The organism is Kitasatospora sp. NPDC059648 (genome assembly GCF_042734825.1).
Lineage (GTDB): Bacteria > Actinomycetota > Actinomycetes > Streptomycetales > Streptomycetaceae > Kitasatospora.
In genome coordinates, this window is sequence record NZ_JBHWDU010000057.1 from 1 (window position 1) to 55,747 (window position 55,747).

The following is a 55,747-nucleotide window of genomic DNA, read 5'->3' on the forward strand; positions in this document are numbered from 1 at the left end:
GGGCGCGGGCGCGGGGGGCGCGCTGCGGGGGGGTGGGGGGGCGAATGCGGGGGTGCCCTGGGGCGGGGGGGGTGGGGGGTGGGGGCGCGGCTGCGGGTGCGGCCGCCCGCGACTGGCGGGCGGCCGCACCCGTGGTGCGCTGGGTGGAGCGGGCTTCCGGGCCTACGAGGTCTTCAGCAGCGACCAGCTCTGGTACGGGCGGCCGTTCGGCTGCTGGAGCTCCAGCAGCCAACCACCGTAGTACCAACGGTCACTGAGCCCGAGCACCAGGTTGGAACCGTCCGCCGCGAGGGTGAACCCGCCGTCGCCGGAGGCGAGTTGCCACTTCTGCGCGGCGGCGTCGGCGCACGGCTGCTGCGCCACGTACTGCCCGGCGACCGGAGTGCCGCCGAGCTGGAGGCACTTGCCGGAGCGGGCCGACTTGATCCGCACGGCACCGTTCCCGGCGTCCTCGAACAGCCACTTCTGGTTGGCATAGCCGGTGCGCTGGTAGCCGATCGCCACGGTGCCGTCGTTCATGGAACTGCCCCACAGGTCGGCGGCCTGGCCGGTGAGGCCGTTGACCATCGTGTAGTGGCTGCCGGGCTGCGGGCGGCCGGCGTCGGCGAGGGTGTGGAAGCTCGCCTGGCGGCCGGGCTTGCCGACGTTCCCGGCCGCGTCGCGGACGGCGACGGCCACGGTGTAACCGGTACCGGGGGCCAGCCGGACCACGCCGACCACGGTCGAGCGGACGGTGCCGATGGTCTGGCCGTTCAGCTGGACGTCGTAGCCGGCGGCGGCCGGGACGGCGTTCCAGCTCAGCATGACCGAGTTCTGGGTGACCTGACTGGTCGACACATCGGGTCCGGTGCCGCCCGTGGTCGCGGTCGGGGTCGGCGACGGCGACCCGGTCGGCGTGGCGGTGGGGCCGCCGGTGGGCGTCGGGGACGGCGAGGGCGTGCGGGTGGGCGTGCCCGTGGCCGTCGGGCTGCCGGTCGGAGTCGGGGTCGGGGTCGGGGTGGGCGTGGGGTTCGGGCCGGTGCCGTTGCCCGCGATGAGGAAGCGGTTGTTCGCGACGTTCCAGTGCGTGGCCAGGTAGCTTCCGGGCGCGGGGTTCGTGTTGTAGTAGTCGTCGTGGTTGCAGTCGAGCCGGTCGTCATGGGATCGGTCCGGGCAGACGGTCCGCATCTGCGGGTAGTAGGGGGCGTCCGAGTAGCACATGATGTCCCACTCGTCCGTGCAGTGGCCCGCCTTGCTGGAGTTCGGCGCGCTGTTGTTCACCGCGCCCAGGTTGTGGCCGAGTTCGTGGGCCGCGGTGGAACCGCTCCAGCATCCGGAGTCGGTCCGGCCGTACGAGGGGCCGAAGTTGCTCAGGTTGTCCTGGCCGGAGCGCTCGTCACCGGCGAAGGTGCCGATGCCGCAGTACACCTTGGCATCGGTGAACATCATGTACTTGCGGTCCTTGCGGTTGAACCCCTGCGCGGCCAGCGCGCGGTTGCTCGCGTTGAAGTCCTGGATCTCGGCGTCCGAGATCTGCACGTTCAACACCGAGGCGGTGCAGTCGGGTTCGGTGACGAAGCGGACGTGCCGCACCCCACCGGTCTCGGCGGCGCTGGCGTTGTAGATGACGTCGACGTCCGCGGCCCACTTCTTGAACGAGGCCAGGTACTGGGCGAACCGGTCGTTGCCCGGGGTGTGCACGTACACCACCTGGACGCGGTTGCCGCTGCTGCCGTCGCCCTCGCAGACCAGGCCCGATCCCGCCGCCGGGGACGCGGCCCCCTGCGGCGCGGCGGCGGTGCCGGAGTCACCGAGCAACGCCTTCTGGGCGGCGTCGAGGACGGGGGCGCCGCCCTTCAACAGATCGGCGGCCGCGGGCGGTTGGGCGCCCGCCGACGGGGTGAGCGCGGGCGCCTGGGCGGCCGGGGCGGCGACCGGCGGGACGTCCTTGTGGACGTCCACGTCCTTCGGCGGCGCGTCCGGGCCGTGGCTGCACTGGGTGCTGCCGGTGACCTCCAGCATGCTGCCGCAACGGTCGCTGGTCGGCAGGCTCAACCCCGCGTAGACCAGGCCGCGGTCGGGCTGGTCCTTGGGTATCGCCTTGGGCGGGGCGGCCTTCTCGTCCCGCTTCGGGGCGGGCGCCCGGGTGGCACCCTCGGCGGTGCCGGTCTCCCCCGACCCGCCGTCGTCCGCGACCGCGTCGACCGGCGCGTCCGCCACCGCCACGGCGTTGTGCACGGCCCCCGGCTCCATCGCGGTGCGCAGGCCCAGGGCGCCCGCGACCAGTCCGGCCGCCACCGCCACGGCGACCAGGGCACTCCTACGGGTGAGCCTGCGGCGCCTGCGCCGACGGAGCTCGCTGCTCCGGTGTCCCATCGCGTTCCTTTCCTCGTGCGACGGTCCGCGCCCGGTGATGCGGGGCTCGGACCTTCCGACACAAGGGAGAGCGAGCGAGACGGCAGGGAATAACAGAAACCTCTTGCGAAACTCCCGGACGCGTTCGAAACGACCGTCACGGCACCCCGCAGGTTCGGCCGAGCGAAGGCGGCGGGCGGGGCCGGAGAAGAGCGGACGGCGGGCGAGGACGGCAGGCGAGGGCAGCGGCGCGCGGGGCCGGAGAAGGGAGGGCGGCGGCGGGCGGGGCCGGAGAAGAGAGGACGGCGGGCATGAAGGTGCCGGGGAGCGCACTCGGGGGGTGCACGCTCCCCGGCATGGGGTGGTGGCGGCCACCCGGCCGGAGCCCCGGGGCCTGCGGCTCCGTCGGCCGTGACGAATGCCAGACCCCCGACAGGTCGTGACCAGTGCCCTGACCAGGGAAGTTCCCGCCCAGGACATGCCATCGCCACCCGGCGCATGACGCCACGCCATCTCGGCCCGGGCGCTCAGGCCGCGACCTCGGTCCCGGCCGCCCCGCACCCGCCGTGCAGCCGGGCCAGCGCGGCGGCGAGCACCGCGCGGTCCCCCGCCAGCCACAGCCGCAGCGCGGCGGAGAGCGCGGCACTGGCCGGGCCGACCGCCGACCCTCCGGTGCGCACCAGCCGCTCGCCCAGCAGCGGCAGCAGGTCCGCGACCGGGGCGGGCAGCCAGAGCGTCACCGCGCACGGCGCGGGCCGGGCGAGGACCCGCAGCAGCGGCAGCACCGAGCCGTCGTCGTGCAGCGCCGGGATGACCTCCAGCAGCCCGTCGACCGCGACGCCGGAGACGTCGCCGCCGTGGCCGCGCGCGAGCTCCCGCAGCAGCGCGCGTTCGGCGGCGGAGATCCGGACGGTCAGCATGACCTCGTCGTCGCAGTCCATGGTCCCGGTCCTCTGTCGTGGAGTTGGTGGCGCTGGAGGTGGTGGAGTCTGGAGTTGGTGGCGCTGGCGGCGGTGGAGTCCGGAGGTGGTGGCGCCGGAAGCGGTGGAGCTTCCCTCGGGTCAGCCCCGTACCGAGGAGACTCCCGCCCCGGGGCCACCCTCCGCTACCGGCGTTGTCGGGCCGTAGTGGCCGCCGCGCGGATACGGATCATCAGGCCCCCTTCTTCACCGGCCATGCTGGCCCTCGCCCGCACGGCCGTGCGAGGGCCGAAAGACCCTGCCGTCCCGGCGGTGCGCGAACCGCCGCGACTCAGGCGTCCCAGCAGGTCAGGCCGGTGGGGCGGGACGTACCGTCGGACGGGACGGGAATCCGCGCGGACCGGGCCCGGACGTATCGGCCGTTGGAGTGATCCGGGCGCGTTCGGCGCAACGCCCACCGGACCGGCGCGTTTCCCATGACGTGCGCCCTCCGCTCCCCGGCGCACGCGGGGCCGCGCACGCCCCCGCCTCCCGGCCGGCCGGTGCCCTCCCCCGGCACCGTCCGCGCCCGTCCGCCCTGATGAGAGGAAGTGTCATGAACCTGCTGCCCAACGCGCCGCTGACGGAGACACGGAAACGGATCGTCCCCCCGAGAACCACGTCGCCGACCGTCCCCACCGTCCGCGCCGCCGCGCCCCCGCTCGCCCCGGGCGCGCTGCCCGGCCTCGGCCACGCCGCCGCCCTGCTGCGCGACCCGCTCGGCTTCCTCGGCTCGCTGGCCCGCCTCGGCGGCGTGGTCCGCATCCGCCTCGGGCCGCGCACCGTCTGCGTGGTGACCGATGCCCGGCTCGTCCACACCCTGCTCGTCGCGCTCGCCCACGACTGTCCGCGCGGCGCCGTCCAGGACACCCTGAGGACGGCCTTCGGGGACGGTCTGCTGATGTCCGAGGGCCAGGCGCACCGCGACCGCCGCCGGATCATCCAGCCCGTCTTCGGCCCGGACCGGATGGCCGGGTACCTCACCGTGATGCACCAGGTCACCGAGGAGCGGGCCGGGCGCTGGCGTCCCGGCCAAATCCTGGACGTGGCCGCGGAGATGAACCACCTGGCGCTGGAGATCGTCACCCGCTCGCTGTTCGGTGCCCGGCTCAGCGAGGACGCCACCCTGGCCTTCCACCGAGCCCTGCCCGACCTGGTCAAGGGGCAGATCGTCCAGTCCCTCTACCCCCACCCGGCGTTCGCCCGCCTGCCGCTGCCCGTCAACCGGCGCTTCGACGCCGCCGTCCGGGTGCTCAACCGGGTGGTCGACCAGGCCGTCAACGGCCCTGCCGGAACAGCACGTCCGGACCGGAACCGGGGCAGCCTGCCGGCCCTGCTCCGGGCCGCCACCGACCCGGCCACCGGCCGTCCGCTCACCGAGGCCGACGTCCGCTCCGAGGCGATCACCATGTTCGGCGCCGGCACCGAGACCGTCTCCACCACCCTCACCTGGCTGCTGGACGAACTCCTGCGCCACCCCGAGGTGGAGGCCCGCGTCCTCGCCGAGCTGGACGAGCACCTGCCCGCCGGCACCACCCCCACCCCGGAGGCGCTCGGCCGGCTCGTCTACACCCGCAGCGTCACCCAGGAGGCGGTGCGGCTGCACGCGCCCAACGCCTTCCTGATGCGCACCGCCCAGGTGCCGGTGGACCTCGGTCCGTACCGGATCCCGGCCGGCACCGAACTGCTGTACAGCCTCACCGCACTGCACCGCGACCCGGTGCGCTACGACGACCCGCTGAGCTTCCGGCCCGAGCGCTGGCAGGACGGCGGCAGGCTCGGCCGGCCCTCCTTCCTGCCGTTCGGCGCGGGCAAGCACAAGTGCATCGGAGAGGCCTTCGCCTGGGCCGAGCTGACCGTCGCGGCGGCCGCGATCCTGCGCCGCTGGCGGCCGGTGGCGGTGCCGGGCTCGCACGCCCGGGAGGTGGTGTGGACGACCGTCCAGGCCCAGGGGCTGCGGGTCCGGCTGGCGCCCCGCACGCAGCCCGCCGCGGTGGCCGAAGGCCCCGCCCGGACGGAGGTGGTGAACCGGCCGCTCCCCGCCGGCTGCCCGTTCACGGGCACCGCGGCCACCACCGCCGTCCCGGCCCCGCGGCCATCCGCCGCACTGCGCGCCGCCGCCGACCGGCACGCCGACTGGACGGTCCGCCACGGCCTGCTCGCCCCGGCCGAGCTGCCCGGCTACCGGGCCTACGCGCTGCACGAGCTGATCGGCCACGCCTTCCCGCGCGCGCGGGGCACCGAACTGGACCTGCTGGTCGACGTGCTGGGCTGGTTCACCGTCCTGGACGACCGCTTCGACGGCCCGCCCGGACGCCGCCCCGCCGAGGCGCACGCGCTGGTCGACCCGCTGATCTCCGCCCTCGACGGCGACGTCCGCCCGGCCACCCCGGACGACCGGCTGCTCACCGCCTGGCGGGAACTGTGGCAGCGCCAGAGCGAGTCGGCCTCCCCCGCCTGGCGCGCCAGGGCGGCCGGCGAGTGGCGCGCCTGCCTGGCCACCTTCCCCGCCGAGGCCGAGCACCGCGCGCGCGGCACCGTCCCCTCCCTCGGCCTGGCGGACACCATGCGACTGCGCCGCCACGGCAGCTGCCTCTACCCGTTCATGAACATACTGGAACGGGTCCACGGCGCCGACGCCCCGGCCGCCCTGCACGCGGAGCCCGCACTGCACCGCCTGCGCGCCAACACCGCCGACGCCGCGACGCTGATCAACGACCTCTACTCGCTGGAGCGGGAGGAACGGCAGACCGCGGCCGCCTTCAACACCGTCCTCACCCTGCAACGGATCCGCGGCTGCACCCGCAGCCGGGCCGTCCGCGCGGTCCGCGCCCGGGTCGTCCGACTGCGCCAGGAGAACGAGGAGCTGCGCCGCGACCTCGGCCGCCGGCACCCGGCCGGGCGCTGGTACCTGGACGGTACCCGGGAACTGGTCGCCGGTGTCCAGGCCTGGACCAGCACCAGCGACCGCTACCTGGTGCCGGGCGGCCGCGGCCGCTGAGGCCCGGTCGGGGTACGCGGGGTCGGGCTACTTGCGGCCGCCGAGCGCGAAGAGCAGCAGGACGAAGCCCGCGAACAGGTGCGTGGCGAAGATGTAGATCCCCGCGCGGAGCAGCATCGCCTTGCGGCGGCGCTTCTCCTCGCTCGTACCGTCGCCCTTCGCCGGGCTGTCGGCGCTGTCGGCGGTGTCGCTCATGGTGCGGCTCTCCTCGGGGTCGGGCGCGGGCTGCGGGCTTCTGGCTGTGGGCTCAGCGGGGTGACCGGCCGCCGGGAGCCCGCAGTTCGGTGAGGAGCGCGCCCTGGTCGGTGATCAGCTCGGTCAGGATCCGGCGCGCCGCGCGCAGCAGCTCGGCGACGTCCGGGGTGCTGAGCGCGTACACCACCGTGTTGCCCTCGCGGGTGGCCGTGACCAGCTGGGTGCGGCGCAGCACCGCGAGCTGCTGGGAGAGGTTGGACGGCTCGACCTCGATCTCCGCCAGCAGCTCGCGCACCGGCCGGGGTCCGTCCTGGAGCAGTTCCAGGACCCGGATCCGGACCGGGTGGCCGAGGGTGCGGAAGAACTCCGCCTTGGCCTGGTACAGCGGGACCGGCATCGCCCGTGCCCTCCCTCGGATCCGGTTCGGTGGTCGTCCGGCCGGGCGGGGTCCGTGCCGCGGCCGACAGGCATCATCGCGACAGATGAAGATTTCTTCAAGTCGTCACAGCGGAAGGTGACCTCCCCCACACCGCCGGCCGCGCCGGCACGCGTGAGAGCCGAGCCCGGGGCGCTGCCAGCTCCCGGGATCGGCAGTTCGGGTGACTGGCCGTCAGCAGATCACCGGCGGTTCCGCCGGGGCCGGGGCGGACCGGGCAAGCTTTTCCCCGTCCGGTCCGACCGGCGGCCCCCGGCCGCCCCGCCCAGCAAGGCTTTCCTCCCATGCCGTTCCGTTCCGCACCCGAAGCAGGGCGTCTGGGCACCGTCGCGGCGGCGCTGCTCGCCCTCACGGCCCTCCTGGGCGTCGCGCCGGCGCCCGAGCCGCTGCTCGGCTCCGAAATCCGCCGGATCCCGACCGAGGAGCGCGTCCTCGCCCTCACCTTCAACGCCGCCTGGAACGAGACCGGACTCGACACCGTCCTCGCCGTCCTGCGCGACCGGGCCGCGCCGGCCGTCTTCTTCCCCACCGGCGACTTCGCCGACCACCACCCCAACGCCCTGCGGGCCGTCGCCGCCGCGGGCCACGGCCTCGGCAACCACTCCTACAGCCATCCCGACTTCACCGCCCTCACCCCCGAACAGGCCAGGAGCGAGGTGCGCCGCGCCGACACCGCGATCCGCCGGGCCTCCGGCGCCGAACCGCTGCCGTTCTTCCGCTTCCCCTACAGCGCGACCAGCCCGCAGGCCGTCGCCACCGTCAACGGTCTCGGCTACGCCGACCTCGAATTCACCGCCGACACCAAGGGCTACCTCGGCCCCAGCCACGGCATGACCGCCGACCGTGCCGTCCAACGCGCCCTCGACGCCCTCACCCCGGGCGCCGTCCTCCAGCTCCACGTCGGCACCGGCGAGGAGAGCGGCCCCGACACCTGCCTCGACGCCGAGGCGCTCCCCCGCATCATCGACGGCGCCCGCGCCCGCGGCTACCGCATCATCGACCTGCGCTCCCTGCTGAACCGCTGATGCCGGCAAGGCCGTCGACGGAGCCGTCGGCGGGCCCCAGGAACAGCGCCGCCAGGCGCGGCAGGCGCCGGTGCGTCTCAGCCGGGTCGTCGAAGTCGAAGTCCTCGCCCAGGTCGGGCTCGGGCAGCGGCGGCCGGACGGCACGGCGGCGGGCGCAGGCCGGCTCGAGGCGCCCGCCGTCCCCCGTCGGCCGCGCACGCAACGGCCCGGACCCGCCCCCGCTCAGCCCAGAGCTTCCCGCAGGGCGTCCACCCGGGCCACGGCCCGGGTGAAGGCCCTACGGTCGAGGCCGCCGGAGTCCAGCGCGGCTGCCAGGGCGGCCGTGGCGTCCTCGCCCTGCCGGGGGTCACGGGCGGAGCAGAGGATGAGGTCCATGCCGGCTGCCGCGGCGGCGACGGCGCGGGGGCCGGTGGGGCCGTACGGGGTAAGGGCGTCGGCTTCCAGGGCGTCGGTGATGGTGACGCCCTGGAAGCCGAGGCGGTCGCGGAGTTCGCCCTGGATCACGGTGGGCGAGAACCCGGCGGGGCGGTCGGGGTCGAGCGCCGGGTAGACGGCCCAGGAGGCCATCACCAGGCGCACGCCCGCGGCGACGGCGGCGCGGTACGGGGCTTCGCCGCGGGTGCGCAGCTGGTCGAGCGGGACGGGGAGCGTGACGGGGCGGGCGTCGGTGTTCTCGTCGCGGGCGGCAGCGCCGAGGCCGGGGAAGTGCTTGGCGGTGGCCGCCACGCCCCGGCTCTGCTGGGCGGCGAGGAAGGCGCTGCCCAGTTCACCCACCCGGGTGGGGTCCTGGCCGTAGGAGCGTTCGAAGTGATCGATGAAATTGTCGGGGGTGTCGTACACGTCGAGCACCGGGGCGAGGTTGACGTTCAGCCCCGCACCGGCGAGCGTCCCGGCGGCGCCGGTGCCGGACTGCACGGCGGCGGTGAGCGGATCCGGGGCCGTGCCGGTGCGGCGGGCGGAGAGTTCGGGCGCGCCCGGCAGTCGGCGGACCTTGCCGCCCTCCTGGTCGGTCATCAGCAGCAGCGGTCGCGGGTGCGGGGCCTCGGCGGCGGCCTGCTTCAACTGGCCTATGGATTCGGCTAGTTGCTCCGGGCTGGTGACGTTCTCACCGAACAGGATCACCCCGGCTGCCCGCCCCTCCCGGATCGCGTCCAACGTCTCGGTCGGCGGGGTCGGGCCTGGGTAGGAGAGCACGATCCGACGCCCCGCGAGCGCGCGGGAGTCCTCGGGCCGGACGGTCATCGGCGCGGTCCTCTCGGCGTGGGCGCCGCTGCGGTGCGTCGCCGACCCGGCCGGCGCCGGCCCCAGCGCGGCCCCCACCACCAGCAGAACCGAGGCCAACTGGGCAACATGCCGGAACGGGGCCATCACGCCTCCAGGGTCGGCAACGGCATACGGTCGGTCAGCGTACCCAGGAACGGGCCGTCCGGCAGCCCGGCGAAAGCCGTAACGTTTCTCCGCCCCGCGACGCCGGCGTGACCGGATGTTCGACCACCTGGAACTCCGGATGCCGGGCCCTGACGACCGCGGGCCCACGGTGCGGTTCCCGGTCAACGGCGAGGACGCCATCGAGGACGCGGTCGGCCCCGACGGCCGCGGCAGGTCGCCCCTGGCCCTGTTCCCCGCGGGCGGCGCGAACCCGCTGCGGGTGACCGGGGCACCGCGCCGGGTGAAGCCGGGCGAGCCCGACCGCGCCGGCGGATGCTGCGGCTACCTGTCCGCCGTCGTGCGGCGGATCGACGACGTCGTGCCCTGGTCCGACTGGGTGATGCCCGTCGACGCCACCCGACCGCTGGAGTGCACCTTCGAGGCCGCCCGGTACGAGGCCGGCCGAGCCGGCTCGGGTCGAGGCCGACACCTGGTGGCGGCCGGAGGCCTGAGCGCACGTCCCTCATCACCGCCCCACGGCCGGGTCGGGGCTACCGCGAGGAGGACCGACGCCCCGCGCGCCGCACCAGTTCCCCGAGGACGGCCACCCCTTCGGCGATCTCGCCCGGTGAACGGGCCGCGTAGCCGAGCACCAGACCGGGCGGGTAGGGGAGGCGGGCGTGCCAGGACAGCGGCTGGGTCTTGACCCCGCGGGCGAGCGCGGCGGTGGCCAACTCGGTGTCGCTGCACCCGATTTCCTCGGGAAGAGTGAGCATCAGGTGCAGCCCGGCCGCCGCGCCGTGCACCGTGGCGGCGGGCAGGTGGGTGCGGATGGCGGCGATCATGGCGTCCCGACGGCGCCGGTGGCGGCGGCGCAACAGCCTCAGGTGGCGCTCCAGTTCGCCGGATTCCATCAGCCGGGCCAGCACCAGCTGGGGAAGGACCGGGTTGCCGAGGTCGGCGAAGCGCTTGGCGTCCAGCACCGCGTCGCGCAGTCGCGGGGGCACCAGCAGCCAGCCGGTGCGCAGCGCGGGGGCGAGCAGTTTCGAGATGCTGCCCGCGTAGCAGACCCGCTCGGGCAGTTCGGCTCGCAGGGCGGGCAGCGGCGGGCGGTCGTAGCGGTGCTCGGCGTCGTAGTCGTCCTCGATGAGCAGTCCTCCTTCGGCCGCCCAGCGCAGCAGTTCGCGCCGCCGTTCACCGCCGAGGACGACACCGGTCGGGTACTGGTGGGCGGGGGTGAGCAGGACGGCGGGAGCGCGGGTGGCGCGCAGGGCGTCGACCCGGATGCCCTCGGCGTCGACCGGGACGGGCGGGGTGGCGGCGAGCCAGTGGGCGAGGTGCTGGCGGGCCCCGAGCGACCCCGGGTCCTCGACCGCGACCTCGGTGATGCCCGCCCGTTCGAGGGCCCGGCCGAGCAGGGCCAGCGCCTGGGCCGTCCCGGCGACGACGAGCACCTCCTCGGGGTCGGCGCGGATTCCCCGGTTGCGGGCGAGCCAGTGGGCGACGGCCTGCCGCAGGGCGGGCGTGCCCCGGACGTCGCCGTAGCCGAGGTCGTGGGCGGCGAGGCCGTCGAGGACGGCCCGTTCGGCGCGCAGCCAGGCGGCACGGGGGAAGGCGGCGAGATCGGGCACGCCGGGGGTGAGGTCGATCCGGGCGGCGGTGCCGCGCAGGTGGTCGAACACCTCGGGGCCGGGGTCGTCCCGGAACAGGGCGGGTGCGGGGCGGGGCGGGGGGACGTCCTGCGGTGCGGCGGGCGTCAGGGCGACGACGACGGTGCCGCCCCTGCGCCGCCCGGCGAGTTGGCCCGACTCGGCGAGGCGCCGGTAGGCGTCGGTCACCACCCCTCGGGAGACGCCGAGTTCGGCGGCCAGCACCCGGCTGGCGGGCAGTCGGCTGCCCGCCGGGAGGCGTCCGTCGGCGACGGCCTCGCGCAGCCTGCCGGCCAGCCAGTCGGTGAGGCCGCCGGGCGGGGCGTCGGCGGTGTCGAGCTGGAGGAAGTCCGCACCGGTCTCTTTGGACCTGTCGTCACCACGCTCTTTGGACCTGTTCACCGGTCCATAGTGGCGCGAGGGTTGAGCCATGACCACCGGAACCAGCGCCCACTCCCACCCCACCCCCTACGTCCACGGCTACTCGGACACCGAGGCGCAGCGCCTCGGCGACCAGGCCGACACCCTCGCCGAACTGCTGCACGCGGGCACCGCCTACCCGGCGGGCAGCCGGGTCCTGGAGGCGGGCTGCGGGGTGGGCGCGCAGACCGCGCACCTGCTGTCCGCCAGCCCCGGCATGCTGCTGACGGCGGCGGACGTCTCCGCGGAGTCACTGGCCCAGGCCCGGGCCCGGATCGCGGACGTGGCGCCGACCGCCCGGGTGACCTGGCACCACGGCGACCTGCACCGACTGCCCTTCCCGGACGGCGCGTTCGACCACGTCTTCCTGTGCTTCGTGCTGGAGCACCTGCCCGACCCGGCGGCCGGGCTGGCCGCGCTGCGGCGGGTACTGCGGCCGGGCGGCACGATCACGGTGATCGAGGGCGACCACGGCTCGGCCTTCTTCCATCCGGAGACCCCGGCGGCCCGCCGCACCATCGACCACCTGGTGCGGCTCCAGGCCGGGGCGGGCGGCGACGCCCTGCTGGGCCGTCGGCTGTACCCGCTGCTGACGGCGGCCGGCTTCGCGGACGTGACGGTCCGCCCCCGTACGGTCTACGCGGACGGCGACCGCCCGGCCCTGGTCGACGGTTTCACCCTGCGGACCTTCGTCGCGATGGTCGAGGCCGTCCGGGCGGAGGCCCTGGCCGCCGGGCTGACCAGCGCGGAGGCCTTCGACCGCGGCATCGCCGACCTGCGCCGGGCGGCCGAGCCGGGCGGGACGTTCCACTACACCTTCTTCAAGGCGGTGGCCGTCAACCCCTGAGGCAGGCCGCGGGCCGGCCGTTCCACCGCCGACTCCCTCCGCCCGGAGAGCGGTTCACGCCGGCACGAGCAGGTCCGTCCTGCGGAGCCCTCAGCGGCGTCGGGCCGTGCGGCAACAGGCCGAGTTCCGCCATCCGGTCCGCGGTCACACCCATGCAGGCCGGTATGCCGGGCGGCGGCTCCGGTGACGCGTCGCGGATGGCCTTGATCGCCTGGACGTGGCGCCCGGCGGCGAGGTCCACGTCCACCGGGCGGCGGGCCCCGGCGGGGAGTGCGTACCAGATCGGGTCGTCCATGGCCGCCATCCAAGGGGACGGCGACCGGCCCGGCAAGCGGTTAACGGGCTGAACGGTTGACCGGGTGACCCGGCGGGCGGTTGGCCGGTCGTCAGCCGGAGCCCTCGCCGAGGTCCGCGAGCAGGGCGCGCATCCCCTCGATGAGCGCCGCCTTCTGAGCCTCGTCGAGGCCGGCCAGCATGCGGTGCTCGTTGGCGACGTGGGCGGGCAGGGCGCGGTCGATCAGCGCGTGGCCCTCGGGGGTGAGTTCGACGTCGCGGCTGCGGCGGTCGTGGTCGCTGCGGGTGCGGGTGACCAGACCGCGGGCCTCCAGGCGGTCCAGGCGCTGGGTGATCGCGCCGGAGGTGACCATGGCGGACTCCATGAGCCCGGTGGGGGTGAGGCGGTACGGGGGCCCGCTGCGCTTGAGGGTGGCCAGGACGTCGAAGGAGGGGGCGTCCAGGCCGTGCTCGGCGAAGGTGCGGTTGAGTTCGGCGTCCACCAGGCGGTAGAGGCGCTTGAGCCGACCGAACACCTCCATCGGGGAGACGTCCAGGTCAGGGCGCTCGGCGCCCCATTGCGCGACGACGCGGTCGAGATGATCTGCCACGGGCTCAGGGTAGGCGATCCCCGCGAGTTTCCTTAGCGATGAGGTAACTGTGAGCCACATCACCGACGGATCCCCCCGATGATGCCTTAGCGCTGAGATACATTGACTTAGTGCTAAGCAATCGCCTCGCCGTCGTGCTGGTCACGGCCCTCGCCCCCGCCGTCTGGGGGACGACCTACCTCGTCACCACCGAGATGCTCCCGCCCGACCGTCCGCTCCTCGCCGCCGTCATCCGCTGCCTGCCCGCAGGGCTGCTGCTGATCGCCCTCACCCGCGCCCTGCCGGAGGGCGGCTGGTGGTGGCGCGCGCTCGTCCTCGGCGCGCTCAACATCGGAGGCTTCCAGGCCCTGCTGTTCATCGCCGCCTACCGCCTGCCCGGCGGGATCGCGGCCACCGTCGGCGCCGTCCAGCCGCTGGTCACCGCCGGCCTCTCGGCCGCCCTGCTGGGCGACCGCCTCACCCTGCGCACGGTGCTGTCCGGTATCGCGGGGGTGGCCGGCGTCAGCCTGCTGGTGCTGCGCGCCGACGCCCGGCTCGACGCGATCGGGGTGGCCGCCGCGCTCGGCGGCGCGGTGGTGATGGCCTTCGGCGTCGTGCTCTCCAAGCGCTGGGTCTCCCCCGCGCCGCTGCTCGCCACCACCGGGTGGCAGCTCACCGCCGGCGGCCTGCTCCTGGTGCCGGTCACCCTGCTGACCGAGGGTGCCCCGCCCACCCGCTACACCGTCGACAACGTGCTCGGCTACACCTACCTCTGCCTGGTCGGCGCGGCCCTCACCTACGCGATCTGGTTCCGCGGCCTGCGCGCCCTGCCGCCGACCTCGCTGTCCTTCCTCGCCCTGCTCAGCCCGGTGGTCGCCACCCTGGTCGGCTGGCTGGCGCTCGGGCAGGACCTCAGCCCGCTGCAGGCACTCGGCGCGGTGGTCGTGCTCGGTTCGCTGGTCGTCGCCCAGACCCAGCGGCCCCGCACCACCGCCTCCGTGCCCGCCTCCGTGGCCGCCCCCGCGCCGGAGCGGGGGGACGCGGTACCGGGCGTCCGGCCGAGCCCGCTGCGCGAGAGAGCCTGATCCCGCGCCAGCCGCCGCACGCCCTCCCGCAGTTCCGTTCCGAAGATCCGAGGAGAAACCTGATGCGCATCACCGTGTTCGGCGCCACCGGCAACGTCGGCCGCCGGGTCGTGACCGAGGCGCTCGCCCGTGGCCACGAGGTCACCGCCGTCGTCCGCAACCCGGCCAAGCCGCACGGCCTGCCGTCCGGCGTCACCGTCGCCGTCGGCGACGCGAGCGCCCCCGAGGACGTCGCCCGGCTCTCCGCCGGGCAGGACCTGGTGATCACCGCCACCCGCCCGGCGCCCGGCAGCGAGCACGAACTGGCCGCCGCCACCCGGGGCCTGTTGGCCGGCCTGGCCGGCACCGGCGTCCGCCTGCTCGCCGTCGGTGGCGCGGGCAGCCTGGTCGTCCCGGGCACCGACGGAACGGTCCTGGTGGACTCCCCCGGCTTCCCCGACGAGATCCGGCCGATCGCGCTGGCCTGCGGCGAGCAGCTGGACCTCTACCGCGCGGACGAGAAGGTCGACTGGACGTACCTGAGCCCGGCCGCGCTGCTCGAACCCGGGGAGCGCACCGGCCGGTTCCGGCTCGGCCGGGACGAGCTGCTGGTCGACGCCGAGGGCAACTCGGCGATCTCGATGGAGGACCTCGCCGTCGTGCTGCTCGACGAGGCCGAGCAGCCCCTCCACCGGCGCGCCCGCTTCACCGCCGGGTACTGACAGCCTCCGGCGGCCACCGGACGGCCACCGACGCCCGCGGTGCCGGATACCCCCGCCTCGGGGTGTATCCAGCACCACCTCGAAGACGGTGTCCTGCATCATCGCGCGTCAGGTGCGGCGCCGGACAGGATCGTTCTCGTGAACACCACCGCATCCCGCACCCGCCGCACGGTCGCCGTCGTCGCCACCGCGGTCCTCGCCGGCCTCGCCCTGCCCGCCGCCGCGAACGCCGACTCCGGCCGCGACCCGGGCGACGCCCGACCCGTGCCCGCCCGCTACACCGGCCAGCAGCTCCACTGGCAGCCCTGTGACGGGCAGCCCGCGCTCGACTGCGCCACGATGGCCGTCCCCCGCGACTGGCACCAGCCCGACGCCGGACCGGACCTCTCCGTCGCCGTCTCCCGGCACCGCACCGCCGACCGGGCGCACCGCAAGGGGACGCTGATGGAGACCGCCGGCGGTCCGGGCGGGCAGGGGCTGCTGCGGCCGATGGACCTCCTCCAGGGCGCCCCGGGGGTGGCCGCCGCGTACGACATCGTCAGCTTCGACCAGCGCGGCGTCGGCCGCAGCACCCGCGCCGAGTGCCAGACCCCGGAGCAGTTCCAGGAGTTCCTGGCCGGGGACTGGCGCGACCGGTCCCCCGAGGCGATCGACCGGGTCGTCGCCAACTCCCGCGAGCTGGTGGCCAGTTGCAAGGAGCACAGCGGCGACCTGCTGCCGTACCTGACCACCGAGCAGACCGTCCGCGACATGGACCTGTTCCGCTCACTGCTCGGCGAGAAGAGGATCAGCTACTACGGCGCCTCCTACGCCACCATGATCGGCGCCTACTACGGCACGCTCTTCCCGCACCGGGTCGAGCGGATGGTGCTGGACAGCAACATCGGCTTCGAGGGCACCTGGGAGCAGTTCGAACTGGGCCAGCCGATGAGCTTCCAGCGCCGCTTCGAGCAGGACTTCCTGCCCTGGATGGCCGCCCGGGACGCCACGTACCACTGGGGCACGACCCCGGCGGAGGTCGAGGCGCACTGGGAGCAGCGGCGCGCCGCCCTGCACGACCGGCCCATCACCGAGGGCTCGTTGACGCTCGGCCCCAACCAGCTGGACAACGGAACCATCAACGCGATCTACAGCGACAGGGCCTTTCCCCTCCTCGCCCAGGCGCTGACCGCGCTGGACGACTGGCAGGGCGCCGATCCGGCCGCCAAGCAGACCGCCCGTCAGCTGTTCGGCCAGTACCTCAGCCCGGGGTTCCTCGCCGAGTTCTTCTCGGTGACGTGCGGGGACACCAAGTGGACCAAGGACCTCGACACCTGGATCGAGCGCGGCGCGGAGAACACCGCCCGCTACCCGCTGGCCGGTGCCCGCACCCTCGCCTTCAGCTCGGTCTGCGCGCTCTGGCCGACGGACCCGGCACCCGAGGTCAAGGTCACCGGCGCCCACCTGCCGCCGGTGCTGATGCTCAACTCGCTGCACGACCCGGCGACGTACTACGAGGCGGCGCTCGGCGCGCACCGCGCACTGCGGGGTTCGAAGCTGGTCACCGTCACCAGCAACGGCAACCACGGCCAGTACCCGGCGTCCGACCCGTGCGTCACCGACACCGTCGAGCGCTACCTGCTGGACAGCCGGGTGCCTGAGCACGACCTGACCTGCCCGGCCGCGGCGGCCGGTTGAGCCGCACGGGCGTCAGCCGCGCTGTTGCGGCCGGAACCTGGTGCGCAGCCAGGCGGCGGCGACGGCCAGCCCGGCGAAGCCGCCCACGGCCAGCTTGATCCCGGCCCTGGCCACGATCCAGCCGACTCCGGGAACGGCCCAGCCCAGCCAGTGGAACATGGCCAGCAGGACCGCGCAGCCGCACAGGACGGCCAGCACGGTGGCGCCGACGGCGGCGCCCCGGGACAGCTCGCGCGGTCCACCGTCGCCACCGGTTCCGTCGGCGGCCGAAGTGGTGATCCCCGTCGTCCCGTTGGGCGCGCCGTCCGTCTCGTCGCCGGTCATCTCGTTCGTACCCCGATCGCCCATGAGGGCGATGATACGGCTTCAGCGGCAGGAGTGGTGGGTGTCACCGAGGTGCTCGCCGGTCTCCTCGTCGGGGAAGCTGACGGCCATGGTGACGCGGTACTCGAAGACGTCGTGGCAGTGCCCCGGCACCCGCGCCCAGGCGAGCGAGTGCACCTCGGCCTCGGGGGCCTGCCGGCACCAGGCGGCCGCCTCCTCCAGCGCGCGGGCCGCCGAACGGCCGGTGCACACCACGGCGGTGTAGGCGGCGACCGCGACGTCGCCGCCGGTGTTGCGGCCGCTGCGCGACACCGCCCTGACGGCAGCGGCGGCCTGGGTCAGGTCACGGGCCAGGTCGTCCACCACCCGAGGGGGCGCCGGCAGGACCACCGCCCCCTCGACGACGGTCTCCGGCAGGTTCGCGCTCACGGTTCGGGCCTCCATCCGCATGGTCACGCGGCACAGCATGCCGGACGGGATTTCCTGGCATGCTCACTTTCACCTGAACGTCATCCGTCCAGGGCCGAGTTGGGAACGCCCCCTGGCGCCGGCCCGTCCGCCCTGCTAGGGGAGGCCCGGCGCGCTACGGGGAATCCGCGCAGGTCGGAGGGGTCGCCCACGGGCGCCGCCGGGGAGCCCGGGACGGCGCCGCGTACCACCCCCGCGCCTCGAACCGCCGGTCCGACCGCCGGGGCGCCCCGGGGAAGGTCCCAACCCCAACCCCTGGCGCCGCGGCCCGGCCAACTCGCGTCCATGACGCGGGAGATGAGAAGGTCCTGAATTCCCCGGCGCGGGTCCGGGCCGGCACGACCGGGGCTGAGGTGCCGCGTTGACCCCTCGGGGGCGGCCGGTCGCCTCCCGTCCATCCTGTCCCTGTCAGATCGTCGTGATACTAATCGTCCGGGCGGCGGGCGCCGCCGCCTGGTGGGCGGACACGATGACGACGGCTCAGCCGTTCCGGGAGGTCCGGACGGCGACGGGGAGGGGCAGCAGATGGCGGCGAGGTTCGGCAGCGCCAAGGGCGGGCGCAAGGTTCGGCTCGGCAAGCGCGTCACGGGGACGGCGGCGGCGTTCGCCGCGCTGGCCGCGCTGACCGGCTCTCAGGTGTCGGGCCTCGGCCTTGCGCAGGTCGCGGCCGCCGACGCCGGCCCGGCGCAGGACGGCACCGCCCAGGGTTCGACCTCCGCCACTCCCTTCGGCGGCCCCGCGACCGGCGTACCCGGCGTTCCCGGCACCGCGGCCGACGGCGGCAGCGCCGTCCAGCTGCCGCAGCCGCCCGGCACCCAGCCCGGCCAGCCCGCGGCCGGCCCGTTCACCGCCACCGGCGCGGCGCTGCCCGCCACGGTCTTCGCCGCCTACCGCCAGGCCGAGGCCTCGCTCGCCCAGCACTCGCCGGTCTGCCACCTGCCCTGGCAACTGCTCGCGGCGATCGGCCAGGTCGAGTCCGGCCAGGCCAACGGCGGCCAGGTGGACGCCGCCGGACGGACGCTCACCCCGATCCTGGGCCCGGTACTGGACGGCAACGGCTTCGCCGCGATACCCGACACCGACGGCGGCCGCTACGACGGCGACTCGCGCTGGGACCGCGCCGTCGGCCCGATGCAGTTCATCCCGTCGACCTGGGCCTCCTGGGGCGTGGACGCCACCGGCAAGGGCACGGCCGACCCGAACAACATCTTCGACGCGGCCGAGACCGCCGGCCGCTACCTGTGCGCGGGCGGGCGGGACCTCTCCGACCCGTCCCAGCTGGACCGGGCAGTCCTCAGCTACAACGACTCCACCGAGTACCTGCGCACCGTCCGCAACTGGATGGCGCACTTCGGCAGCGGCCAGGTCACCACCGTCCCGGACCTGCCCGGCATCCCCGGCGCGCCGGTCACCTCGCCCTCGCCGTTCCTCCGCCCGTCCGGCACGACGGCGGGCACCTCGGGTGGCACCCCGACGGGCAACGAGGGCACGGGCACCAGCCCGACGCCGAACCCGCAGCCGACCGTGCCGCCGGTGACGCCGGCTCAGTCCCCGGCTCCGACGCCGACGACGACGCCGTCCGCGCAGCCGACCACCACGCCCACACCCAGCGGTTCGCCCTCGCCCTCCGCGAGCCCGACGGCCACCCCGAGCGGCAGTCCGTCCCCGACCGCCTCTCCCACCGGCACGCCGTCCGGCACCCCGACCGGTACGCCGACGTCCTGCCCGAGCCCGACGGCCACCGCAACGCCCACCGGCACCGCCGCTCCGAGCGGCACGCCGTCCCCGACGGCCACCCCGAGCGGCACCCCGTCCGCGACGCCCACCGCTCCCGGCTGCCCGACCCCCACTCCGAGCGGCTCCCCCAGCGCCACCCCGTCCGCCGGAGCGAGCGCCACGCCGAGTTCCTCGCTGTCGCCCTCGCCCACGGCGGCCGCGAAGAAGTAGCCCGCGCGCAGAACCGCCGACGGCGGCAGGACGGTCCGAGGACCGCCTGCCGCCGTCGCGCTTCCCGACGGGAGCCGGGCCCTACACCTCCTGCCCCCCGGGCGTTTCCTGCCCCCGGGCCGCCCGGTGCTCGCGCCAGCGGCCGAGCATCCCGTGCAGCTCGTCGATCATGAACTCGAAGAAGGCCGCGCTCTCCTCCAGCCGCTGCCCCGCCGCCGTGGCCGGGCCGACCGTCGCTTCCCCCTCCTTCAGCACCCGGACCCAGCGCAGCAGGAGTTCGTCGCGCCGGGTCAGCGACTCGAACCAGACGTCGTTGAGCACCCGGTAGCGGTCGCGCCGGGATCCGGGCTCGCGCTCCTTGGCGACCAGCCCGACCTGGATGAGGTAGCGCATCCCGCCGGAGACGGCCGCCGGGCTGATCCGCAGCCGCTCGGACAGCTCGGCGGAGGTCAGCACGCCGCTCTCCTCGGCCATCAGGCAGGAAAAGATCCGGGACGGCATCCGACCCATGCCCGCGACCACCAGCTCGGCCGCGAACCGCTCCACGAAGTCCGCCACGGCCCGGGGATCCTGCCCCTGCTCCGGCTCCCGTTCCACCGCTCTCCCCTTTCCGGAGATCATCCGCTCCCCGGTTCGAACCTTAACGCTTCCCAATATTCACATTTTTCTGAAACTACGGTAGTTTCAGAAGCATGACCAAGGCCATCGTCCTGTCCGGCCTGCGCAAGACCTTCGGCCGGACCACCGCGCTGGACGGCCTCGACCTGACCGTCGAGACCGGCGAGGTCCACGGCTTCCTGGGCCCCAACGGCGCCGGGAAGTCCACCACCATCCGCGTCCTGCTCGGCCTGCTGCGCGCGGACGGCGGCAGCGCCCGGCTGCTCGGCAAGGACCCGTGGAGCGACGCCGTGGAGCTGCACCGCCGCCTCGCCTACGTCCCCGGCGACGTCGAGCTCTGGCCCGACCTCACCGGCGGCGAGGCCATCGACCTGCTCTCCCGGCTGCGCGGCCGGCTCGACCGGCGCCGCCGGGACGAGCTGCTGGAGCGCTTCGACCTCGATCCGACCAAGAAGGGCCGCAGCTACTCCAAGGGCAACCGGCAGAAGGTCGCCATCGTGGCCGCGCTCGCCTCCGACGCCGAGCTCCTGCTGCTGGACGAGCCGACCTCCGGCCTGGACCCGCTGATGGAGGTGGTCTTCCAGGACGTCGTCCGCCAGACCAGGGAACAGGGCCGCACCGTCCTGCTCTCCAGCCACATCCTGGACGAGGTGGAGAAGCTGGGCGACCGCGTCAGCATCATCCGGCAGGGCCGGGTGGTGCAGACCGGCACCCTCGGCGAGCTGCGCCACCTCACCCGCACCACCGTCGAGGCGGAGACCAGCCGCCCGGTCACCGGACTGGACGGGCTGGCAGGAGTCCACGATCTGCGCACCGACGGTCCGCGCGTGCGCTTCGCCGTGGACGGTGCCCGGCTCGACGCCGCCGTGCGCGCACTGAGCGAGGCCGGGCTGCGCAGCCTGGTCAGCCACCCGCCCACGCTGGAGGAGCTGATGCTGCGCCACTACGGCGACGAGCTGGCCGCCAACGGGCACCGGAGCACCGACGAGGCCGTCCGGTGACCGCCCCCGCCGCCGCCCGCACCGCCCCGCACCGCGACACCGGCCGGGCCGGGGAACGCGCCCCCCTGGCCGGCACCGCCGCCCTGCTGCGCTTCGCGCTGCGCCGCGACCGGGTCCGGCTGTCCGCCTGGGTGCTCGGCCTGGCGCTGGTCACCCTGGCCACCGCCGACAGCGTCCGCACCGTCTACCCGACCGCCGCCGACCGCGCCTCGATCGCGCACGGCTCGGACACCCCGGCCCTGCTCGCCATGACCGGTCCGGCCCACTACCTGGCCGACTACACCTGGGGCGCGATGCTCGGCCACCGGCTGCTCGGTCTGCTGGTCGTCACGGCGGGCCTGATGAGCGTGCTGACCGTCACCCGGCACACCCGGGCCGAGGAGGAGAGCGGGCACGCCGAACTGGTCCGCTCGGCCGCCGTGGGCCGGCACGCCCAGCTCGCCGCCGCGCTGGCCACCGCCGCCGTCGCGGACCTCGCGCTCGGCCTGCTGATCGCCCTCGCCCTGCCCGGCCTCGGCGTCCCCGGCCTGACCGCCGACGGCGCGCTGCTCTACGGGGCCGCGACCGCCGCCGGAGGGCTGCTGTTCGGCGCGGTGGCCGCCGTGACCGTACAGATCACCGCACACGCCCGGACGGCCTCCGGGCTGGCCCTGGCCGTGCTCGGCACCGCCTACGCGCTGCGCGCCGCCGGTGACGCCGGGGAGAGCGGCCTCGCCTGGGCCTCCCCGATCGGCTGGCTGCAACGCAGCTACCCCTTCCTCGACGACCGCTGGTGGCCGCTGCCGGCCGCGTTGGCGCTGACCGCGGCCACCGCCGCGGCCGGGTTCGCGCTGAGCGCCCACCGCGACTTCGGCGCCGGACTGCGCGCCGCGCGCCCCGGCCCGGCCACCGGCAGCCCGTCCCTGGGCACCCCGCTCGGCTTGGCGCTGCGACTGCACCGCGGCCTGATCGGCGGCTTCGCGGTCGCCCTGCTGCTGCTCGGCGCGATGTACGGGTCGCTGCTCGGCCAGGCCGACTCGATGCTCAAGGACGTCGACCAGATCAGGCAGGCGCTGGCCCGGCTCGGCGGCCACACCCTCGCCGACTCCTTCGCCGCGCTGACCCTGCTGGTGGTCGCGGTGGTCGGCGGCGTCTACGCGGTGCTGGCGACGCTGCGCCCGCGCGCCGAGGAGAGCGCCGGGCGGGCCGTGCCGGTGCTGGCCACCGGGGTGTCGCGGTCCGGCTGGCTGGGCGGGCACCTCGCGGCGGCGCTGCTGGGCTCCACCGCCGTGATGCTGGCGGCGGGCGTGGGCTTCGGCCTGGCCGGGGCGCTGTCCACCGGCGACGGGGGCGTGTTCCTGCGGCTGACCGGCGCTGCCCTGGCCTTCGCGCCCGCCCTGTGGGTGACGGTGGGTCTCGCCGCGGCCGTCTACGGCTGGCTGCCCCGGGCGATGCCGCTGGCCTGGGTCGTCCCCGCCTACGCGTTCATGATCGGCTACCTGGGCCCGCTGCTGGAGTTCCCCGCGGGCCTGAACCGGTTCTCCCCTTTCGGCCAGGTGCCCCGGCTCCCCGCGGCCCGGATGGACTGGACCCCGCCGGCGGTGCTCACCCTGGTCGCGGCCGCGCTGATCGCGCTGGCCCTGGCCGGGTTCCGGCGCCGGGACGTCGAGTAGGGCCGGTCCGGCGGGATCCGTCGGACCGGCCCGGACGCCCCGGCGCCGTGACCCGCAGCGGGTCAGGGGCGGCAGCCGGTCAGAGGTGCTTGACCAGCTCCGGCATCAGGTCCTTGAAGGTGCGCCCGCTCGCCGGCTGGCCGATCGCGACCATCTGCCAGCCGGCCGGCGTGCGCTGCACCTTGGCCATGATCTGGGCGGTGTACGGGCCGCCGCCGGTGAGGGTGTAGCGGGCCAGCTCGGTGCCGGTGGTCTCGTCCACCAGCCGGCAGAAGGCGGCCTCGACCTCCTGGAAGGTCTGTCCGGTGAAGGAGTTGACCGTGAACAGGATCTGGTCGACCTCTGCGCCCACCCTGGTCAGGTCGACGGTGATCGACTCGTCGTCGGTCGCGTCGCCCGCGCCGCCGACCAGGTTGTCGCCACTGTGCCGGACCGAGCCGTCGTTGCTGGTGAGGTGCTGGAAGTAGACCACGTCCACCGACCTACCGCCCGAGAACAGCACCGCCGAGGCGTCCAGGTCGATCTCCCGGCCGGCGGACATCAGCTTGGCCAGGAAACCCTTGCGCTGCACGGCCTTCCAGCCCAGGCCCATCCGGACCAGGCTCAACTGCCCACCGCCCGGCTTCTCCAGGCTGATCTTCTGCCCCTTGGCCAGCGAAACGGTCATCGTGCCCTCCTCGTTCCTGCCGCCGTCCGTGCTGCGAACCTATCGCACGCAGGGATACCTGTGATCATCGGACAGCAGCTCGGGGGCCACCTACCCAGCAGTTCGCCCAGTACTCGGTAATGACGATCACCGCGCCGGACCGCCGCCCCTGCACGCCGGGGGCGCGGGTACCCGGCGGGTGCGGTGTTCCGTTCGCGGCCGAAGGCGGATCAGGCGTCCCCGTCGAGCAGGTGCTGGCGCACCTCCTGGAAGGTCCAGGCGCCGCCGGCCGGCCGGGAGAAGACCCACACCAGGTCGAACCGGTCCGGCCAGCCGGCCGGAGCCCCGCTGCCGGAGGCGCCGAGCGCCTCGACGATCCGCGGGATCCGGGAGTGCTCCCAGCAGATCAGCACGGGCTGCGCCCCGGCGAGCGCGGCCCCGGCCAGCCCGGACTCCTGGGATTCGGCGTAGGTGGTGTCCACCGTCAGCCCGAGCCTCGCCCCCAACGGGGTGACGGTCTGGCGCATCCGGTGCGCCCCGGCCATCGGGCCCTGGTCGGTGGCGGCGTAGATCCGGGCCGGGGTGCGCAGCCCGGCCGCGGGCGGGGCGAACAGGGCGGGCAGCGCCTTGGCCCGGTCCCAGCCGCGCTGGGTGAGGGACTTGTCGTCGTGCTTGCCGTTCTCGTCCAGGCCGGGATGGCTGCCGTCGGGCTTCTCACCGTGCCGGATGATCATCACGAAGGCCGCCCCGCCCGGGTCACTGGCCCTGGCCACCGGGCCGTCCTTTTCCGCCTTGCCCTTCTTCCCGGAGGAGCAGCCGGCCAGCACCAGCGGGGCGGCGGCCGCCAGGCCGGTGAGCAGCGCACGTCGGGAGGGCCGGGCCGTCACTCCGCGCCCCGTTCCAGCCGCACCAGCGCGTCGATCGCGACGCCGGTCAGGCCGCCCCCGTGGGCGGGCTCGCCGACGGTGCGGTGGACGCGCTCGGCCCGGACGGTGTGTAGGCCGTACTCGGCGAGGTCGGCGAGGACGTCCTCCGGGGTGAACAGCACGGCCGGGTCCTGGGGGCCGCCGACGCCGTCGGTGAGGTTGGTCAGGTCGTGCCCGACGACCAGCAGGGTGCCTCCGGGGGCGAGCGCCTCGGCGGCGCGGTGCAGCGCGGCCCGGCGGTCCGCGGCGGGGAGTTGGAGGTAGGCGATCAGGACGAGGTCGTAGCCGACGGCCGGGGCCTCCTGGGTACGGACGTCGCCGTGCCGCCAGGTGAGCCGGTCGGCGACCTCGTCGGGCAGTTCGGCGGTGAGCCGTTCGGCGCGTTCCAGGGCGACGGCGGAGAAGTCGAGACCGGTGACCTCCCAGCCCCGGGTGGCCAGCCAGATGGCGTTGCGGCCCTCGCCGGTGGCCAGGTCGAGGGCGCGCCCGGGGGTACTGCCGGCCAGTTCGCGGACCACCCACTGGTTGGGCGCGGCACCCCACACCAGGTCGCTCGCGGCGTAGCGGTCGTCCCAGCTCTGACTGTCCATGCGCTCCTCCGTTCGGGGGGCCCGTTCCTTCCCGGTCAACCTACCGGTCCGCCGCCGTTCACCGCTCCGGGTCCAGGCGCGCGGGGTCTACGCCAAGGACAAGGGTGTGGGGGCGGCCTGTCCGCCTTCTCCCCGGAGAACGGCGATGCCTCCGGAATCTTGCCCAACTCGGCTCAAGCTGATCAAGAATGACGTCACGTCATGTCCGAACACCGGCGGTCCCCCGTCGGAGCCACCGGTGTTCGTCGCGCGCCCCCGGCTCAGCCCTTGAGGTTGAGCGAGGGGAAGAGGTCCACGAAGGGCTGGGTGGTCACCGAGACGCTCCGGGCGAAAGGATCGTCGAAGTCCCAGATCATGAACAGCAGGAAGGCGATCAGCACGCTGAAGCAGCCGGCCAGGATCAGCTCCCTCGGCGTGCGCCTGATCTGCAGCGCGAACAGCATCCCGATGGTCACCACGGCGCCCCCGATCAGACCGAACCAGACCACGCCCGGCATGGTCGGCCCGGCGTTCTGACCACGCTGGTTGCGGGCGTCGGAGGCCTGGCTGATCCGGTCCATGACGGGCTGGTAGGCCTGGGCCTCCAGGTCCGAGGCCGGCGCCCGGCCGGCCACCTCGTTCTGGACCTTCTCCAGCAACTCGGTGCCCTTGTCGGTGATGGCGCCGTTCTCGGACATGTAGTCCCACTCGACGTTCACCACGTACGTGACGTAGGCGTCGATGTCGGACCGGACCTGGTCGCGGAAGTCGGCCGGGTAGACCACCGCCCGGTCGCTCACCTCCCGCAGCGACTGTGCCTCACGGAACAGGTCGTCCTGGGCGGCGCCGCGCGCCTCCCAGACACCCGCGATGGCGAGGCCGAGGACGATCGCGTAGACCACGCCGATCATCATCGTGATGTACTCGATGACGTCGGGCGTCTCGTCGACGTTCTCCTCGGCGCCCGCGGTGCGGCGCCTCAGCACCACCACCGCCAACACAACGGCACAGGCCGCCGCCATGGCGACGACCAGCGCCACCCACTCGGACATCGGAACTCCCTTCTCTGGCTTGGCTTGTGACGTGAACGGGGAAGCAGGGCCCCAGGGGCGGGCCGAGCGCGGGACGCGCCGGGGGGCGGGCGGCCGCCGGGCAGCCGGGACCGCGGTGCCCGTCAGGACCCGGAACCCCCGCGGCCTCGGCCACGACCCGGGCGCAGCGCCGCCGCCGCCAGGACTGCGGGGACGAAGACCAGCAACATGGTGGTGGTCGTCGAGGCGCCGTGGTGGTGCTGCGCGACCGACAGCGGCTGGCCGGCCCACACCTTGAACGACGGGTGCGCCGAGGGCGTCGGCCGGAGCGGGCTCGGACGGGCCGGGCTCGGTGCGTCGGGGCTGGGGTCCACCACAGCAGGGGTCGCCGGGGCGGGCGCCGCCGGAGGGGGCGCCGCGGGCGCGGGGGCCGCAGGTGCGGGTGCGGGCGCAGGGGAAACCTGCGGGGGCGGTGCGGGCGGCCTCGATGGGGACGGCGGGGTGGGCGCCGGGGTCGGGGTGGGGGGTGTCGCGCTCGGGGACGGCGTGGGAGTGGGCGTACGAGTCGGCGAGGGTGTGTGCGTCGGCGTAGGAGTCGGAGTGGGGCTCGGGCAGGGGTGCGGGTGGTGGTCGTGCGGGGGCCGGTGGCCGTGGTGGCGGCCGACGTCCGGAGCGACGGTGACACCGACGTGGACGTCGACGTCCACCCCGACGTCGACGCTCCCGCCCGGTCCCACCGAGGTCGAGACGTCGGTCTCGCTGCACACGCAGACGTCCACGGCCCAGCCGTGCGGGTGCCCGCCGGGGCGCTCAGCCCCCGAGGCGGTGGCGCCGCCGACCAGTGCGCACACCGCCACCACTCCGACCGCCGCGCCGATCAGGCGCACCCGCCGCCCCGGAGTGGCTGAGCCGCCGCCGTGCTGCGGTATCCGTCGGAAGTGCCGACGCTGCGGCATGGGCTCCACACACCTCTCGGTTCACCTGGGGGGACGGGACGGACACCGGCTGATCAGCCTGCGGAAACCGGGAGCAGTGGTCGGATCCGGAGCGGAACCGACCCGGTACGACCGTGCGAGTTCGAACGCGATCAGGCGGACGGCCCACCTCCCGGGCGGGCCGTCCGTCATCAGGTGAAACGATCTTCGCGCCGACCGGTTACGGCCTGCGCTCACTGTTCTCCGGGCTCAGTGGCGGCGGTGCGCGATCTCGACGTTCTCCAGTACGCCGACCGCGTCCGGCACCAGGATCGCGCACGAGTAGTAGGCGCTGACCAGGTAGGAGATGATCGCCTTCTCGTCGATCCCCATGAACCGGACCGAGAGCGAGGGCTGGTACTCGTCCGGCAGACCGGTCTGGTGCAGACCGATGACGCCCTGGTTGTCCTCACCGGTGCGGATCACCAGGATCGAGCTGGTGTTCTCCTTGGTGATCGGGATCTTGCTGCACGGCAGGATCGGCACCCCGCGCCACGCCGGCACCTGCTGCCCGCCGAGGTCGACGTGATGCGGGTAGATGCCCCGGGTGTTGAACTCCCGGCCGATCGCGGCGATGGCACGCGGGTGGGCCAGCAGGTAGTCGGGGTCGCGGCGGCGGCTGAGCAGCTCGTCCAGGTCGTCCGGGGTGGGCGGGCCGGAGTGGGTCTGGATCCGCTGGTCGAAGTCGGCGTTGTTGAGCAGGCCGAACTCCGGGTTGTTGATCATCTCGTGCTCCTGGCGCTCGCGCAGGGCCTCGATGGTCAGCCGGAGCTGGTGCTCGATCTGGTTCATCGGCTCGTTGTACAGGTCCGCGACACGGGTGTGGACCTTGAGGATGGTCTGCACGACGCTCAGCTCGTACTCGCGCGGCTTGAGCTCGTAGTCCACGAAGGCGCCGGGGAGTTCGTACTCGCCGTGGTGGCCGGCCGACATGGCGATCTCGGCCTCGCCGCGCTCGTTCTGGGCCTGCAGTGGCAGGGACAGGAACGACTGCAGGTGCTCCTGGAGGCTCGGCGCGTTGTCCCGGATGCGGGCGAAGTCGTCCCGGCTCAGGGTGAGCGCGACACCGGAGGTGGCGGTCTTCGCGGTGTACTCCCAGACCGCGTCCGGGTTCAGCAACGAGTCGTCGCCGAAGCGGTCGCCGTCACCGGCCACACCCACCACGGTCTCGTCGCCGTACTTGCCGGTGCCGATCTTGTTGATCTTGCCGTGCGCGATCAGGAAGATCCGGTCGGCCGCCTCCCCCTGGGTGGTGAGCACCTCGCCCGGGCCGAAGTCGCGCTGCTGGCAGCGGTCGGCGAGGGCGGTCAGCACCTCCTCGTCCTCGTAGCCGCGCAGCAGGGCGAGTTCGCCCAACTCCGCCGGGATCACGCGGACCTGGGAGCCGGTCTTGATGAACTCCACCACGCCGTTGCCCACGGTGTAGGTGAGCCGCCGGTTCACCCGGTACGCGCCGCCGTGGGCCTCGACCCACGGCAGCACCTTGAGCAGCCAGCGGGAGGTGATCTCCTGCATCTGCGGTGCGGACTTGGTCGTGGTGGCGAGATTGCGGGCGGCCGCCGTCGCAAGACTCTGCTGCCGGTCCTGCTGTGTCTCCGGGCTCGTGTCCACGGGCATCGGCAGGGGTCTCCATTCGTGTGGTCGGATCACGCGGTCAGGGCCGTACCGCTCGACCCTGGGAGCGGAGTCACAACGGATCATCAGATCCGGTGACCGGTGGGGAAGTTGGGGAGTGCGAGGAGCTCGGCCGCCATCGCCCGGCGGTCCATCCGGAACCCTAGATCACCCCAACGTGACCGAGCCCGTACGGCGGCCGACTACCCCCCGATAGGGTGAATCTCCCCGCTTTCCGCCCCCATCTGCCCCCGAGCGCCTCCCGCCACCGGAACATCCGTTCGCGCCCGCGATCCCCGCTCCGCAAGCCTCTCCGACCCGCACCGCGGCACCGGCCCGGCACACTGTCAGGCGACCTCCAGCCCGTGCCGCACCCGGTCGAACCGGCCTGCCGCCAGCAGCTCCCGCCGCTGAGGTCGGCGGGCATGGAGTCGTGGAAGAACAGCAGCAACCCACCGGCCAGTGCGGCCGTCTACGGGCCCACCCGGCCGAGGAGGGCGGCGTACAGCCCGTACGGCATCGGCGGGGCGAGGCACCCGGCGGGGTGGTCGGGGTCGTTCGGCGTCCATGCGTACACGGGCCGTGCCTGCCACCCGGGGCCGACAGGCACGGAAGGCCCGTCAGGTGCCGGTACGGGGGTGGCCGGCACCTGACGGGTGTACGGGGGGCACGGCGGCGGGGCCGCGCCGGGGGGTGCGAGAACGGGTCCCGGCGCGGGGTCAGCTGCAGAGGACCTGGGTACCGGGGATGTCGACGATGCCGGAGTCGTTGGCCAGGCCGCCGGCGTACTCGTAGTAGAGGTACGAGTAGAAGTCGATCCGGGTCGCGCCGCACGCGGAGTCCGGCGCCACCGTGTAGGTGACCGTGAAGGTGCTGCTGGCACCGGGGGCGAGCGGCACGTTGTAGCGGGCGATGCCGCCGTGCACGTTGTCGCTGCAGCCGTTGGTCTGGGTGCCGCAGGCCGTGGCGGTGAACTTCAGCCCCGGTTCCAAGGTGGTCGGGTAGGTCTCCTGGACGCTCTGGTAGACGAACTGGATCGGGGTGTCGTACGGGTTGGTGAGCGTCAGGGTCAGCGTGAACTCACCGCCCCGGACGGTCGTCTGACGGTCGGAGACCGCCGTCAGGGGCAGCGGACTGTCGGCCCGGGCGGGTGCGGCGGACAGGAGCAGACCGACGGCGAGGGCCGGACACGCGGCGAGCGCGGCACGGCTCAGATGTGTTCTGCGCATGTCCATGGAGCGTAGGGGCCGGTACCGCTCCGGTTACCGGGCTCCGCCCGAAGCCGTACCGGTGCAGGAGCGGCGGGCGGACGCCGGGGACCGATCGACCGTGTTCCGGCCCGGCGGAACCTCCGGTGCCCTATCCTTCGCCGTTCGCGGTTCCCGGGCCGCCTTCGGAACCGCACCGGGTCGGGTCGGACCGGGTCGGTCGGGTCAGGCCTGCGGCGGGAGGATGTCGCAGAGCGCCTGGAGGGCCGCCGGGTAGGCGTGGTCGGGCGGGGTGGCGTAGCCGACCACCAGACCGTCGACGGCCGGCATCGCCTCCGCCGTGACCGCCGGGTGGCGGTAGTCGGCGAGCCCGTCGACCGCCAGGCCCCGGTAGACGGCGGCCTTGAGGATCGAGCGTTCGGTGCCGGGGGCGAGCCGCAGGACGGCGTGCAGTCCGGCCGCGATGCCGGACACCTCGATGTGCGGGGCGTGGGCGGCCAGTGCGGCCACCAGCTGGTCCCGGCGGTCCCGGTAGCGGCGCCGCATCCGGCGCACGTGCCGGTCGTAGCCGCCGGAGTCGATGAATTCGGCGAGGGTCAGCTGGTCCAGGGCGCTGGCCCAGGCCTCGCGTTCGCCCTTGGCCGCGAGCACCCGGTCGACCAGGTGGTCCGGCAGGACCATCCAGCCGAGGCGCAAGGCCGGACTGAGGCTCTTGCTGGTGCTGCCCAGGTAGACGACCCGGTCGGGGTCGAGCCCCTGGACGGCGCCGACCGGTTGGCGGTCGTAGCGGAACTCCCCGTCGTAGTCGTCCTCCAGGAGCAGTCCACCGCGGCCGCGCGCCCAGTCGATCACGGCGGAGCGGCGCCCGGCGTGCAGCGGGCCCCCGGTCGGGAACTGGTGGGCGGGGGTGAGCAGGACCGTCCGGATGTCCGGGTGCCGCGCCAACTCGTCCACCCGGGCGCCGTGTTCGTCGATCGGCAGCGGCACGACGGGCACCCCGGCGGTGGCCAGCAGCCCGCGGTGGAAGTCCAGCCCGTACGCCTCGACGGCCAGCGGCCCCCGGTCGGCGGACGGCAGGACGGGCGCGGCGCCGTCGAAGAGCAGCCGCAGTGCGTGGGCGAAGCCGGAGCAGACCACGATCCGGTCGGGGTGGGTGCGCACTCCGCGGGCGCGGGCGAGGTAGTCGGCGAGGACGGTGCGCAGTTCGCGCCGGCCCTGCGGGTCGCCGGGCCCGAAGGCCTCGTTGGGTGCGGCGGTGAGCGCCCGGCGGGCGGCGGCCAGCCAGGCGGTCCGGGGGAAGGAGGCGGCGTCGGGCTGGCCCTGGCGCAGGTCGTGCACGGGCCGGGAGCGGCGGGTGGGGCGGCGGGCGCGGTCGGACCGGGCGGGTGCGGCGCGTTCGGCGACGGTGGTGCCGGAGCCCTGTCGGGCGGTCAGCCAGCCCTCGGCGACGAGCTCGGTGTAGGCCTCGGCGGCGGTGTTGCGGGCCAGGCCGAGGTCGGCGGCGAGCGCCCGGTAGGGCGGCAGCCGGGTGCCGGGGGCGAGGCGGCCGGTGCGGATCGCCTCGCGCAGGGCGGCCATCAGCGCGGAGCGGCGACCACCGGTGGCGGGCAGGTCGAGATGGAGGTCGTTGCCGGTCGGGTGGGCCGGCCCGGTGGGGTGCACGCCCGGCGTTTCCGTCATGGCCCCGCACCCTACCCGCCGCTTACCGGCCAGCGCCGGGCGGGCGGTGGCCGGTCGAGCCGCCACCGGGCCCGGCGGGGCCGTGCCAGCTCGACCGCGGCAGGATCGCGGGTCTCCTGCGGCCGCCGGCGGACGCCCGAGGACACTGCCCAAGGCCGCCTAAGGAACGACGGTGACCGGCCAGCGGCCCGCCTTGACCAGCCGGACCGCGACCGATCCGATCACCTTGTGGCCGGCCCGTTCGGAGACGCCGACCACCACGGCGTCGGCGCGCAGCTCGTCCGCGAGCTTGGCGAGGCCCGCATAGGGGTCGCCGCGCACCGTGAGGAAGCGCCACTCCACCCGCCAGACCTCGCGCATCCGGTGCTCGGCCTCGCGCAGCGCGGCCAGCAGGTCGTCGGCGATCTCCTGGGTGGTCTCCTCCACGGCGGCGCCGGCCAGGGCGGTCGCGGCGCCGAGTATCGGCTGGACGTAGGCGACGGCCAGGAGGGCGCCCTGCCGGCGGGCCAGTCCGGCGGCGTAGGCGGTGGCGCGCCAGGAGGAGTCGGAGCCGTCCAGGCCCGCCAGGATCACCTTGGGCCCGTCGGTCCCCAGCTCGAAGCCGCTCGGCGCGCCGGCCGGCTCGTGGCCCGGGTCCTCCCCGGTGCCGTCGACGGCCCCTGTCTCCGCCGCATCGTTGTCGTTGCTCATGGGCCGAAGGCTATGCCCGCCCCCCGGGGTGGATGCGGCGGGCACTCCGGGTGAGGGCTGTGGTGCGGGCCACCCCGGCGGGTGTGCGGGGGCGTCGACCCGGCACCGGTCGCGAGTGGGCCGTGAGCATCAGGACTCGACCTGGCGGCCCAGGTGGGCGAGCAGCCGCTGGTGGACGGGGGCGTCCTCGGCGACGGGGGCCTCGGGGCCGAAGATGCCGGGGGCCCGGTAGGGGTCGACGCCCAGTTCCCGGATCGCGGCCAGCAGGCCCTCCAGCAGCTCGGTGTCCAGCAGGTGCTCCTGGCCGGTCGCCACCGCTATGTCCGCCCCGTGCACGGCGAGCTCGGTCAGATGGACGGTGGCCGCGAACTCGCCCGGCAGCTCGCCGAGCGGGATGGTGACGCTGCGGTCGAGCGCGCCCGGGCGGCGCCAGGCCGCGAGGTCGGCGGCCGCCGCGGACCGGTAGGCCGCGACCGGGTCGTCACCGAGCCAGTCGTCCTCGTGGGCCTTTCCGGGGTCGACGCCGGTCGACCCGCCGACGTAGAGGTTGATCCCGCCCACCAGGTGGTTCACCAGCGCGGTGACGTCCCAGTCCGCACAGGGCGTGGGGAGCTTCCACTGCTCCGCGCCGATGCCCGCGATCAGGACTCCGGTCGTGGCGGCGGCGCGCTCGATCTGCTCGACGACGGGGTGGTGCGGCATGGTGGAGGCTCCCGGTTCTTCCTGACGGTCGGTCATGTCGCCGATGATGGCACCTCCGTGGATCACCCACCGACCCGGCCCGACCCGTCAGCGCTCGACGGCGAGCCGCACGGGAGCCCGCCACGGCCCGTGGCACCCGGGCCCGTCAGGCCGGCCGGGCCGGGACCGGCAGCGGGAGGGCGGGCAGGCCGTCGATGCTGGTGCGGACGAGCGGCTTGCCCTCGCAGTAGGCGCTGAACTGCTCCTCGCCCTTGCGGTCGAAGTACTGGGCGTGCAGGTCGCGGTCGGCCCGGTAGTCCATGAACGGCACCGCGTAGCCGCAGGAGTCGCTGACCCGCTCGGCGTGGACCAGCACGATCGCGCGCAGGCCCGCGCCGTCCGTGCCGGGCTCGAAGCGGCCGAGCAGTTCGGCGAAGCGCGGGTCGTCGCGGAACACGGGCTCGCCGCGGCCGTGCACCCGGACCACGGTCGGCGGCCCGTCGAAGGCGCACCACATCAGGGTGATCCGGCCGTTCTCCCGCAGGTGGGCGATGGTCTCGGCCTGCGAGCCGCCGAAGTCCAGGTAGGCGAGGGTCAGTTCGTCGATGACCGCGAGGGTGCCGGACCGGCCCTTGGGCGAGAGGTTGACGTGACCGTCGCCCGCCAGCGGCGCGGTGGCGACGAAGTAGACGGGCTGGCGTTCGATGAACTGCCGCAGCCTGCCGTCGATGCTTTCGTACTGCTTTCCCATGTGCGCAAGTGTGCCCGGATCTCGCTCCCCGAGAAAGGAAAATCCATGCAATGGGACGGTCGGCGCACTGACCGATCCGCCTAGGATGATTCGTGCACCTGCCGCCCGCCAAGGACCGAGCGAGGGAGTTGAGTTGGTCCAGGGAGTCGAGCGGGTCCAGGGAGTCGAGTCGGTCCAGGGCGCCCTCCCGACCGACGGGCCGGTGACGGCGGTCGGCCTGCCCGCCACTCCGCTGCGCCGCCACGTCCTCGACTACCGCGGCTACCGGATGGACCTGGACCGCCCGCGCCGACGGCTGGAGGTGCCGACGGACGTGGTGACGGTGGCGCTCGCCTTCGAGGGCACCATGCGGCTCACCGACGCCGTCTCGCTCGCCCCCGGGAGCTCCTTCGGCTCGATCGCCGCCGGGCTGCGCCGCACCGCCACGATCGCCGAACACGCCGGTGTGCTGCACGGATTGGCGGTCTCGTTCACCCCGCAGGGCGCGTTCCGGGCATTCGGTCCGGTGGCCGGGGAGCTCGGCGGGCAGTGGGCGGATGCCGGGGAGGTGCTGGGCCCCCAGCTGGGCCGGCTGGCCGCCCGGCTGGCCGACGCCCCGACCTGGCGGGCCCGGTTCGCACTGCTGGACGGCTACTTCACCGCGCTGCTCGCCGACGGACCGGTCTGGGAGCCGGACGTCGTCTGGGCCTGGCACCAACTGCGGCGCTCGCGGGGGCTGGTGCCGGTGCGCGCCCTGGTGGAGGGCACCGGCTGGAGCCGGCGCCGACTGGAGCAGCGCTTCCGGGAACAGCTCGGACTGGCGCCCAAGCAGGCCGCCGGAATCCTGCGGCTGCAGCGCACCCTTCGGCTGCTGACCGCCCCGGACGGGCGGTTCGCCCCCGCCGACCTCGCGACACTGTGCGGCTACTACGACCAGTCCCACCTCGACCGGACCTTCCGCGGCATGGTCGGCTGCTCGCCCCGCGAGTTCCTGGCCTCGCGCCGGGCCGCCGCCGCCACCGACCCGGAACCGCCCGACCGGGTCGTCGGGCGGATCACCAGCGCCGTGCTCGACGCCGACCCGAGCTGAACCGAACCGACCCGAGCTGACCTTTGTTGATATGAAAACATTCGGCCCGATTTGATCGTACATCAACTGACATTCTTCGCCACAACGTTGTGGAACCCCACCAAAGGCATTCACCGGCCCCGCATTACGTTAACCTCCCCTTGGCCTGATCACATACCGATCCTGAATTCGGGGGGACTCCCATGGCAATCGGACGACGGCAACTCCTCACCTCCGTCGCGCTCTCCGCCCTCGCCGCGCCCGTCCTGGCCCAGGGGTCCGCCACCCGCGCCGCCGCGACCGCCCCCACGGCCACGGCCTCCGTCACCGGCTCCGGCGCACTGGTCATGCAGGTCGTCGCGCACGAGGACGACGACATCCTGTTCATGAACCCGGACCTGTCCAACGCGCTGGCCGACGGCACGCCGTCCGTCACGGTGTTCGTCACCGCGGGCAACGCGACCGGCGACCCGTGCGCCACGGTCTGCTGGGATGCCGCCGGTGAGCCGCTGCGCACCCGGAACCGGCAGATGGGCGCCGTCAACGCGTACTCCCGGATGACCGGCGTCGGCGACACCGACCCGACGACCGACGAGGCCGGACACTGGACGGCCGAGGCCTGGACGGTCGCGGGCAAACAGGTCGAGCGGTACGTCCTCAAGGGCCGTCCGGTGCACCTGATCTTCCTCAACCTGCACGACGCCGGGCTCGACGGCGTCCTGGCCGGCGGCACCGACACCACGGTCGTCCCGGTCGGCAGCCCGCTACCCGGCCCGTCGACCTACACGGCCGCGGACGTCGTCGAGGTGCTGCGGCAGCTGATGGTGACGTACCGGCCGACCGTGCTCCGGGCTCAGGACGAACTCCCGGACGGCCGCTACGCCGGCGACCACCCGGACCACGTCGCCGCCGCGAAATTCGCCGGCCAGGCTGCGCAGCTGTACGGCGGTCCGGTGATCCAGGTGAATTACCGCGACTACGACATCAGCGACTCCCCGGCGAACCTGGACCCGGCCACGGTCGGCACCAAGGGATCGTTCGTCTCCGAATACGCCGGCCACGACCACTCGGGGAACTACTCCGATGCCTGGCTCTCCCGGATGTACTACCGCTGGTCCCGGGGCACCTCCTGGGCCGGGCTGAACCAGGACGGCCGACCGCAGGTGTTCGTCGTCCGGGCCGGCGCCCTCCACACCTACTGGCGCCAGGCGGACGGCAGCTGGGGCGGCCCGGTGCGGATGGCCGACCCGGGCGGGCGACTGGCGCCGGGCATCGCCGTCGGCACCAACGCCGACGGCCGGCTGGAGGTCTTCGCCCGCCGCCTGACCGACCACCACATCGTCTCCCTGCCGCAGGGCACGCCCAACGGCTGGTGGTCGAACGGCTGGGCCGACCACGGCAACCCCAACGCCGGACTCGGCAACGAGGACCGGATCGGCGTGCCCGCGGTCGCCGGCTCCCAGGACGGGCGCCTGGAACTGTTCGTCAAGAACGGCGGGGGCGGCCTCAGCACCATCCGGCAGACCGCCCCGGGCGGGGTGTGGACGGACACCTGGACCGACCTGGGCGGCACCGACCTCCAGGACCAGGTCACCGCGATCCGCAACGGAGTCGGGGCGATCGAGGTGTTCGCCGGCACCCGCACCGGTGTCCTCGGCTGGTGGCAGGACGCCCCGAACGGCGCCGTCGGCGGGCCGGCCCCGATCCCCGGCGCCCGGCCGGCGAGCCCGCCCAAGGCCGCGCTCGACCAGGACGGCCGCATCGAACTCGCCTACCGCGAGCCCGGCACCGGCGCGATGCTGGTCAGCTACCAGCTCCGGCCGGGCGGACCGTGGAGCCGGTCCCCGGCGCCCATCGGCGGACACGGGGGCGTGGGCGAGCCCGCGGCGGCCACCCTCGGCGGACGGGTCGTCCTGTTCGAGCGAAACCGCGGCGGCGGGGTCAGCACCACCGCCCAGACCGCCCCGAACGCCGGCTACGGCTCCTGGCAGGACCTCGGCGGCGCCGTCCTCGACCACCCGACCGCGATCGTCGACGGCGCCGGTGCCCTCCACGTGTTCGCCGTCGGCACGGACGGCCGCGTCACCTTCCGCACGGGCACCTCGGCCACCGGTTTCGACGCCTGGCAGAGCCTGCCGCTCTGACCGCCCGACGCCCGGAGGGGCACACGGGACGCGCCGGCTTCCCGCTCCGGGGCGGAAAACCGCGTGCCCCGGGGCGCCGGCCGCGTTAACCTCGGCTCCATGAACGTCACCGGCCACTTCACCGCCGCCGCGCGAGCGACCAGCTCGCCGGTTGCCGCCGCCTGACGTACCCCTCCCCCCGGCGACCGGAAACGGTCCGCCGGTGGTGGCTTCGAGGCGTTCTCCTCGCTTCCGACGATCGCGCGGACTCGTCGTCCGGTGCCTCCCGCAACCGCACACGCGAAGGAGCCACCCCGTGAACACCGACCAGCTCGTCCGCACCTTCACCGAGTACTTCGAGGACCGCGGCCACCGCCGGATCACCGGCTCGACCCTGCTGCCCCCGCCCGGCGACCCGGTGCTGTTCACCACCTCCGGCATGCACCCCCTCACCCCCTACCTGGAGGGACGCCCGCACCCGCTGGGCAGGCGGCTGGTCAACGTCCAGCGCTGCCTGCGCACCACCGACCTCGACGAGGTCGGCGACCGCACCCACCTCACCGTCTTCGAGATGCTCGGCACCTGGTCCCTCGGCGACTACGAGGGCCGGCAGAGCCTCGACTGGGGATACGGGCTGCTCACCGACGGCTTCGGCATCGATCCCGGCCGCCTCCATGTCACCGTCTTCGGCGGCGACGACCAGGTCGGCCCGGACACCGACTCCCTGGAGCTGTGGCAGGACCGCGGCGTACCGGTCGAACTCACCGTCGAGGACAACTGGTGGTCCAACGGCCCGACCGGCCCCTGCGGCCCCGACTCGGAGATCTTCCTGTGGACCGGCGACACCCCGCCCCGGTCCACGCCCACCCGGGACGAACGCTGGGTCGAGGTGTGGAACCACGTGATGATGCGTCACCGCCGCCTCGACGACGGCACCCTCGTCCCGCTCCCCCAGCGCAACATCGACACCGGCCTCGGCCTGGAACGCCTCTCCTCACTGCTCCAGGGCCGCTCCTCCGTCTTCGAGTGCGACGTCTTCGACCCCTGGCGCCGCCTCGTCCCGACCCTGTGGCAGCTGGACGAGCCGTCCCTGCGCCTGGTCCTCGACCACCTGCGCTCGGCCGTCGTCGTCATCGGCGACGGCGTCCGCCCCTCGAACACCGGCCGCGGCTACGTCCTGCGCCGCCTGCTGCGCCGGGTGCTCACCGTACTGCGCCGGGACGACCCGCAGCGCGGACTCGGCGACCTGCCGGACGAGTTGGTCCGGCACACCCTGGACCACTTCCGCCAGGACGTCCGCCCCGAGTCGGTCCGCCAGGTGCTGCTCGACGAGGAACAGCGCTTCGTCCGCCTCCTCGACCGCGGCCGCCGGATCCTGTCCCGCACGCGCTTCCGCGGCCCCCTCACCGAGGACGACCTCCACTATCTCCACGACACCCACGGCCTCCCCCGCGACCTCGTCCTCGACCTTCGCCCGCACTGACGGCGGGCCGGGCACGGGGGCGGGCGTTGCGCATTTGTACAAGACGCGTGAGGGCCCCGTCCGGCACCATCGGGAGGCCCGGCCGGTGCGGGGGGACCGGCCGGTCACCGAGGGCGGACGGGGCTGCGCTCAGCGCCGCTCAGGAGCCGCTCAGGGGCGGCCGAACGGGCGTCACTGCTTCATGTAGACGCTGTCCATGAACTTGATGATCTGCTCGTCCGTCAGCCGGTGGCCCTCGCGGTGGCCCATCGCCAGGTCGGCCTCGCTGATCATGCCGACCAGCCGCTCGCCGTCGATCACCGGGATGCGTCGGATCTGGTGCTGTTGCATCTTCTTCAGCACGGTGTCCACGCTGTCCTCGGCGCGCACGCAGTGCAGGTGCCCGGCGAGGTCCATGGCGGTCATCTCGGCCGGGTTCTTGCCCTCGGCGACACAGCGCAGCACGATGTCGCGGTCGGTGATGATGCCGTGGAGCTTCTGGTCGTCGCCGCAGATCGGCAGCGCGCCGACGTGCATGTCGCGCATCATCTTCGCGGCCTCGTCCAGCGTCTGGTGGGCGCCGATGCACTGGGCGCCGGTGTGCATGATGTCTCGGGCAGTGGTCACGGGGACTCCTTCGTCGGTGTTTACCCCCCGACGGCCCTCCCCTGCGGCGGTCCACAGCGCCGCTCGCGGGGTGACCGTGCCATCACCGTAGGCGACTCCGGGCCCGCCCGCGACCGCGAGCGCCGATACTGGGCGGGTGACGACGCGAGCCACCGAAGTGGTCGACGAGGCCGTCCGCGCCCGGCCGGCGGCGGCGCTGCGCCCGTACGTGGCCTGGTATTCGGGGTACCGGCAGCGCGGTCTGGCCCCGGCCGTGCACCGCGGCCTGCCCTCCCCGTACCTGACCTTCATCCTCACCCTGGACGAGCCGCTGGTGGTCGCCCGCCACCCCGATCCGGCGCAGCCTCCCGGCAGCTATCCGACGGTGCTCGGCGGCCTGCACACCTCGCCGGTGCTGATCACCCACGAGGGGGCGCAGTCCGGCGTGCAGATCGCCGTGCACCCGCTCGCCGCCCGGGCTCTGTTCGGGCTGCCCGCGGGGGAGTTGGCGGGAATCGACGTCCCGGCGGAGGAGGTGCTCGGGCGGCTCGCCCCCGAGCTGCGGGAGAGGCTGCGGGCGGCCGACGACTGGGCGCGGCGGTTCGCCGTACTCGACGAGGCGCTGTTGCGGGCCGCCCGGCCGTCCGGGCCGGTGCCGCCGGAGGTGGGCTGGGCCTGGCGGGCCCTGCGGCGCAGCAACGGCGGGCTGCCGGTGGCGGAACTGGCCCGGGAGACCGGCTGGAGCGCCCGGCACCTCCAGGAGCGGTTCCGCCGGGAGACCGGTCTCACCCCCAAGGCGGCCGCCCGGGTGATCCGCTTCGACCGGGCCCGGCACCTGCTCGCGGCCGGTTCCCCGCCCCGGCTGGCGGAACTGGCCGTCCGCTGCGGCTACTTCGACCAGGCGCACCTGGCCCGGGAGTTCCGGGCGCTGGCCGGGGCGGCGCCGAGCGCCTGGCTGGCGGCGGAGGGGCCGGAGGAGGCGAAGTTCCGAAACGTCCAAGGCGGGGCGGCCGGGGCGGCCGCAGAGTGGGAGGCGTGACCCCACCGCACCCGAGGAGCGACGAGCCATGGACACCGGAACCCCCGCGACCGAAATCCCCGCCCCGCAGGTCTGGCCCACCCTGCGCGCGACCGACGCCCGGGCCCTGATCCGCTTCCTGACGGACGCCTTCGGTTTCCAGGAGGTGGCCGCCTACGGCGAGGGCGCGTTCGTCGCGCACGCCGAACTGGCCTGGCCCGAGGGCGGCGGCGTGATGCTCGGTTCGGTGCGCGAGACGGTGCCGGGCGAGTGGCAGGGCCTGCCGGGCAGCTTCAGCGCGTACGTGGTGACCGCCGACCCGGACGGTGTGCACGCCCGGGCCGTCGCCGCCGGGGCCCGGATCACCGCCGGGCTGAGCGAGACCGACTACGGCTCGCGTGACTTCGCCGCCGCAGACCCGGAGGGCAACCACTGGTTCTTCGGGACGTACCCGGGCGCGCCCCGGCCCGTCCCGGGCTCCTGACCCCCGGCCGCCCCGGGCGGCGGCGGCCGTACCGCGGCAGACTGGCTGCGGGGGCCACCCGCGGGAGCTTCGGAGAGGGCCCATGCCGCAGATGACGGTGGACGGACGCACCCTCGCCCTGTCCCACCTCGACAAGGTGTACTACCCGAGCGTCGGCGCCCTGAAGGGCGACGTGCTGCGCTACTACGCCACCGTGCACACCGCCCTGCTCCCCCACCTGCGCGACCGCCCGGTGTCCTTCCTGCGCTGCCCGGACGGTGTCGAGGCGGAGGTGTTCGTCGCCAAGAACCCGCCGCCGGGCACCCCGGACTGGGTGCGCACGGTGGACGTGCCCAGCAGCGGCGGGGAGCTGCGCCAGGTGGTGCTGGAGGACGGCGCGGCGCTGCTGGCGGTCGCCAACCTGGGCTGCCTGGAGCTGCACGTCCCGCAGTGGCACGCGGCCGCGCCGGCGCTGGCCGACCGGCTGGTCCTGGACCTCGACCCGGGCGAGGGCGCGGACGTCCTCACCTGCCGGGCGGTCGCGCTGCTGCTGCGCGAGCGGCTGGCCGCGGATGGGCTGTCGGCCTGGGTGAAGACCTCCGGTTCCAAGGGCCTGCACCTGCTGGTGCCGATCGAGCCGACGCCCAGCGCCGAGGTCTCCGGGTACGCGAAGGCACTGGCCGCCGCGCTGGAGGTCGAGCACCCGGACCTGGTGGTGCACACCATGGCCAAGGCCCGCCGCCGGGGCCGGGTGCTGGTCGACTGGTCGCAGAACAACGCCAAGAAGACCACCGCCGCCCCGTACACCCTGCGCGCCCGGACGCGGCCGACGGTCTCCACCCCGCTGTCCTGGGCCGAGCTGGAGCAGGCACGCCGGGAGGCGGAGCTGGTCTTCACCCTGGCCGAGCTGCCGGGACGGCTGGCGGCCCACGGCGACCTGTTCGCGCCCCTGCTGGACTCGGAGCAGGCCCGGCCACTGCCCGCCGCGCCCAGGGCCCGGGAAGCGGCCGCCGGGGCGGCCTCGGCCCCGGGGCCCGCGCCGAAGCAGCCCCGGCAGGTGCTGCAACCCCCCGTCGAGGTGATGCGCCCCGCCGCCGTCACCGCCGTGCCGCCCGCCGACGGGCTGGGCGGGGGCGGCGTTCAGTACGAGCTGAAGCTGGACGGCTTCCGTTGCGTCGCCTTCGCCCGCGGCGACCGTCCGGCGTTCCTGCAGTCCCGCAGCGGCCGCGACCTCGCCCCCGAGTTCCCGCCGATCGCCGCCGCCGTCGCCCGGCTGCCGGAGGGACTGGTGCTGGACGCCGAACTCGTCGCCTGGCGGGCCGGGCGGTTCGCCTTCGAGGAGCTGCTGCACACCCGCCAGGCCCGGGCCGCGGCCCCGGAGGTGGTGCTCGGGCTGATCGCCTTCGACCTGCTCGCCCTGCCCGGCCGCGACATCCGGCGGCTGCCGCTCACCGACCGGCGCCGCCTGCTGCTGGCCGCGCTGGCCGACGTCCCGCCGCCGATCCAGCCGGTGATGGCCACCACCGACCGGGCGGAGGCGCTGGAATGGGTGGAGCAGCTGGCCGACACCGGCGTGGAAGGCCTGGTCTGCAAGGCCGCGGCCTCCCCCTACCGGGCGCGCGGGGCGGGCCGCGCCTGGGTCAAGTACCGGCGCAGCGACACGGTGGACGCCACCGTCCGCGCCCTCACCGGCCCGGTCGCCCGGCCGCACGCGCTGGTGCTCCAACTCGACGACGGCCGCGTCCTGCTGTCCACTCCCCGGCTCACCCCCGTCCAGGCCCGCGAGGTCGCCCAGGTCGCCGGGCCGCTGCTCGGGCCGCCCGCCACCGACCCCGACCACGGCCAGGTGCACCCGCTCACCGGCCCGCTGCGCGCCGAACTCACCCTCACCGGACGCCCGCCCACCGCCACCTTCGTCCGGCTGCGCGGGGACTGACCCGGGGTGCGACCGGGAAGGAGCGGGGCAACGCCGCGCGGGGAGCCTCACGGGCGCCGCTTCGCCACCGCGTGAACGAACTCGGTGACCAGCACGTCCTCGAACACCGGCAGGTCACCCGGCTTGCGGCTGGTCACCAGCGGGCCCGGCCCGTCCCGGCAGACGTGCACCTCCTCGTCCACCCAGTGGGCGCCCGCGTTGACCAGGTCCGTCCGCAGGCTGGGCCAGGAGGTGAGGGTGCGGCCGCGGACGGCGTCGGCCTCGATCAGCGTCCAGGCTGCGTGGCAGATCGCGGCGACCGGGCGGCCGGAGGCGCAGCAGTCGTGTACGAAGGCGACGGCCGGCCGGTCCAGCCGCAGCCGGTCCGGGTTGTCGACGCCGCCCGGCAGCACCAGCCCGTCGTAGTCGGCCGGGTCCGCCTCCGCGACCAGGCCGTCCACCGCGAAGGTGTCCCCGGGCGCACGGTGCCGGACGGCCTGCACCCGGCCGGGGGCGGTGGACAGCAGGCGGGGGGTGCCGCCTGCCTCGGTGACCGCCTGCCAGGGCGAGGTGAGTTCCTCCTGCTCGACGCCGTACGGCGCGACCAGGAAGGCGATCGTCCGGCCGGTCAGGGTGATCAGCGGCCAGCCCATGGCTCAGCGCGGGCGGTGGGTGGTGAGGTCCTCGGCGGGCGGCGGGGCGGTGCCGACCCGGGCACGGGGGCAGTCGAGGTGGACGGTGCGGTCGAGGTGGTCCACCCGGGCGACCAGGCCGACCGGGACGAGCACCCGGGCGCCCGGCACCCAGGGCTCGGCGTCGACCATCAGGTGATCGCCGCCGTCCTGCTCGATCCGGCCGAGCGGGCCGTCGGTGGCGTGTACCTCGTACCCGACCAGGGCGAGGTCGGCGGCGGGGTGGGAGCCCGGGCGGTACTCCCACAGGTCGGTACTCATCATCAGGTCGTGCCTCTCATCGCGTCACGCGTCCGGGCGGTCCCAGGGCCGACGTTCGCGGCGCTCGTGCCGCTCCTCCCGCGCCGGATCGGCGAACCCGGACCCACGGGACCCCCCGCGCCGCCGCAGCAGCTCCGTGGCGGCCACCGCGCCCGCCACCGAGGCGGCCCAGACCACCCCGAGGGCGATCAGCACGGCCGTGGTGGGAGTGCGCACCCCGATGCCGAGACAGATCGACGTCATCACCAGTACGGTCAGCAGCACCCCGACCGAGATCCGGCGCCCGGCGGCCCGCAGCGCGCCGAGGACGCGGTTCGGCGGCTTCGCCCCCATCGTGCTCAACTTCCGGTCGAGGCGCGTGTCCTGGCGCAGGTCGGACTCGATCTCATCAAGGAGCCGCCGCTCCCATCCGCTCAACGCGGGTCCGTCCATCTCGGTCACCTCCGACATTCCGGTGACGTGCTCGCACCCGGGCGATTGCCCGGTACGGGCCGGCGTTAACCGTTCCGCGGACCTGTCCCGGCGCCCACGCGCCCGAACGCCCGGGGACGGGCGAGCAGGCTGTCGTCCAGGACACGCAGCAGGGCGGCGGCGTCACGGTGGACCTCGACCGCGCCGGCCACCCGCAGCTCGGGACCGGCGTCCCCGCCGGTCTCCAGGGCGACGCAGGACACCCCGGCCCGCCGCGCCGCCAGCACCTCGCGCACGCTCCCGGCGACGGCCACGGCGTGCGAGGGCTCGCCGTCCACCAGCTCCAGGGCGGCCCGGACGGGGTCACCGCCGGGGGCGGCCACGGTCAGGGCGGGCGCCCCGGCCGGCCCGGGGCCGGTCAGCACGACCGTCCAGCCGCGTGCGGCGCACTCGCGCAGCAGTTCGGCGCCGCCGGGCAGCCGGGGCCGCCAGTCGGTACCGAAGAGGGCCGCCGAGATCACCGTCATGGTCACCGCTCCCGTTGCCGTGCTTCCGTGCCCCCGACGCAGGCCACGTACCGTGCGCGCCCTTCCAGGTTAGGACGGTCCCCGGCCCCGCGCGCTGCCTGCCGGGGACGGGCGCCCCCCACCGGCGAAAACCGCTTGGCGGCCGCTGCGCGGGAGGCCATACTCCGGACGTCCACGGGCGAGCGCGGGGGGCGGGAGAACGCGTGGCGGTGTTCGAGTGCGCGGGGTGCGGTGCGGCGCTGACCGTGCCGGTGGCGGAGGTGGCGCTGCCGCCGCACGCGCACCGCGAGGGCGGCGACAGGTACCTGCCGCCCCTGCTGGAGCCGGGGACCTTCGCCGTCGACCCGGAACCCTCCGAGCCGCCCTGGCGCCCCTGGTCCGCGATCAGCCCGGCGCAGGCCGCCGCCCGGGGCGTGTACGCACCCGTCGACGGCCTGTGGTCCGGCCCTGGCGGGGCCGTCCTGCTGGCCCCGGGCGACACCCGCGGCACCGCCCTGATCGCGGAGCAGTGCGACGGCTGCTGCGCCTGTGCCGGAGGGCCCAACCTGGCCTGCGAGCGGTGCGGGCGGACGGTGGGCGCCCGGATCGACGACTGCTACCGCTGGCAGGCGGTCTGGCTGTACCCGCGGGCCGTCCGACGGGCCCCGGTCGAGGGCCCGGCCCGTCCGGACGGAGACGGCTGGACGGTGTCCCCGACGCCGCCCGTCGAGCCCGGGGGCTGGTGGAGCGACCGGTGGAGCGCCGCGGTCGGGGAGGCCCTGGCCGAGGTCCTGGCGGCCTCCGGCGGCGCGCCGGTGGCGGTGGCCCCGGGCCTGCTCGCCGAGATCTTCGGCCGCACCCTGCACCGGCTGCTCCCGGTCGGCGCCCCCGTCCGCACCCTGGGCCTGGCCGGGCCCGGGTTCACCCCCGCGCCGGTCCCGGACATCGCCCTCGTCCCCCGCCACCCGTGGACCGGTGCCGCCTGGCAGCCGCCTTTCGGCGGCGTGGTGCCCGTCCCACTGGACGCCGCGGTGTGGACGCACCTCGCCTTCCCGCCGCTGCGCCCCACCACCCGGCTGCCCGCAGGGGAGGAACGCGACGACCCGCTGCCGCTGCGCCCGCGCCTGCTGTTCGAGCCCGACCGGCGCCTGCTGCGCCACCGCCTCGCCCGGCTGCCCGCGGTCCGGCAGCCCTGGCTCCGCGCGATCTACGATCGGCTCGGCGACCGCCACCACCACCGGGCCGCTTCGGAGGGCACCCCATGAGGATCAACCTGACCACCGTGTTCGTCGACGACCAGGACAAGGCGCTGCGGTTCTACACCGAGGTGCTGGGCTTCGTGAAGAAGGAGGAGGTCCCGCTCGGCGAGTACCGGTGGCTGACGGTGGTCTCCCCCGAACAGCCCGACGGCACCGAGCTGTTGCTGGAACCCGACAGCCACCGGGCCGTCAAGCCCTACAAGACGGCCCTGGTCGAGGACGGCATCCCGGCCGCCCAGTTCGCCGTCGACAACGTGCACGCCGAGTACGACCGCCTGCACCGGCTCGGCGTGCGCTTCACCCAGGAGCCGACGGCGCTCGGCCCGGTCACCGTCGCCGTGCTGGACGACACCTGCGGCAACCTCGTCCAGCTCGCCCAGTTCCACCGGTAGGCAACACGGACCAACCGGGCCGCCCTCCGCCGGTGAGCCGCGACAGCGCCTGAGGCTACGCGGGGTCGGACGCCAGCCGGGCGTGCAGGTGCTCGTCGGTGTACGGGCCGTCGCCGTAGCGGTAGGAGGCCCGCAGGGTGCCCTCGTACGGGAAACCGGCGCGAGTGGCGACCCGGCAGGAGGCCTCGTTGTCGACGGCGTGGTAGAGCTCGATGCGGCGGGCCCCGGCGGTGCGGACGCCCCAGGCGGTGACGGCGGTGGTGGCCTGGGTGGCGAGGCCGCGGCCGCGGGCGGCGCTGAGCAGCCAGTAGCCGACCATGGCGACGCCGTCGTCCCGGTCGGTCCAGCGCAGGGCGACGTTGCCGCACAGCGTGCCGTCGGCGGCGTCGGTGATGGCGAAGGAGGCCGTGCCGCCCTCGGCCCAGCGGGAGTCGGCGCGGTCGAGGTAGGCCTCCGCGCCGGCCCGGTGGGTGGCGTCGCGCAGCGGGTTCCAGCGGGCGATCTCCGGGTCGGCCGCGGCCGCCATCACCGCGGCGGGGGTGCCGCCGGGCAGGTCGAGGCCGCGGCCCCACGGGCGGAGCAGGATGTCGCCCAGGTCGAGGACTTCGGGGCGGAGGAGGCGCTGGTCGGTCGCCGGGTCACTGGTGGTCACCCCGCCTTCCTACCGCCGCCTCCCCCGCCGCCGCCAGCGAATAACCCGGCGCCGTCGCGTGATCCGGCGCTGGTCGCAGACCGGCCCCTAGGACAGCGCCACGCCGACCGTCGCGGTCCAGATGCTGTCGTTCGAGGCCGAGGGCGCCACCGCGCTGCCCCAGGCCAGCACCAGCCGGTCGGGCGCCGACGCGGAGAATCCGAAGGTGTCGCCGGGCCACACCGAGCCGGTGCCGAAGTCCTTCGAGACCTGGACCGGGGCGGACAGCCAGCCCCGGGTGGTCGAGAAGGTCCGGAGGTACTGCGCGTAGCCGCGCGGGTCGCTGCTCGACAGCCAGCCGACGTACGCGATCCCGGGAGGACCGGCGACGACCTGCATGACGTGCGGGACGTTCAGCGCGTCCGAGGGCACCTGTACCGGCGCGGACCAGGTCGCCCCGTGGTCCCGCGAGTACGACAGCCACCCGGTGTCGCTGTCCGGGCCCTGGGTGTCCCAGGTCGCGTACAGCGTCCCGTCCGGGCCGAGCGCCTCGCTGCCGTCGATCCACCACTCACTGTTGTTCATCGACCCGGCGCCGCCGCCGACCCGCACCGGCGGGGACCAGGTGGCGCCGCCGTCGGTGGAGCGGGTCGCGTAGGTGTAGGCCACGGTCAGGTTGTCGGTCGGGACGTCGGTGACGACGTAGCCCTGGTAGAGCACGTCGATCGAGCCGTCCGGCTCGACCGTGACGGGCGCGCTGTCGGCCCCGCTGTTCGGGTAGCCGGGGCTGATGTGGGACATCGGGCTCCAGGTCCGGCCGCCGTCGGTGGACTTCTGCAGCACCGCGTTGACGTCGCCGGTGGCGAAGGAGCAACTGCCGGACGCCGGGCAGAGGAAGGTCACCGCGGCCGCGCTCGGCCCGTAGTCCCAGGTCAGGTAGAGCGTCCCGTCCGGGCCGGCGGTGATGAAGTCCCGGTCGCCCCAGTTGTTCGCGTCCGGCGGGAGGATCTGCCCGACGGTCTTGAAGCTGGCGCCGTGGTCCGTGCTGACGTCGACGACGGGGTAGGTCAGGCCGGAGCGGGCGACCATGAACGCCACGTAGACCGCACCGTCGGGCGCGACGGTGATCGCCGGATCCCAGGACCGGCTGCCGTTCTGTCCGGTGCTGCCGGGCAGCGTGAGCGGCGGGCCGAAGGAGGATCCGCCGTCGCGTGAGCCGGCGAAGCCGATGCCCTTGCAGCCCATCCAGATGTCGTACACGGCGTTCACCACCGGGTCGACGGCCTGGATGGCCTCGGCGCTCTGCCCGGAGCAGGAGGCCGAGACGTTCGTCGGGGTGCTGATCGCGTAGGTGGCGGCCGCGCGGGCGGCCGGGCCCGCGGTGACGGGGGCACCGGCCGGTGCGGCCTGCGCCGGTCCGATGGTGAGGGCGAGGGCGGTGGCGCCGGCACAGAGGCCGACGAGCAGGGATCTGAGCCTGCCGGGACGTGCGCGCACGGGCTGATCTCCTCAGGGTGGAAGGGAGCCTGGGGGAACCTTGCGTGGGGTGGCGGGCCGTCAGCAGCGGTGCCGCGTCCGGCTTCCGGACGGATTCCCCCGGGCGACGGTCGCGAAGCCGTGCGGCTGTGGAGACAGCTCGGACGTCGTGTGCGGGGCCGGTTCAGATCCGGAAAAGCCACGCAGGGGTCTTGTGCTGCCCCTGCGTGGCTGGATACGGACAGGGCTCTGGATACGGGCATGGCTGTCTGATCGGCCGGTCATCCGAACGGCAGGCTCCGGCGCACCGGTCTCAGCGCCCCGGGGCGACCCGGCCGACCAGGTGGAGCAGCCGGTCCAGGGCGTCCTTAGAGTTGGGCTCGGTCAGGTTGACCATCAGTCGGAACGCCACCTTCAGCAACGCCGGGTGGCCGAGTCCGGCGGCGCCCGCGGCGCCGAGCAGCCGGGGGCGGCCGAGCAGGTCGGCGGTCAGCCGGCCGAGGGCGAAGTAGCCCGCGTAGGCGGAGCGCAGCTTCTGCGGGTAGGCGCGCAGGGCGAGTTCGCGGCCGCGGTCGGTGCGGCGGGCGTGCGCCTGGACGATCGTCTCGGCGGCGTAGCGGCCGGATTCCATCGCGTAGGCGATGCCCTCGCCGGTGCCGGGGCTGACCGTGCCGCCCGCGTCGCCGATCAGCAACAGGCCGTCCGCGTAGTGCGGTTGGCGGTTGAGGCCCATCGGGAGGGCGGAGCCGCGGATCGGCTCGGTGACGGCCTCGGGGGTGTAGGCGTAGCCGGGCGGCAGGCCGGCGCACCAGCGCCGCAGCAGGTCGCGCCAGTCCAGGTCGGTGCCCGTGGTGTCGAGGACGCCGAGGCCGACGTTGGCGGTGCCGTCGCCCATGCCGAACACCCAGGCGTAGCCGGGCAGGAGGCGGTGGGCGGGGTCGTCGGGGTCGCGCAGGTCGAGCCAGGCCTCCAGGTAGCGGTCGTCGTGGCGCGGGGTGGTGAAGTAGGTGCGGTAGGCCACGCCCATCGCGCGATCGGTGCGGCGGTAGCGCTTCATCGCGACCGACAGCCGGGTCGAGTTGCCGTCGGCGGCGACCACGATCGGGGCCCGGTACTCGACGGGCTTGCGATCCTCCCCCAGCTTGACGCTGACGCCGGTGATCCGGCCGGACCGCTCGTCCGTCAACGGGCCCGCCACGTTGGCCCGTTCGACCAGCCTGGCGCCGGCCGCGGCAGCCTTGCGGGCGAGCAGTTCGTCGAAGTCGGCGCGGCGGCGCACCAGTCCATGGCCGGGGAAGGCGGAGAGCTCGGGCCAGTCGAACTCCATCGAGCGGCGTCCGGAGATCAGCCGCAGCCCGCGGTTGTGCAGCCAGCCGGCCTCCTCCGAGACGTCGACGCCCATGTCGACCAGCTGCTTGACGGTGCGCGGCGTGAGGCCGTCGCCGCAGACCTTCTCCCGGGGGAAGGCGGACTTCTCCAGCAGCAGGACGTCCAGGCCGGTGCGGGCGAGGTGGTAGGCGGCTGTGGAGCCGGCCGGGCCGGCGCCGACCACGATGACGTCGGCGCTGTCCTCGGTCGGGGCGGCCGGCTGCCGCTCCGGTCGCACCTGCTGCTCTGAGCCGGGCATCGAGCACTCCCCCTGGGTCGGATCGGTTCCAGACGGACGATAGAGAACCTCGCCTTCCGCCCGCCGCCCCGACACGCGGGCCCGGGTCCCGAACCGGCCAATACCGGCCATCGCCTGACATGCCTGCGGCACGCACCGGTCCAACACAATCGGGTGATCAGATTGTTGCGAGGGACTAACCGGACCAATCGCCCCCAGCGACGCATTTAGGCCAAACGTCCCTTGCATCGCGTTTCCCACTACGGGAACTTTTGTGCCCCTCACGTCGTACGGATCCGGCCCCCGGGCCGACGGTCGACCGAGAGCTCCCTCCCACCCACAGGCTCGTCCCGGCCTGCCGTTACCCGATGGAAGACCCATGCGCATCCGCTCCACCGCCGCACGCACCCTGGTGGCCGTCCCGACCGCCGCCGCCCTGATGCTGCTCTCCCCCGTCGCGCACGCCGCCGCCGGCGGCAACGGCAACGGCAAGGGCCACCCCGGCAACAACGGCACCGTGAAGATCCACGACGCCGCCACCGGCCAGGAGGACGTGCGCAACGAGCCCAAGGTCTGCACCTTCTACCTGGACTCCTTCGGCTTCGACCCGAACCAGGACGTGCTCTGGGCGATCTTCGACATGAACAGCGACATGACCGAGCCGGTCGTGTTCGGTGACCTCCCGGTCGACGGCAAGGGCCACATCCGCACCGAGGACATCAACCTGCCGGACGGCCACTACAAGCTGTTCTGGAAGGCCGTCCCGCTGGTCGACGGCGAGCTGCCGGAGCACCCGGACGTCAGCAACCCCAAGCAGAAGGTCTTCAAGGTCGACTGCGGCGGCGAGACCCCGGCCCCGACCGGCAAGCCGACCCCCACCGGCACCCCGACCAAGAGCCCGTCGGCCGGCCCGACCACCGTGCCGAGCACCACCCCGTCGCACACCCCGGCCCCCTCCCACACCCCGACCCCGTCGCAGACGCCCGCACCCTCGCACTCGGCCACGCCGTCGCAGACCCCCACGCCGTCGCACTCGGCCACGCCGTCCACCACCCCGGCGCCGACCACCCCGGCGACCGAGCCGGCCAAGACGCCCGCGCCGACCACCCCGGCCACGGAGCCCGCGAAGACCCCCGCGCCCACCACCCCCGCCGCCGAGGTCCCGACCGGCGCGCCCAGCGACGCCCCGAGCGCCGGCCCGTCCACCCCGCCGACCGCCACCGTCCCGGTGCACCCCGGCGCGGGCACCAAGGTCGCCCCGGACCAGCCGCTGGTCGTCCCGGCCAAGGTCAGCGTCCCGACCCCGATCCCGGGCGCCTCGGACGGCAAGAAGCTGGCCTCCACCGGTAGCGACGGCACCCTGCTGTACGCGGGCGCCGGCACCGCCCTGCTGGTCGCCGGCGCGGGCGCGGTGGTCTACACCCGCCGTCGCCGCACCTCCTCCTGACGACCGCAGGAGCCTGCGGCACCGCCGAGTTGCCGCAGGGAACCCGATGACGCCGCCTCCGGGGGTCTGAGCCCTCCGGAGGCCGCAGGGCCGCGTCTGAGCCGCGGCACCACGGAGCCCCCGGCCCGCTCGCAGTAGCACCGGCGCCACGGGCTCCCGGCCGTGACCCGCCCCTCCCAGCGGGCCCGGCCGGAGACGACGGAAGCCCCTGACCGCACGGGGGGACGGCCAGGGGCTTCCGTTCTTCACCACGGCCACCACGGCCTCGCTGGTTCACCCTTCTCACGGATTCACCGCCAGCACCACGAACTCCGCCAGCGCCCCGAGGTGCAGCGCGCCCTGCAGCAGGGTCGCCCGGCGCGGGATGACGGTCAGCGTGCCGAGCACGACCGTCAGGGTCAGCAGCACCATGTGCGACGGTGCGAGGCCGAGGACGAGCGGCCCGGAGAGCCAGGCGGAGGCGATCGCGACCACCGGGATGGTCAGGCCGATGCTGGCCAGCGCCGAGCCCAGGGCCAGGTTGAGGCTGGTCTGCACCCGGTTGCGCACGGCCGAGCGCAGCGCCGCGATGGTCTCCGGCAGCAGCACCGTCATGGCGATCACCACGCCGACCACCGCGTGCGGGAGCCCGGCGCCGTCCACCGCGGACTCGATGGTCGGCGAGACGGCCTTGGCCAGGCCCACCACCGCCACCAGCGCGACGGCGAGCAGCAGCAGGCTGACCCCGGCGGCCCGGAGGGTGGGCGGGCTCGCGTGGTCGTCGTCCTCTTCCCGGCGGATCCTGCCCTCCGGGGGTGACGGGCAGGAAGTAGTCCCGGTGCCGCAGGGTCTGGGTGGTCACGAACAGCCCGTACACCACGAGCGAGGCGGTGGCCGCGTAGGCGAGCTGGGTGGTGGAGAACTGCGGACCCGGCGTGCTGGTGGTGAAGGTCGGCAGGACCATGCTGAGCGTGGCGAGGGTGGCGATGCAGGCGAGCGCCGTGCCGGTGCCCTCGCCGTTGAAGACGGCGGTGCGGTACTTGAGCGCGGCAACGATGATCGACAGGCCCGTGATCCCGTTGCAGGTGATCATGACGGCGGCGAACACGGTGTCCCGGGCGAGGGTCGCGGACTTGTCCCCTCCGTCGGCCATCAGCGTCACGATCAGCGCGACCTCGATCACGGTGACCGCCACCGCGAGCACCAGCGATCCGAACGGCTCCCCGGTCCGGTGCGCGTGATCTCGGCGTGGTGCACGACCGCCAGCACGGCCCCCATCAGGAACAGGGCGACGACGCCGACCACCCAGCCGGGCAGGTCCTCGTGCCAGGTCAGGACGAGCACGACGAAAGCCGCCACCGGGACGACGACGGTCCAGTGCGCGGTGGCCTCGCGGAGCTTCGCGATCATGCGCCCGAGGATCCCAGACCGCGGGCTCGCCACCCGGGTGCCCGCGCCGGGACATGGACGGATGTGGAACACCTCGTCCCGGTCTGCGCAGTCACCCTCCGTAGTCGGCGAGGTAGCGGAGCACCTTGTCGACGTGCGGGCGGACCCGTTCCGGGACTCCCCCGGCGGCCGCCACCGACTTGTCACTGGTGCGGTAGGCGGCGGCGACCAGAGCGGGCAGGTCCCGGGTGAAGCCGCGGCGCTTTATCTGCTGGTCGAGCCAGCAGACGTAGTTGCCCATCGCGGCGATCGCGTCGCCCGGGTCCAGGTACGACTTCGGTCCGTCGTGGTTGGCGGCCCTGGCCCAGGCGTCGAAGACGGCGGGCGTCCACATCGCGATGCCGTACTCACCGGTCTCCGGGCGGGCCGCGTTCGGATCGAAACCGCTCTCCGCCTTGAGCATCGCGGCCAGCAGGACCGGGGTGATCTCCGGCTCGGGGCAGCGCCGGGCGGCGACCTCGATCGTGCCCCGGTAGGCCACCGGGACGTCGGAGCCGGCCGGGATCGCCCCGGGCAGCGGCGGCACGGCGCGGAGCGCGCCCGGCGCGAGGGGTTCGGGGCCGCCGGTCAGGGCGAGCAGGAGGGCCGCGCAGGCCAGCAGGCCGGCGCCGGCCCGGACGGCCCGGCGGCGCCCGGCCGGGCGGGCGGTGGCACGGGCGACCAGCGCGGCGAGGTCGGTGCGGGCGCGCTCCTCCCGGTCGGCGGTCAGGCATGCCGCCACCACCGGCCGCCAGCTGGCCGGCAGCGCCTGGTCCGGCCGAAGCGGGGCGGCACCGCGCGCGTACGCCTGGGCGGCCAGTGACCTGGCCCGGGCGGTGGCCCCGAGGAAGGGGTGCAGCCCACCGGTGAACAGTTGGTGGGCGATCACCCCGAAGGCCCAGACGTCGGCGCTGGGACGCAGTGCGACCCCGCGCGCCCCGGTGCGCTGGGACCACCACTCGGGCGGGACGTGGTCCGGCGAGCCGAGCGGCGGAGCGTAGGCGTGGGTGCCCTCCAGTTCGGCGGTGAGGCCGAAGTCGGCGATCTTGGCGGTGCCGTCGGGCATCAGCAGGATGTTGGCCGGTTTGAGGTCCCCGTGGACCCAGCCCGCCCGGTGCATGTGGGTCAGTCCGGCGCAGACCTCGGTGAGGATCCGTTCGGCGCCGGGCACCGGCGTTCCGGCACGGACGGCGGCCAGGACGTCCTGCAGGCTGCGGGCGGCGCGCTCCATCACCAGGGCGACAGCGCCGTCCAGTTCGGGGTGGTCGGGGTCGTCGACCGTGACCACGGCGAGGGTGCGGATCAGGTGGGGATGGTCGGCACGGCGGCTGAAGCGCAGCTCGCCGGCGGCCATCTGGGCCAGAGTGCGGCGCTGACCGGGGCTGGAGCGGGCCGGGCCGAGGAGCTTGACGGCCGCCGGGGTGCCGTCCGGACCCTCGGCGGCGTAGACGCTGCCCCAGGCGCCCGCGCCGAGGAAGGCGCCGGTCCGGTAGCCCGCCAGCGGGTAGCCGTCGGGGATCTCGAAGGGCGGCGGGGCGGCGACGGGCCGCTCCTGCGGGGGACCGGCACCGGGGGCGGCGCCGTGCTCCCGGGCCGGCGTCACGGCCGCGCGACCGGGCGCCGGGGCGGGAGCAGGGCCAGGTGCTCCTCCCGGACGAGGTCGAACCGCAGGGCCAGGCCGACCAGTTCCTCTCGCTTGCCGCCCGCCGCTCCCTCCTCGTACGGATCGCGCAACCGCAGCTTCGTGCCGACCAGGTAGTCGATGTGGTAGTTCACCGCCGAGCGGGTCAGCCCCCGGCAGGAGGGCAGGACGCGCAGCCGGGCCAGCACTTCGGTCACCCCGGGGACGGCGGCGGTGGAGGGCGAGCGGAGCCGGGGTTCGCAGAGCGCGAGCAGCACCAGGAAGTACTTGGCGGTCGGGTCCAGGGCGAAGGGGCTGACGGTGCGCTCGCCCTCGGCACCGCCGGGGTGGCCGTCCAGGTAGGCGTGCTGGGGAGCGAAGACCTTGAAGGCGGCGGGCTCGCCGAGAGCGGGCAGCAGGACGCGGGAGAGTTCGAAGGGGACGGGTGCGCCGAGGCGCCCGGGGGCCACCTTGATGTGCTCGCCGGCGCCTTCGAGGTTCTCCACCACGTAGGTGGCGGTGGTGCTGAAGTTCGACAGCCGCCAGTAGTCCTCGGCGGCGACCACCTCGCCGGCGCGCCGGGAGACGCCTTGGTCGGGCAGCGGGATGGCGACCGGCCGCCCGGGCTCGCCGCGCCCGAACACCGCGGCCTCGCCGGGGCCCATCCGCAGCAGTCCGGGCGCCGGATCCGGCCCCGGGCCGGGCAGTTGCACGATGACCGTGTCCACGCAGCACCTCCGTGGGATCGGCTCGATGGTATCCGTCCGATTCGCCCAAGCGGCAAGGCGCCACCCGGACGAGTGAAGGAACACGGCCAACCGAGGTCGGTCTGCGGGGAGTTGTCCCGCCGAGCAGGCCCGGCCGGGCGGTGCCGCGTCGTGCACGCCCGATAAAAGGGTGATTCAAGGTCTGGTCAAAGCAGTGGTGTTGGCGTACGGGACGCGGCGCACCAGGACCAACTCGGCCCTCTCCGGCACCACGGACACCGCCTCCGTGCGCCCGGCAGGCGCCCCGGACGGGGCTTGGGTACAGTTCGAGTAGGCCCACGGCCCTTTGGACACCGAGGGGTTGGAACGTATGGCCGAACCGGAGGAGCCCGCCCGAGTGGCCCTGACGCTGACCTCGGACGACTTCGGTCACCGGGCCGCGGCGTCGGCGCCTGCGGGCGGCGGCGCGACGGCCGGGCGGCGGACGGTTCCGCCGCCCGGTAACTGATCCTCCGTCAGGCGGCAACTTGTCCGCACGCTGAACATTCGGCGAACGATTGCAGCCAGTAGTTGAACGGTCACGATGGGTGTGACGCAACGCACACATGCGAATCCCAGGATGTGTGCAACACTCATCTCATCCAGTGAGATTCCCTTAATTTCCAAGGAGGTTCGTATCATGCGCACTCGGATTGCAGCCGTGATGATGGCGGCGGCAGGGATCGCAGCCCTGTCGGCTGCTCCCGCCATGGCCGCCACGGCGACGTCCGAGGCCGGCACCGTCGCCTGCGCCACGGTGCTCAACCGCCCCTGCATCACGCACCAGGTCGACGGCGACGGCATCGTCGGCATAGCCCAGGTCAACGCGGACCCCACCCAGTTGACGATGGTTCAGGTAGAGGTGCGTTCCCAGCAGGCCTGGGGCAGCCCGTGGGAGACGGTCGCCAGCGCGTCCGCCGTCCGACTGGGCTCCGTCCAGGCCGCCACCCCGAAGGTCACCGGCCCCGCCCCCCACATCGTCTGCGCCACCGCCGGCCCGGCGCTGGACGCCAGCAGGCAGGTGACCACCTGCACCAACCCGTTCTGACCGCCACGGCCAGGACCCCCGGCCGTTCACCCGTGGAACGGCATCCGTAAGACAGGGCAGCGCCCGTACGACCGGGCGCAGGGAGCCGGGGCCGTCACGGCCCCGGCTCCTCGCACGTTCCACCCGGCGAACCGCCGACGGGCCGCGCCGGGGCCTGGTGCCGGGCCCCACCAGGGCGGACGCCCGGGCCCCGCCCCCGGCGCGTATTAACAAAAGTAGCTGCCGCCCGGTGTATAAGGGTTGATATAGGGGGGGGGCGGGTAATTAAA

At 74.5% G+C, this 55,747-nt stretch carries 50 protein-coding genes and 2 pseudogenes; 20 read left to right on the top strand and 32 right to left on the bottom strand.

Going from position 1 to position 55,747, the window contains the following annotated elements; all coding sequences use genetic code 11:
* Positions 1-162: 162 nt before the first annotated feature.
* Positions 163-2,355: an RICIN domain-containing protein gene (locus ACFV1W_RS27455; protein ID WP_380419916.1), complete on the bottom strand. Its 2,193-nt coding sequence runs from the start codon at positions 2,353-2,355 to the stop codon at positions 163-165.
* A gap of 506 nt (positions 2,356-2,861) precedes the next feature.
* The gene (locus tag ACFV1W_RS27460; RefSeq protein WP_380419917.1) at positions 2,862-3,275 is read right to left on the bottom strand and encodes a hypothetical protein; all 414 of its coding nucleotides are present in this window, start codon (positions 3,273-3,275) and stop codon (positions 2,862-2,864) included.
* A 574-nt stretch (positions 3,276-3,849) separates the two neighbouring features.
* Here ACFV1W_RS27460 and ACFV1W_RS27465 point away from each other — a divergent pair.
* Positions 3,850-6,294 (top strand): cytochrome P450, encoded by a 2,445-nt coding sequence (locus tag ACFV1W_RS27465; protein ID WP_380419918.1) that lies wholly within the window; start codon positions 3,850-3,852, stop codon positions 6,292-6,294.
* A 27-nt stretch (positions 6,295-6,321) separates the two neighbouring features.
* On the opposite strand, the gene ACFV1W_RS27470 is transcribed toward ACFV1W_RS27465, so the two are convergent.
* On the bottom strand, positions 6,322-6,489 hold the full coding sequence (locus tag ACFV1W_RS27470) for a DUF6126 family protein (protein WP_380419919.1): 168 nt from the start codon (positions 6,487-6,489) through the stop codon (positions 6,322-6,324).
* A gap of 52 nt (positions 6,490-6,541) precedes the next feature.
* The gene (locus tag ACFV1W_RS27475) at positions 6,542-6,886 is read right to left on the bottom strand and encodes a helix-turn-helix transcriptional regulator (RefSeq protein WP_270149876.1); all 345 of its coding nucleotides are present in this window, start codon (positions 6,884-6,886) and stop codon (positions 6,542-6,544) included.
* Between the two features lie 323 nt (positions 6,887-7,209).
* On the opposite strand from ACFV1W_RS27475, the gene ACFV1W_RS27480 reads away from it, so the two are divergent.
* Entirely contained in the window at positions 7,210-7,950 is a 741-nt protein-coding gene (locus ACFV1W_RS27480) for a polysaccharide deacetylase family protein (RefSeq protein ID WP_380419920.1), read from the top strand.
* Positions 7,951-8,172: 222 nt separating this feature from the next.
* On the opposite strand, the gene ACFV1W_RS27485 is transcribed toward ACFV1W_RS27480, so the two are convergent.
* Both ACFV1W_RS27485 and ACFV1W_RS27490 read right to left on the bottom strand, forming a co-directional pair.
* Positions 8,173-9,291 carry a glycoside hydrolase family 3 N-terminal domain-containing protein gene (locus ACFV1W_RS27485; RefSeq protein WP_380419921.1) on the bottom strand — a complete coding sequence of 373 codons (1,119 nt, stop codon included), beginning with the start codon at positions 9,289-9,291 and terminating at the stop codon, positions 8,173-8,175.
* Between the two features lie 578 nt (positions 9,292-9,869).
* On the bottom strand, positions 9,870-11,399 hold the full coding sequence (locus ACFV1W_RS27490; protein WP_380419922.1) for a PLP-dependent aminotransferase family protein: 1,530 nt from the start codon (positions 11,397-11,399) through the stop codon (positions 9,870-9,872).
* Here ACFV1W_RS27490 and ACFV1W_RS27495 point away from each other — a divergent pair.
* Positions 11,398-12,234: a methyltransferase domain-containing protein gene (locus ACFV1W_RS27495; protein WP_380419923.1), complete on the top strand. Its 837-nt coding sequence runs from the start codon at positions 11,398-11,400 to the stop codon at positions 12,232-12,234. The two genes, ACFV1W_RS27490 and ACFV1W_RS27495, sit on opposite strands and share 2 nt — an antisense overlap.
* On the opposite strand, the gene ACFV1W_RS27500 is transcribed toward ACFV1W_RS27495, so the two are convergent.
* Entirely contained in the window at positions 12,224-12,529 is a 306-nt protein-coding gene (locus ACFV1W_RS27500; protein ID WP_380419924.1) for a hypothetical protein, read from the bottom strand. The two genes, ACFV1W_RS27495 and ACFV1W_RS27500, sit on opposite strands and share 11 nt — an antisense overlap.
* 91 nt (positions 12,530-12,620) lie before the next feature.
* Positions 12,621-13,118, bottom strand: coding sequence for a MarR family winged helix-turn-helix transcriptional regulator (locus tag ACFV1W_RS27505; protein WP_380419925.1), 498 nt, complete (start codon positions 13,116-13,118; stop codon positions 12,621-12,623).
* A 110-nt stretch (positions 13,119-13,228) separates the two neighbouring features.
* Between ACFV1W_RS27505 and ACFV1W_RS27510 the strand changes: the two genes are divergently transcribed.
* The 3 genes from ACFV1W_RS27510 (at position 13,229) to ACFV1W_RS27520 (ending at position 16,560) form a co-directional block, all read left to right on the top strand.
* Positions 13,229-14,182, top strand: coding sequence for an EamA family transporter (locus ACFV1W_RS27510; protein ID WP_380419926.1), 954 nt, complete (start codon positions 13,229-13,231; stop codon positions 14,180-14,182).
* 62 nt (positions 14,183-14,244) lie between these two features.
* On the top strand, positions 14,245-14,883 hold the full coding sequence (locus tag ACFV1W_RS27515; RefSeq protein ID WP_380419927.1) for an NAD(P)-dependent oxidoreductase: 639 nt from the start codon (positions 14,245-14,247) through the stop codon (positions 14,881-14,883).
* A gap of 138 nt (positions 14,884-15,021) precedes the next feature.
* Complete coding sequence (locus ACFV1W_RS27520; RefSeq protein WP_380419928.1) at positions 15,022-16,560, top strand: alpha/beta hydrolase; 1,539 nt, start codon at positions 15,022-15,024, stop codon at positions 16,558-16,560.
* A 12-nt stretch (positions 16,561-16,572) separates the two neighbouring features.
* Here the strand turns inward: ACFV1W_RS27520 and ACFV1W_RS27525 are convergent, their stop codons facing one another.
* Positions 16,573-16,908 (bottom strand): hypothetical protein, encoded by a 336-nt coding sequence (locus ACFV1W_RS27525; protein ID WP_380419929.1) that lies wholly within the window; start codon positions 16,906-16,908, stop codon positions 16,573-16,575.
* Between the two features lie 18 nt (positions 16,909-16,926).
* On the bottom strand, positions 16,927-17,313 hold the full coding sequence (locus tag ACFV1W_RS27530) for a hypothetical protein (RefSeq protein ID WP_380419930.1): 387 nt from the start codon (positions 17,311-17,313) through the stop codon (positions 16,927-16,929).
* 564 nt (positions 17,314-17,877) lie between these two features.
* Here ACFV1W_RS27530 and ACFV1W_RS27535 point away from each other — a divergent pair.
* Positions 17,878-19,299: a hypothetical protein gene (locus tag ACFV1W_RS27535; RefSeq protein ID WP_380419931.1), complete on the top strand. Its 1,422-nt coding sequence runs from the start codon at positions 17,878-17,880 to the stop codon at positions 19,297-19,299.
* 81 nt (positions 19,300-19,380) lie between these two features.
* Here ACFV1W_RS27535 and ACFV1W_RS27540 read toward each other — a convergent pair whose 3' ends face one another.
* Positions 19,381-19,920 (bottom strand): GbsR/MarR family transcriptional regulator, encoded by a 540-nt coding sequence (locus ACFV1W_RS27540; RefSeq protein WP_380419932.1) that lies wholly within the window; start codon positions 19,918-19,920, stop codon positions 19,381-19,383.
* 71 nt (positions 19,921-19,991) lie between these two features.
* Here ACFV1W_RS27540 and ACFV1W_RS27545 point away from each other — a divergent pair, with 71 nt between their 5' ends.
* Complete coding sequence (locus tag ACFV1W_RS27545) at positions 19,992-20,918, top strand: ABC transporter ATP-binding protein (RefSeq protein ID WP_380419933.1); 927 nt, start codon at positions 19,992-19,994, stop codon at positions 20,916-20,918.
* Positions 20,915-22,570, top strand: coding sequence for an ABC transporter permease (locus ACFV1W_RS27550; protein ID WP_380419934.1), 1,656 nt, complete (start codon positions 20,915-20,917; stop codon positions 22,568-22,570). Before ACFV1W_RS27545 ends, ACFV1W_RS27550 begins: the two co-directional genes overlap by 4 nt.
* Before the next feature lie 79 nt (positions 22,571-22,649).
* On the opposite strand, the gene ACFV1W_RS27555 is transcribed toward ACFV1W_RS27550, so the two are convergent.
* From ACFV1W_RS27555 to ACFV1W_RS27600, 10 genes are all read right to left on the bottom strand, one after another.
* Positions 22,650-23,237: a TerD family protein gene (locus tag ACFV1W_RS27555; RefSeq protein WP_380419935.1), complete on the bottom strand. Its 588-nt coding sequence runs from the start codon at positions 23,235-23,237 to the stop codon at positions 22,650-22,652.
* 209 nt (positions 23,238-23,446) lie between these two features.
* Positions 23,447-24,103 (bottom strand): hypothetical protein, encoded by a 657-nt coding sequence (locus ACFV1W_RS27560; protein WP_380419936.1) that lies wholly within the window; start codon positions 24,101-24,103, stop codon positions 23,447-23,449.
* Positions 24,100-24,732 carry a class I SAM-dependent methyltransferase gene (locus ACFV1W_RS27565; protein WP_380419937.1) on the bottom strand — a complete coding sequence of 211 codons (633 nt, stop codon included), beginning with the start codon at positions 24,730-24,732 and terminating at the stop codon, positions 24,100-24,102. The genes ACFV1W_RS27560 and ACFV1W_RS27565 overlap by 4 nt, the downstream gene beginning before the upstream one ends.
* Before the next feature lie 260 nt (positions 24,733-24,992).
* The gene (locus ACFV1W_RS27570; RefSeq protein ID WP_380419938.1) at positions 24,993-25,763 is read right to left on the bottom strand and encodes a hypothetical protein; all 771 of its coding nucleotides are present in this window, start codon (positions 25,761-25,763) and stop codon (positions 24,993-24,995) included.
* Positions 25,764-26,926: 1,163 nt separating this feature from the next.
* On the bottom strand, positions 26,927-28,333 hold the full coding sequence (locus ACFV1W_RS27575; RefSeq protein WP_380419939.1) for a family 2B encapsulin nanocompartment shell protein: 1,407 nt from the start codon (positions 28,331-28,333) through the stop codon (positions 26,927-26,929).
* A 716-nt stretch (positions 28,334-29,049) separates the two neighbouring features.
* The gene (locus ACFV1W_RS27580) at positions 29,050-29,559 is read right to left on the bottom strand and encodes a hypothetical protein (protein ID WP_380419940.1); all 510 of its coding nucleotides are present in this window, start codon (positions 29,557-29,559) and stop codon (positions 29,050-29,052) included.
* A 204-nt stretch (positions 29,560-29,763) separates the two neighbouring features.
* Entirely contained in the window at positions 29,764-31,218 is a 1,455-nt protein-coding gene (locus ACFV1W_RS27585) for a PLP-dependent aminotransferase family protein (protein ID WP_380419941.1), read from the bottom strand.
* Between the two features lie 159 nt (positions 31,219-31,377).
* Complete coding sequence (locus tag ACFV1W_RS27590) at positions 31,378-31,908, bottom strand: universal stress protein (RefSeq protein ID WP_380419942.1); 531 nt, start codon at positions 31,906-31,908, stop codon at positions 31,378-31,380.
* A 129-nt stretch (positions 31,909-32,037) separates the two neighbouring features.
* The gene (locus tag ACFV1W_RS27595) at positions 32,038-32,646 is read right to left on the bottom strand and encodes a TIGR03086 family metal-binding protein (RefSeq protein ID WP_380419943.1); all 609 of its coding nucleotides are present in this window, start codon (positions 32,644-32,646) and stop codon (positions 32,038-32,040) included.
* A gap of 109 nt (positions 32,647-32,755) precedes the next feature.
* Positions 32,756-33,340, bottom strand: coding sequence for a pyridoxamine 5'-phosphate oxidase family protein (locus ACFV1W_RS27600; protein ID WP_380419944.1), 585 nt, complete (start codon positions 33,338-33,340; stop codon positions 32,756-32,758).
* A 133-nt stretch (positions 33,341-33,473) separates the two neighbouring features.
* Here ACFV1W_RS27600 and ACFV1W_RS27605 point away from each other — a divergent pair, with 133 nt between their 5' ends.
* The 3 genes from ACFV1W_RS27605 to ACFV1W_RS27615 all read left to right on the top strand — a co-directional run bounded on the left by ACFV1W_RS27605 (position 33,474) and on the right by ACFV1W_RS27615 (position 37,994).
* Positions 33,474-34,409, top strand: coding sequence for a helix-turn-helix domain-containing protein (locus tag ACFV1W_RS27605; protein ID WP_380419945.1), 936 nt, complete (start codon positions 33,474-33,476; stop codon positions 34,407-34,409).
* Positions 34,410-34,591: 182 nt separating this feature from the next.
* Positions 34,592-36,532 carry a PIG-L family deacetylase gene (locus tag ACFV1W_RS27610; RefSeq protein ID WP_380419946.1) on the top strand — a complete coding sequence of 647 codons (1,941 nt, stop codon included), beginning with the start codon at positions 34,592-34,594 and terminating at the stop codon, positions 36,530-36,532.
* 295 nt (positions 36,533-36,827) lie between these two features.
* A complete protein-coding gene (locus ACFV1W_RS27615; RefSeq protein ID WP_380419947.1) occupies positions 36,828-37,994 on the top strand; it encodes an alanine--tRNA ligase-related protein in 1,167 nt (388 codons plus the stop codon).
* A 171-nt stretch (positions 37,995-38,165) separates the two neighbouring features.
* Here the strand turns inward: ACFV1W_RS27615 and ACFV1W_RS27620 are convergent, their stop codons facing one another.
* The gene (locus ACFV1W_RS27620) at positions 38,166-38,600 is read right to left on the bottom strand and encodes a CBS domain-containing protein (protein ID WP_380419948.1); all 435 of its coding nucleotides are present in this window, start codon (positions 38,598-38,600) and stop codon (positions 38,166-38,168) included.
* Positions 38,601-38,736: 136 nt separating this feature from the next.
* Here ACFV1W_RS27620 and ACFV1W_RS27625 point away from each other — a divergent pair, with 136 nt between their 5' ends.
* The 4 genes and pseudogenes from ACFV1W_RS27625 to ACFV1W_RS27640 all read left to right on the top strand — a co-directional run bounded on the left by ACFV1W_RS27625 (position 38,737) and on the right by ACFV1W_RS27640 (position 41,996).
* Entirely contained in the window at positions 38,737-39,618 is an 882-nt protein-coding gene (locus tag ACFV1W_RS27625; protein ID WP_380419949.1) for a helix-turn-helix domain-containing protein, read from the top strand.
* Positions 39,619-39,646: 28 nt separating this feature from the next.
* Positions 39,647-40,081 (top strand): VOC family protein, encoded by a 435-nt coding sequence (locus ACFV1W_RS27630; protein WP_380419950.1) that lies wholly within the window; start codon positions 39,647-39,649, stop codon positions 40,079-40,081.
* 82 nt (positions 40,082-40,163) lie between these two features.
* Positions 40,164-41,042 (top strand): annotated as a pseudogene (gene ligD / locus ACFV1W_RS27635) (non-homologous end-joining DNA ligase); the annotation flags it as partial.
* Positions 41,043-41,141: 99 nt separating this feature from the next.
* Positions 41,142-41,996 carry a DNA ligase gene (locus ACFV1W_RS27640; RefSeq protein WP_380419964.1) on the top strand — a complete coding sequence of 285 codons (855 nt, stop codon included), beginning with the start codon at positions 41,142-41,144 and terminating at the stop codon, positions 41,994-41,996.
* Between the two features lie 47 nt (positions 41,997-42,043).
* Here the strand turns inward: ACFV1W_RS27640 and ACFV1W_RS27645 are convergent, their stop codons facing one another.
* The 4 genes from ACFV1W_RS27645 to ACFV1W_RS27660 all read right to left on the bottom strand — a co-directional run bounded on the left by ACFV1W_RS27645 (position 42,044) and on the right by ACFV1W_RS27660 (position 43,866).
* Positions 42,044-42,628, bottom strand: a complete 585-nt coding sequence (locus ACFV1W_RS27645; RefSeq protein WP_380419951.1) for a type 1 glutamine amidotransferase domain-containing protein — start codon at positions 42,626-42,628, stop codon at positions 42,044-42,046.
* 3 nt (positions 42,629-42,631) lie between these two features.
* Positions 42,632-42,931, bottom strand: coding sequence for a PRC-barrel domain containing protein (locus ACFV1W_RS27650; protein ID WP_380419952.1), 300 nt, complete (start codon positions 42,929-42,931; stop codon positions 42,632-42,634).
* 21 nt (positions 42,932-42,952) lie between these two features.
* Positions 42,953-43,360 carry a DUF3040 domain-containing protein gene (locus ACFV1W_RS27655; RefSeq protein ID WP_380419953.1) on the bottom strand — a complete coding sequence of 136 codons (408 nt, stop codon included), beginning with the start codon at positions 43,358-43,360 and terminating at the stop codon, positions 42,953-42,955.
* Positions 43,361-43,425: 65 nt separating this feature from the next.
* On the bottom strand, positions 43,426-43,866 hold the full coding sequence (locus ACFV1W_RS27660) for an HAD family hydrolase (RefSeq protein WP_380419954.1): 441 nt from the start codon (positions 43,864-43,866) through the stop codon (positions 43,426-43,428).
* Between the two features lie 203 nt (positions 43,867-44,069).
* Between ACFV1W_RS27660 and ACFV1W_RS27665 the strand changes: the two genes are divergently transcribed.
* Positions 44,070-45,110 (top strand): hypothetical protein, encoded by a 1,041-nt coding sequence (locus ACFV1W_RS27665; RefSeq protein WP_380419955.1) that lies wholly within the window; start codon positions 44,070-44,072, stop codon positions 45,108-45,110.
* Entirely contained in the window at positions 45,107-45,496 is a 390-nt protein-coding gene (locus tag ACFV1W_RS27670) for a VOC family protein (RefSeq protein ID WP_380419956.1), read from the top strand. The genes ACFV1W_RS27665 and ACFV1W_RS27670 overlap by 4 nt, the downstream gene beginning before the upstream one ends.
* Before the next feature lie 55 nt (positions 45,497-45,551).
* On the opposite strand, the gene ACFV1W_RS27675 is transcribed toward ACFV1W_RS27670, so the two are convergent.
* The 3 genes from ACFV1W_RS27675 to ACFV1W_RS27685 form a co-directional block, all read right to left on the bottom strand.
* Positions 45,552-46,148, bottom strand: coding sequence for a GNAT family N-acetyltransferase (locus ACFV1W_RS27675; protein ID WP_380419957.1), 597 nt, complete (start codon positions 46,146-46,148; stop codon positions 45,552-45,554).
* A gap of 87 nt (positions 46,149-46,235) precedes the next feature.
* Positions 46,236-47,624 (bottom strand): hypothetical protein, encoded by a 1,389-nt coding sequence (locus ACFV1W_RS27680; RefSeq protein WP_380419958.1) that lies wholly within the window; start codon positions 47,622-47,624, stop codon positions 46,236-46,238.
* Positions 47,625-47,916: 292 nt separating this feature from the next.
* Positions 47,917-49,230 (bottom strand): geranylgeranyl reductase family protein, encoded by a 1,314-nt coding sequence (locus tag ACFV1W_RS27685; protein WP_380419959.1) that lies wholly within the window; start codon positions 49,228-49,230, stop codon positions 47,917-47,919.
* A 358-nt stretch (positions 49,231-49,588) separates the two neighbouring features.
* On the opposite strand from ACFV1W_RS27685, the gene ACFV1W_RS27690 reads away from it, so the two are divergent.
* Entirely contained in the window at positions 49,589-50,656 is a 1,068-nt protein-coding gene (locus ACFV1W_RS27690) for an LPXTG cell wall anchor domain-containing protein (RefSeq protein WP_380419960.1), read from the top strand.
* A 282-nt stretch (positions 50,657-50,938) separates the two neighbouring features.
* On the opposite strand, the pseudogene ACFV1W_RS27695 reads toward ACFV1W_RS27690, so the two are convergent.
* The 3 genes and pseudogenes from ACFV1W_RS27695 to ACFV1W_RS27705 all read right to left on the bottom strand — a co-directional run bounded on the left by ACFV1W_RS27695 (position 50,939) and on the right by ACFV1W_RS27705 (position 54,412).
* A pseudogene (locus ACFV1W_RS27695) lies at positions 50,939-52,045 on the bottom strand (calcium:proton antiporter).
* A 91-nt stretch (positions 52,046-52,136) separates the two neighbouring features.
* Positions 52,137-53,666 (bottom strand): serine/threonine-protein kinase, encoded by a 1,530-nt coding sequence (locus ACFV1W_RS27700; RefSeq protein ID WP_380419961.1) that lies wholly within the window; start codon positions 53,664-53,666, stop codon positions 52,137-52,139.
* Positions 53,663-54,412 carry a serine/threonine protein kinase gene (locus ACFV1W_RS27705; RefSeq protein ID WP_380419962.1) on the bottom strand — a complete coding sequence of 250 codons (750 nt, stop codon included), beginning with the start codon at positions 54,410-54,412 and terminating at the stop codon, positions 53,663-53,665. The genes ACFV1W_RS27700 and ACFV1W_RS27705 overlap by 4 nt, the downstream gene beginning before the upstream one ends.
* Positions 54,413-55,070: 658 nt before the next feature.
* Here ACFV1W_RS27705 and ACFV1W_RS27710 point away from each other — a divergent pair.
* Positions 55,071-55,478 carry a hypothetical protein gene (locus tag ACFV1W_RS27710; protein ID WP_380419963.1) on the top strand — a complete coding sequence of 136 codons (408 nt, stop codon included), beginning with the start codon at positions 55,071-55,073 and terminating at the stop codon, positions 55,476-55,478.
* The last annotated feature ends 269 nt before the right edge of the window (positions 55,479-55,747 follow it).

Coding starts and splice junctions, on each gene's coding strand:
- ACFV1W_RS27455 (WP_380419916.1), bottom strand. CDS start 2,355: ATGGGACACCGGAGCAGCGAGCTCCGTCGGCGCAGGCGCCGCAGGCTC.
- ACFV1W_RS27460 (WP_380419917.1), bottom strand. CDS start 3,275: ATGGACTGCGACGACGAGGTCATGCTGACCGTCCGGATCTCCGCCGCC.
- ACFV1W_RS27465 (WP_380419918.1), top strand. CDS start 3,850: ATGAACCTGCTGCCCAACGCGCCGCTGACGGAGACACGGAAACGGATC.
- ACFV1W_RS27470 (WP_380419919.1), bottom strand. CDS start 6,489: ATGAGCGACACCGCCGACAGCGCCGACAGCCCGGCGAAGGGCGACGGT.
- ACFV1W_RS27475 (WP_270149876.1), bottom strand. CDS start 6,886: ATGCCGGTCCCGCTGTACCAGGCCAAGGCGGAGTTCTTCCGCACCCTC.
- ACFV1W_RS27480 (WP_380419920.1), top strand. CDS start 7,210: ATGCCGTTCCGTTCCGCACCCGAAGCAGGGCGTCTGGGCACCGTCGCG.
- ACFV1W_RS27495 (WP_380419923.1), top strand. CDS start 11,398: ATGACCACCGGAACCAGCGCCCACTCCCACCCCACCCCCTACGTCCAC.
- ACFV1W_RS27490 (WP_380419922.1), bottom strand. CDS start 11,399: ATGGCTCAACCCTCGCGCCACTATGGACCGGTGAACAGGTCCAAAGAG.
- ACFV1W_RS27500 (WP_380419924.1), bottom strand. CDS start 12,529: ATGGACGACCCGATCTGGTACGCACTCCCCGCCGGGGCCCGCCGCCCG.
- ACFV1W_RS27515 (WP_380419927.1), top strand. CDS start 14,245: ATGCGCATCACCGTGTTCGGCGCCACCGGCAACGTCGGCCGCCGGGTC.
- ACFV1W_RS27525 (WP_380419929.1), bottom strand. CDS start 16,908: ATGGGCGATCGGGGTACGAACGAGATGACCGGCGACGAGACGGACGGC.
- ACFV1W_RS27535 (WP_380419931.1), top strand. CDS start 17,878: ATGGCGGCGAGGTTCGGCAGCGCCAAGGGCGGGCGCAAGGTTCGGCTC.
- ACFV1W_RS27540 (WP_380419932.1), bottom strand. CDS start 19,920: ATGATCTCCGGAAAGGGGAGAGCGGTGGAACGGGAGCCGGAGCAGGGG.
- ACFV1W_RS27545 (WP_380419933.1), top strand. CDS start 19,992: ATGACCAAGGCCATCGTCCTGTCCGGCCTGCGCAAGACCTTCGGCCGG.
- ACFV1W_RS27555 (WP_380419935.1), bottom strand. CDS start 23,237: ATGACCGTTTCGCTGGCCAAGGGGCAGAAGATCAGCCTGGAGAAGCCG.
- ACFV1W_RS27565 (WP_380419937.1), bottom strand. CDS start 24,732: ATGGACAGTCAGAGCTGGGACGACCGCTACGCCGCGAGCGACCTGGTG.
- ACFV1W_RS27570 (WP_380419938.1), bottom strand. CDS start 25,763: ATGTCCGAGTGGGTGGCGCTGGTCGTCGCCATGGCGGCGGCCTGTGCC.
- ACFV1W_RS27575 (WP_380419939.1), bottom strand. CDS start 28,333: ATGCCCGTGGACACGAGCCCGGAGACACAGCAGGACCGGCAGCAGAGT.
- ACFV1W_RS27580 (WP_380419940.1), bottom strand. CDS start 29,559: ATGCGCAGAACACATCTGAGCCGTGCCGCGCTCGCCGCGTGTCCGGCC.
- ACFV1W_RS27585 (WP_380419941.1), bottom strand. CDS start 31,218: ATGACGGAAACGCCGGGCGTGCACCCCACCGGGCCGGCCCACCCGACC.
- ACFV1W_RS27590 (WP_380419942.1), bottom strand. CDS start 31,908: ATGAGCAACGACAACGATGCGGCGGAGACAGGGGCCGTCGACGGCACC.
- ACFV1W_RS27595 (WP_380419943.1), bottom strand. CDS start 32,646: ATGACCGACCGTCAGGAAGAACCGGGAGCCTCCACCATGCCGCACCAC.
- ACFV1W_RS27600 (WP_380419944.1), bottom strand. CDS start 33,340: ATGGGAAAGCAGTACGAAAGCATCGACGGCAGGCTGCGGCAGTTCATC.
- ACFV1W_RS27610 (WP_380419946.1), top strand. CDS start 34,592: ATGGCAATCGGACGACGGCAACTCCTCACCTCCGTCGCGCTCTCCGCC.
- ACFV1W_RS27630 (WP_380419950.1), top strand. CDS start 39,647: ATGGACACCGGAACCCCCGCGACCGAAATCCCCGCCCCGCAGGTCTGG.
- ACFV1W_RS27640 (WP_380419964.1), top strand. CDS start 41,142: ATGCGCCCCGCCGCCGTCACCGCCGTGCCGCCCGCCGACGGGCTGGGC.
- ACFV1W_RS27645 (WP_380419951.1), bottom strand. CDS start 42,628: ATGGGCTGGCCGCTGATCACCCTGACCGGCCGGACGATCGCCTTCCTG.
- ACFV1W_RS27650 (WP_380419952.1), bottom strand. CDS start 42,931: ATGATGAGTACCGACCTGTGGGAGTACCGCCCGGGCTCCCACCCCGCC.
- ACFV1W_RS27655 (WP_380419953.1), bottom strand. CDS start 43,360: ATGGACGGACCCGCGTTGAGCGGATGGGAGCGGCGGCTCCTTGATGAG.
- ACFV1W_RS27660 (WP_380419954.1), bottom strand. CDS start 43,866: ATGACGGTGATCTCGGCGGCCCTCTTCGGTACCGACTGGCGGCCCCGG.
- ACFV1W_RS27670 (WP_380419956.1), top strand. CDS start 45,107: ATGAGGATCAACCTGACCACCGTGTTCGTCGACGACCAGGACAAGGCG.
- ACFV1W_RS27685 (WP_380419959.1), bottom strand. CDS start 49,230: ATGCCCGGCTCAGAGCAGCAGGTGCGACCGGAGCGGCAGCCGGCCGCC.
- ACFV1W_RS27690 (WP_380419960.1), top strand. CDS start 49,589: ATGCGCATCCGCTCCACCGCCGCACGCACCCTGGTGGCCGTCCCGACC.
- ACFV1W_RS27710 (WP_380419963.1), top strand. CDS start 55,071: ATGCGCACTCGGATTGCAGCCGTGATGATGGCGGCGGCAGGGATCGCA.